This window comes from Halomonas sp. 11-S5 (assembly GCF_029889825.1).
Classification (GTDB): Bacteria; Pseudomonadota; Gammaproteobacteria; order Pseudomonadales; family Halomonadaceae; genus Halomonas.
Map to the genome: position 1 here is coordinate 1 of NZ_JARANW010000029.1, position 43425 is coordinate 43425.

40 protein-coding genes, 1 tRNA gene and 3 pseudogenes are annotated in these 43425 nt (G+C 64.5%); 30 read left to right on the plus strand and 14 right to left on the minus strand.

What is annotated here, in order from left to right:
• A pseudogene (locus OP497_RS15345) lies at positions 1 to 464 on the plus strand (hypothetical protein); the annotation flags it as partial.
• A 62-nt stretch (positions 465 to 526) separates the two neighbouring features.
• Positions 527 to 793: a hypothetical protein gene (locus OP497_RS15350; RefSeq protein ID WP_280549959.1), complete on the plus strand. Its 267-nt coding sequence runs from the start codon at positions 527 to 529 to the stop codon at positions 791 to 793.
• A gap of 164 nt (positions 794 to 957) precedes the next feature.
• Here the strand turns inward: OP497_RS15350 and OP497_RS15355 are convergent, their stop codons facing one another.
• Positions 958 to 1821 (minus strand): YicC/YloC family endoribonuclease, encoded by an 864-nt coding sequence (locus tag OP497_RS15355; protein ID WP_280549961.1) that lies wholly within the window; start codon positions 1819 to 1821, stop codon positions 958 to 960.
• A 147-nt stretch (positions 1822 to 1968) separates the two neighbouring features.
• On the opposite strand from OP497_RS15355, the gene rph reads away from it, so the two are divergent.
• Positions 1969 to 2706, plus strand: a complete 738-nt coding sequence (gene rph, locus OP497_RS15360) for a ribonuclease PH (RefSeq protein ID WP_280549963.1) — start codon at positions 1969 to 1971, stop codon at positions 2704 to 2706.
• A 90-nt stretch (positions 2707 to 2796) separates the two neighbouring features.
• Here rph and OP497_RS15365 read toward each other — a convergent pair whose 3' ends face one another.
• The gene (locus OP497_RS15365; protein ID WP_280549965.1) at positions 2797 to 3564 is read right to left on the minus strand and encodes an exodeoxyribonuclease III; all 768 of its coding nucleotides are present in this window, start codon (positions 3562 to 3564) and stop codon (positions 2797 to 2799) included.
• 160 nt (positions 3565 to 3724) lie between these two features.
• On the opposite strand from OP497_RS15365, the gene pyrE reads away from it, so the two are divergent.
• The 3 genes from pyrE to rep all read left to right on the plus strand — a co-directional run bounded on the left by pyrE (position 3725) and on the right by rep (position 7076).
• On the plus strand, positions 3725 to 4387 hold the full coding sequence (gene pyrE, locus OP497_RS15370) for an orotate phosphoribosyltransferase (RefSeq protein ID WP_280550051.1): 663 nt from the start codon (positions 3725 to 3727) through the stop codon (positions 4385 to 4387).
• A 92-nt stretch (positions 4388 to 4479) separates the two neighbouring features.
• Positions 4480 to 5028 carry a tRNA (uridine(34)/cytosine(34)/5-carboxymethylaminomethyluridine(34)-2'-O)-methyltransferase TrmL gene (trmL, locus tag OP497_RS15375; protein WP_280549967.1) on the plus strand — a complete coding sequence of 183 codons (549 nt, stop codon included), beginning with the start codon at positions 4480 to 4482 and terminating at the stop codon, positions 5026 to 5028.
• The gene (gene rep, locus OP497_RS15380; RefSeq protein WP_280549969.1) at positions 5028 to 7076 is read left to right on the plus strand and encodes a DNA helicase Rep; all 2049 of its coding nucleotides are present in this window, start codon (positions 5028 to 5030) and stop codon (positions 7074 to 7076) included. The genes trmL and rep overlap by 1 nt, the downstream gene beginning before the upstream one ends.
• Positions 7077 to 7219: 143 nt before the next feature.
• Here the strand turns inward: rep and OP497_RS15385 are convergent, their stop codons facing one another.
• The gene (locus OP497_RS15385; RefSeq protein WP_280549971.1) at positions 7220 to 8095 is read right to left on the minus strand and encodes a c-type cytochrome; all 876 of its coding nucleotides are present in this window, start codon (positions 8093 to 8095) and stop codon (positions 7220 to 7222) included.
• A gap of 285 nt (positions 8096 to 8380) precedes the next feature.
• Between OP497_RS15385 and OP497_RS15390 the strand changes: the two genes are divergently transcribed.
• Positions 8381 to 8457, plus strand: a tRNA-Arg gene (locus OP497_RS15390).
• A gap of 291 nt (positions 8458 to 8748) precedes the next feature.
• Here OP497_RS15390 and OP497_RS15395 read toward each other — a convergent pair.
• The 3 genes from OP497_RS15395 to OP497_RS15405 are packed head-to-tail and all read right to left on the minus strand — an operon-like array spanning position 8749 to position 11466.
• A complete protein-coding gene (locus tag OP497_RS15395) occupies positions 8749 to 9474 on the minus strand; it encodes an anaerobic ribonucleoside-triphosphate reductase activating protein (RefSeq protein WP_280549973.1) in 726 nt (241 codons plus the stop codon).
• Between the two features lie 57 nt (positions 9475 to 9531).
• Positions 9532 to 9693: an anaerobic ribonucleoside-triphosphate reductase gene (gene nrdD / locus OP497_RS15400; RefSeq protein WP_280549975.1), complete on the minus strand. Its 162-nt coding sequence runs from the start codon at positions 9691 to 9693 to the stop codon at positions 9532 to 9534.
• Positions 9694 to 9741: 48 nt separating this feature from the next.
• Positions 9742 to 11466: a ribonucleoside triphosphate reductase gene (locus OP497_RS15405; protein WP_280549977.1), complete on the minus strand. Its 1725-nt coding sequence runs from the start codon at positions 11464 to 11466 to the stop codon at positions 9742 to 9744.
• 705 nt (positions 11467 to 12171) lie between these two features.
• Between OP497_RS15405 and OP497_RS15410 the strand changes: the two genes are divergently transcribed.
• The 4 genes from OP497_RS15410 to OP497_RS15425 all read left to right on the plus strand — a co-directional run bounded on the left by OP497_RS15410 (position 12172) and on the right by OP497_RS15425 (position 19434).
• Complete coding sequence (locus OP497_RS15410) at positions 12172 to 15498, plus strand: site-specific DNA-methyltransferase (RefSeq protein WP_280549979.1); 3327 nt, start codon at positions 12172 to 12174, stop codon at positions 15496 to 15498.
• A 3-nt stretch (positions 15499 to 15501) separates the two neighbouring features.
• Positions 15502 to 16299, plus strand: a complete 798-nt coding sequence (locus OP497_RS15415; RefSeq protein ID WP_280549981.1) for an ATP-binding protein — start codon at positions 15502 to 15504, stop codon at positions 16297 to 16299.
• On the plus strand, positions 16296 to 19115 hold the full coding sequence (locus OP497_RS15420; protein WP_280549984.1) for a DEAD/DEAH box helicase family protein: 2820 nt from the start codon (positions 16296 to 16298) through the stop codon (positions 19113 to 19115). The genes OP497_RS15415 and OP497_RS15420 overlap by 4 nt, the downstream gene beginning before the upstream one ends.
• A gap of 109 nt (positions 19116 to 19224) precedes the next feature.
• Positions 19225 to 19434 carry a hypothetical protein gene (locus tag OP497_RS15425; protein ID WP_280549988.1) on the plus strand — a complete coding sequence of 70 codons (210 nt, stop codon included), beginning with the start codon at positions 19225 to 19227 and terminating at the stop codon, positions 19432 to 19434.
• A 62-nt stretch (positions 19435 to 19496) separates the two neighbouring features.
• Here the strand turns inward: OP497_RS15425 and OP497_RS15430 are convergent, their stop codons facing one another.
• From OP497_RS15430 to putA, 3 genes are all read right to left on the minus strand, one after another.
• Positions 19497 to 20330, minus strand: coding sequence for an AraC family transcriptional regulator (locus OP497_RS15430; protein WP_280549990.1), 834 nt, complete (start codon positions 20328 to 20330; stop codon positions 19497 to 19499).
• Positions 20331 to 20445: 115 nt separating this feature from the next.
• Positions 20446 to 21642, minus strand: coding sequence for a Gfo/Idh/MocA family oxidoreductase (locus OP497_RS15435; RefSeq protein ID WP_348533129.1), 1197 nt, complete (start codon positions 21640 to 21642; stop codon positions 20446 to 20448).
• Positions 21643 to 22045: 403 nt separating this feature from the next.
• Positions 22046 to 25708 (minus strand): bifunctional proline dehydrogenase/L-glutamate gamma-semialdehyde dehydrogenase PutA, encoded by a 3663-nt coding sequence (gene putA, locus OP497_RS15440; protein ID WP_280549992.1) that lies wholly within the window; start codon positions 25706 to 25708, stop codon positions 22046 to 22048.
• 357 nt (positions 25709 to 26065) lie between these two features.
• Between putA and OP497_RS15445 the strand changes: the two genes are divergently transcribed.
• Positions 26066 to 27283: an amino acid deaminase gene (locus tag OP497_RS15445; protein ID WP_280549994.1), complete on the plus strand. Its 1218-nt coding sequence runs from the start codon at positions 26066 to 26068 to the stop codon at positions 27281 to 27283.
• 49 nt (positions 27284 to 27332) lie between these two features.
• Here the strand turns inward: OP497_RS15445 and OP497_RS15450 are convergent.
• Positions 27333 to 27473, minus strand: a pseudogene (locus tag OP497_RS15450) (GlxA family transcriptional regulator); the annotation flags it as partial.
• A gap of 367 nt (positions 27474 to 27840) precedes the next feature.
• On the opposite strand from OP497_RS15450, the gene phnC reads away from it, so the two are divergent.
• The 16 genes from phnC (at position 27841) to OP497_RS15530 (ending at position 39470) form a co-directional block, all read left to right on the plus strand.
• Positions 27841 to 28668 carry a phosphonate ABC transporter ATP-binding protein gene (phnC, locus tag OP497_RS15455; RefSeq protein ID WP_280549995.1) on the plus strand — a complete coding sequence of 276 codons (828 nt, stop codon included), beginning with the start codon at positions 27841 to 27843 and terminating at the stop codon, positions 28666 to 28668.
• Positions 28669 to 28707: 39 nt separating this feature from the next.
• Positions 28708 to 29742: a phosphonate ABC transporter substrate-binding protein gene (phnD, locus tag OP497_RS15460; protein WP_280549997.1), complete on the plus strand. Its 1035-nt coding sequence runs from the start codon at positions 28708 to 28710 to the stop codon at positions 29740 to 29742.
• A 54-nt stretch (positions 29743 to 29796) separates the two neighbouring features.
• Positions 29797 to 30588: a phosphonate ABC transporter, permease protein PhnE gene (phnE, locus tag OP497_RS15465; protein WP_280549999.1), complete on the plus strand. Its 792-nt coding sequence runs from the start codon at positions 29797 to 29799 to the stop codon at positions 30586 to 30588.
• 23 nt (positions 30589 to 30611) lie between these two features.
• Positions 30612 to 31355 (plus strand): phosphonate metabolism transcriptional regulator PhnF, encoded by a 744-nt coding sequence (phnF, locus tag OP497_RS15470; protein ID WP_280550001.1) that lies wholly within the window; start codon positions 30612 to 30614, stop codon positions 31353 to 31355.
• Positions 31352 to 31798, plus strand: coding sequence for a phosphonate C-P lyase system protein PhnG (gene phnG, locus OP497_RS15475; protein ID WP_280550003.1), 447 nt, complete (start codon positions 31352 to 31354; stop codon positions 31796 to 31798). The genes phnF and phnG overlap by 4 nt, the downstream gene beginning before the upstream one ends.
• On the plus strand, positions 31795 to 32421 hold the full coding sequence (gene phnH, locus OP497_RS15480; RefSeq protein WP_280550005.1) for a phosphonate C-P lyase system protein PhnH: 627 nt from the start codon (positions 31795 to 31797) through the stop codon (positions 32419 to 32421). Before phnG ends, phnH begins: the two co-directional genes overlap by 4 nt.
• On the plus strand, positions 32406 to 33521 hold the full coding sequence (locus OP497_RS15485) for a carbon-phosphorus lyase complex subunit PhnI (RefSeq protein WP_280550007.1): 1116 nt from the start codon (positions 32406 to 32408) through the stop codon (positions 33519 to 33521). The genes phnH and OP497_RS15485 overlap by 16 nt, the downstream gene beginning before the upstream one ends.
• Positions 33518 to 34372, plus strand: coding sequence for an alpha-D-ribose 1-methylphosphonate 5-phosphate C-P-lyase PhnJ (locus OP497_RS15490; RefSeq protein WP_280550009.1), 855 nt, complete (start codon positions 33518 to 33520; stop codon positions 34370 to 34372). The genes OP497_RS15485 and OP497_RS15490 overlap by 4 nt, the downstream gene beginning before the upstream one ends.
• Positions 34369 to 35187, plus strand: coding sequence for a phosphonate C-P lyase system protein PhnK (gene phnK / locus OP497_RS15495; protein WP_280550012.1), 819 nt, complete (start codon positions 34369 to 34371; stop codon positions 35185 to 35187). The genes OP497_RS15490 and phnK overlap by 4 nt, the downstream gene beginning before the upstream one ends.
• Before the next feature lie 13 nt (positions 35188 to 35200).
• A complete protein-coding gene (phnL, locus tag OP497_RS15500) occupies positions 35201 to 35962 on the plus strand; it encodes a phosphonate C-P lyase system protein PhnL (protein WP_280550014.1) in 762 nt (253 codons plus the stop codon).
• Positions 35962 to 37110 (plus strand): alpha-D-ribose 1-methylphosphonate 5-triphosphate diphosphatase, encoded by a 1149-nt coding sequence (locus tag OP497_RS15505; RefSeq protein WP_280550017.1) that lies wholly within the window; start codon positions 35962 to 35964, stop codon positions 37108 to 37110. Before phnL ends, OP497_RS15505 begins: the two co-directional genes overlap by 1 nt.
• Positions 37110 to 37652: a ribose 1,5-bisphosphokinase gene (gene phnN / locus OP497_RS15510; RefSeq protein WP_280550019.1), complete on the plus strand. Its 543-nt coding sequence runs from the start codon at positions 37110 to 37112 to the stop codon at positions 37650 to 37652. The genes OP497_RS15505 and phnN overlap by 1 nt, the downstream gene beginning before the upstream one ends.
• Complete coding sequence (phnP, locus tag OP497_RS15515; protein WP_280550021.1) at positions 37649 to 38455, plus strand: phosphonate metabolism protein PhnP; 807 nt, start codon at positions 37649 to 37651, stop codon at positions 38453 to 38455. Before phnN ends, phnP begins: the two co-directional genes overlap by 4 nt.
• A 59-nt stretch (positions 38456 to 38514) precedes the next feature.
• Complete coding sequence (locus OP497_RS15520; RefSeq protein ID WP_348533130.1) at positions 38515 to 38718, plus strand: hypothetical protein; 204 nt, start codon at positions 38515 to 38517, stop codon at positions 38716 to 38718.
• Between the two features lie 134 nt (positions 38719 to 38852).
• Complete coding sequence (locus tag OP497_RS15525; RefSeq protein ID WP_280550023.1) at positions 38853 to 39227, plus strand: histone-like nucleoid-structuring protein, MvaT/MvaU family; 375 nt, start codon at positions 38853 to 38855, stop codon at positions 39225 to 39227.
• A gap of 63 nt (positions 39228 to 39290) precedes the next feature.
• Positions 39291 to 39470, plus strand: coding sequence for a type II toxin-antitoxin system YoeB family toxin (locus OP497_RS15530; protein ID WP_280550054.1), 180 nt, complete (start codon positions 39291 to 39293; stop codon positions 39468 to 39470).
• A 92-nt stretch (positions 39471 to 39562) separates the two neighbouring features.
• On the opposite strand, the gene OP497_RS15535 is transcribed toward OP497_RS15530, so the two are convergent.
• Positions 39563 to 39823 (minus strand): alpha/beta-hydrolase N-terminal domain-containing protein, encoded by a 261-nt coding sequence (locus OP497_RS15535; RefSeq protein ID WP_280550025.1) that lies wholly within the window; start codon positions 39821 to 39823, stop codon positions 39563 to 39565.
• 168 nt (positions 39824 to 39991) lie between these two features.
• Between OP497_RS15535 and phaC the strand changes: the two genes are divergently transcribed.
• Positions 39992 to 41836: a class I poly(R)-hydroxyalkanoic acid synthase gene (gene phaC, locus OP497_RS15540; protein ID WP_280550027.1), complete on the plus strand. Its 1845-nt coding sequence runs from the start codon at positions 39992 to 39994 to the stop codon at positions 41834 to 41836.
• 140 nt (positions 41837 to 41976) lie between these two features.
• Here phaC and OP497_RS15545 read toward each other — a convergent pair whose 3' ends face one another.
• From OP497_RS15545 to OP497_RS15555, 3 genes are read right to left on the minus strand one after another with little or no spacing between them, the layout of a single operon-like run.
• Positions 41977 to 42264, minus strand: coding sequence for a helix-turn-helix domain-containing protein (locus OP497_RS15545; RefSeq protein WP_099620053.1), 288 nt, complete (start codon positions 42262 to 42264; stop codon positions 41977 to 41979).
• Positions 42257 to 42568: a type II toxin-antitoxin system RelE/ParE family toxin gene (locus tag OP497_RS15550; protein ID WP_012137896.1), complete on the minus strand. Its 312-nt coding sequence runs from the start codon at positions 42566 to 42568 to the stop codon at positions 42257 to 42259. Before OP497_RS15550 ends, OP497_RS15545 begins: the two co-directional genes overlap by 8 nt.
• Before the next feature lie 31 nt (positions 42569 to 42599).
• Positions 42600 to 42908 carry a tyrosine-type recombinase/integrase gene (locus OP497_RS15555; protein ID WP_280550048.1) on the minus strand — a complete coding sequence of 103 codons (309 nt, stop codon included), beginning with the start codon at positions 42906 to 42908 and terminating at the stop codon, positions 42600 to 42602.
• Between the two features lie 75 nt (positions 42909 to 42983).
• Between OP497_RS15555 and OP497_RS15560 the strand changes: the two are divergent.
• Positions 42984 to 43425: pseudogene (locus OP497_RS15560) on the plus strand (IS21 family transposase); the annotation flags it as partial.

Sequence of the window (43425 nt, forward strand, 5' to 3'; positions counted from 1 at the left end):
CCTGCATGGGTCTCCTTAGGCATATTGTTTGTTTCGCAATTAACAACATGCCGACCCATGCAGGTCTTTTCAATCATATCATCCTGATTTTCTTATCTATTTCGTGGGGATACCTCAGGAATCACTCCCGGTCCGGCTCGAGATCGATGCCGAGGGCGGCATCCACTACTTCCATGGTGATGGCACCTCCATGGACGACGATGAGGCCCGCGTACTGCGACGACATGCCCGAGAGTCGCTTTGCGAGCAGTTGGCACAACACTGTGAACGTCTCAACGCCGACCTCGATCGCCTCGGAAAGCTACACGAGGACACTCCTCACCCGCACTCAGTGGGGAAAGATCCATTTCGACAACCTGGATCAGGTCGATCCCGTGGCGGCCATGGAAGCCTTCACCCTGCGCCGTGACATGACCAAGACCGGCATCTTCTTCCGCGACATCACGCCGTTCAAGCTGGCCTGAAGGCTTGTACGACAGAGGGGCAAAGGAGTGAGCCCTGCGATAAGGAGCGCGTCGAGAACCGCATGGTGATCACCGATCTTGGCCTGAACGAGTTCCGCAAAGGCCTGTTGGGCTACATGCAGGAGAACGGCGACCTGAGCCGACTCCCCAACGGCCTGCATACCGTGGTGCCAGCCCGCCCCGATAAGGGTCTGTATCTCGGGGTCATCTTCACCCTGCGCAACCTCAATCTGACAAGAACGTTGCCTGATGGTCATATACCAGATTTGACAATAACTCATGCCCTCGGCGATCTACCTGAACCGGATTTCGCCCACAGATTTTGCTGACGAGCCTGAAAAGGAGTCTTGTCCACGACCGTACGCAGCAAACCATTCACGCTGAGCCTGAGCGCGCAGTGCCCACCCACACCCGCACCGACGTTCGCATCCGCGATCACCTCCTGATCTGCGATGAGCCGGTCGCGCGTGAAACTGACGCTGAGGAGAAGACATCACTCGATATTCTGGATCTGCTCGCGCATCTGCTCGATCAGCACCTTGAGCTCCACGGCGCAGCGGGTGGTGGCGGCCACCACTGACTTGGACGACAGGGTGTTCGCCTCGCGGTTGAGCTCCTGCATCAGGAAGTCCAGGCGACGCCCCACCGGGCCCGGCTGGCCGAGCTGGCGCTCCACCTCGGCGACATGGGTGGCCAGGCGGTCGAGCTCCTCGTCGACGTCGGCCTTCTGAGCCAGCAGCACCAGCTCGGCTTCCAGTCGCTGAGGGTCCAGTTCGGCACGCATCGTTTCCAGGCGCTCCAGCAGCTGGGCCCGCTGGCGCTCGAGGATCAGGGGCATCAGTTGTCGCACCTCGGCTACCTGGGCGTTCACCGCTGTGATCCGCTCGCGGATCAGCGCGGCGAGCTTCTCACCCTCCCGGGCGCGGCCGGCGACCAGGTCGTCCAGGGCGGCCTGGAACAGCGCCAGCGCCTCCTGCTTGACGGCCGCCATGTCGGGACCGCGACTGTCCAGCACGCCGGGGTGGCCGAGCAGGCTCAGGGCATCGGGCATGGCCGTTCCGGGGACGCTTTCGCGGACCTCCTCCAGGGCCGTGGCCAGCGCCGCCAGGCGCTGGCGGTCGACGGTCGGGGCGGCCTCGTCGCCGGCGGGCTCGAAGCGCAGGGTGCATTCGACCTTGCCCCGGGTCAGGCGCGCGCGCAGCGCCTCGCGGAACATCGGCTCCAGGTCGCGCAGCGTTTCCGGTAGGCGGAAGTGGGGCTCCAGGTGGCGCTGGTTCACCGAGCGCAGCTCGAGCTGCAGGGTGCCGGCCGCGGTGTCGCGATCCTGGCGTGAAAAGGCGGTCATGCTGTGGGCCATGGAGCCTCCCGATGACGCGTAGTGTGCAGGGGCCCGCAGTGTAACCGATTCCCCGGCCAGACCGTGTAGACCAGAGCGTGTAGAATGGCCGCCATCCTTCAGCGTGACGTCCCGTCACCCTTTCATTTCCGGTTCAAGAGAGGTGCCATGTCTTCACAGATCCGGCGTCCCAGCGGACGCGCCCCCGACCAGTCCCGCGAGATCCGTCTCACCCGCGACTATACCCGCCATGCCGAGGGCTCGGTGCTGGTGGAGTTCGGCGACACCAAGGTGCTGTGCAACGCCAGCGTCGAGGTCGGCGTGCCGCGCTGGCTGCGTGGCAAGAAGCAGGGCTGGGTGACCGCCGAGTACGGCATGCTGCCCCGGGCCACCCACACCCGCGGCAGCCGCGAGGCGACCCGCGGCAAGCAGGGCGGCCGTACCCTGGAGATCCAGCGGCTGATCGGTCGCTCGCTGCGGGCGGCGGTGAACCTCAAGAAGCTCGGCGAGTTCACCATCACCGTGGACTGCGACGTCATCCAGGCCGATGGCGGCACCCGCACCGCCGCCATCACCGGTGGTTGCGTGGCGCTGATCGATGCCATCCGCCACCTGCAGCGCGAGAAGCTGATCAAGGGCGATCCCTTCCACCAGCTGGTGAGCTCGGTCTCGGTGGGGCTGTTCAAGGGGCTGCCGGTGGTCGACCTGGACTACCCCGAGGACTCCAGCGCCGACACCGACATGAACGTGGTGATGGCCGAGGCGGGCGGACTGATCGAGGTGCAGGGCACCGCCGAGGCCGGCACCTTCAGCCGCGCCCAGCTCGACGCCATGCTCGACCTGGCCGAGAAGGCCGGCAATGAGCTGTTCGAGCACCAGCGCGAGGCGTTGGGCATACCTCGCTGATTCTATCCATTCCCCTTAACTCACAGTGCCGGCCCATGTGGCCGGCACGGTGCGTTCCGGCGGGCCGGAACGGCGACAAAGGGAGCGGGCTCAGAGCGTCAGGTCATACTCGACGATCAGCGGGGCGAACTCGGAGAAAGTGGCATCGTAGTCGATCCAGGCGTCCACCACGTGGCGACGGAACTCGGGGCCCACCACCTGATAGTCGATGCGCCAGCCCTCCTGGCGGGAGCGCGGCACCTCCTGGTCGAGCTTGGGCCACCAGGTGTACTCGCCGGCGTCACGGTTGATCTCGCGGAAGGTGTCGATGAAGCCGGTGGGGCCAAACATCTGGTCCATCCAAGCGCGCTCCTCGGGCTTGAAGCCAGGCGTGGTCTGGTTGTCGGCCCAGTTTTCCAGGTCGAGGGTCTTGTGAGCGATGTGCCAGGTGCCGCAGATGATGTACTCGCGCCGCTTGCGGGCCATCTTCGACAGGTACTCCTGGTACTGGGCCATGAAGGCCTGCTTGGCGGCAACGTCGCTGCCGTCGGGCATCAGGAAGCTGGCGATGCTGAAGCGGTCGTAGTCGGCCTGCAGGAAGCGCGCCTCATGGTCGCACTGGGGAAAGCCCAGCCCGTACATGATCGCCTTGGGGATCTTGCGGCAATAGAGGCCGACCCCCGAGAAGCCGTCCTGCTCGGCATCGAGGAAGTAGCCCTCGTAGCCTTCCGGGTAGAGGATGCTGTCGTCCAGCTCGAAGCTCTTGGCCTTGAGATTCTGCACGCAGACGACGTCGGCGTCCTGGCCGGCCAGCCAGTCGAGGAAGCCTCGACCGACGGCCTCGCGGATGCCGTTGACATTGATGGTGGCGATTTTCATACATGGTCCCTTTTGCGTCGCGCGTGTATGATACCCGACGTTTCGACGTTTGGGTAAATGGCCCCGGTCGATAGATGTGATATAGGCCCTAGATCGTGAAATAGTAGGCCCTTGACCGTGAAGAGGAGGCCCTGTGGCGGACCAGCCCGACGCGCAGCGCATGCACGACTACCAGCGGGAGTTCATCGAATTCGCCATCGAGCAAGGCGTGTTGAGCTTCGGCGAGTTCACCCTGAAGTCCGGCCGGGTCAGTCCCTATTTCTTCAACGCCGGCCTGTTCCGTACCGGTGGCGCCCTAGCGCGATTGGGGCGCTTCTATGCCCGGGCCATCCAGGCCAGCGGCCTCGAGGTCGATGTGCTGTTCGGTCCGGCCTACAAGGGCATCCCGCTGGCGGCCACCACCGCCGTGGCGCTCGCCGACCACCATGACCGTGACCTGCCCTATGCGTTCAATCGCAAGGAAGCCAAGGATCACGGCGAGGGAGGCAACATCGTCGGGGCCGCGCTCGAGGGACGGGTGCTGATCATCGACGATGTCATCACTGCCGGCACCGCCATCCGCGAGGTGATGGGCCTGATCGAGGGGGCGGGCGCCCGGGCGGCCGGCGTGCTGATCGCCCTGGATCGCCAGGAGCGCGGCCGCGACGAGCACGAGCCGCGCAGCGCCATCCAGGAGGTCGAGGCCGCCTACGACATGCCGGTGGTCAGCATCGTCACCCTGGACCTGGTGCTCGAGTACCTCGAAGAACACGCCGGCGAGGCGATGCAGCCCCATGCCGAGGCGATCCGCGCCTACCGCGACCGCTACGGCGTGGACGGCTGAGCGCCCGGCGTATCGTCGGCGGCTGTTGATCGCCCCTCGGGCCCCGCACGGGGCCCGAGTGCGTTGCGCGCCCTTCATATCAGGAGTCGTTGATGCTCGATGTGGTGCTCTACCAGCCCGAGATTCCCCCCAACACCGGCAACCTGATCCGCCTCTGCGCGAACACCGGGTTCCGCCTGCACCTGATCGAGCCGCTGGGCTTCGTGCTGGACGACAAGCGCCTGCGGCGCGCCGGGCTCGACTACCACGAGTGGGCGCGAGTCAGGGTCCATGCCGACTGGGCGGCCTTCCTGGCGGCCGTGCTTCCTGCGCGGGTCTTCGCCGTCTCGACCCGCGGGCGCACCGGCTACCATGAGCCCGCCTATCGCGAGGGGGATGCCCTGGTGTTCGGCCCCGAGACCCGTGGCCTGCCCCAGGCGCTGCTCGATGCCCTGCCCGAACCCCGGCGGCTGCGCATTCCCATGCTGGCGGAGAGCCGCAGCCTGAACCTCTCCAACGCCTGTGCGGTGGTGGTCTTTGAAGCCTGGCGCCAGCTGGGCTTCGTGGGGTCCGGCCTCCCGGGAGCCGGCCTTCCGGGGTCCGGCCTCCCGGGGTCCGGCTTGCCGGAACGCGACGACCCCGAGCCTGCGAGGAGCCGCTGATGTCACCGACCATCGCCAGCCGGCTCGCCGGCCTCAATCCCCGCCAGCAACAGGCCGTGCGCTACATCGACGGCCCCTGCCTGGTGCTGGCCGGGGCGGGCTCCGGCAAGACCAGCGTGATCACCACCAAGATCGCCTATCTGGTGCAGGAGTGCGGCATGAGCGCCCGGCGCATCGCCGCGGTGACCTTCACCAACAAGGCCGCCCGGGAGATGAAGGAGCGCGTGGGCAGCATGCTCAAGGGCAAGGAGGGGCACGGGCTGACCGTCTCCACCTTCCATACCCTGGGGCTCAACATCATCCGCAGTGAGCTCAAGGCGCTGGGCTACCGGCCGGGCTTCTCGCTGTTCGACCCGGAGGATGCCAAGGCGCTGCTGCGCGACCTGATGAACAAGGACGCCCAGGTCGATGCCGATCAGATCAACGCCGTGCAGCACCAGATCTCCCAGTGGAAGAATGACCTGATCCTGCCCGGCCAGGCCCTCTCCCATGCCGCGGACGACGACGAGCAGTATGCCGCCCGGGTCTTCGAGGCCTACGTGCGCCACCTCAAGGCCTACAACGCCGTGGACTTCGACGACCTGATCCTGCTGCCGGTGGTGCTGTTGCGCGACGATCCCGAGGCGCTGGCCCGCTGGCGCCGCAAGATCCACTACATGCTGGTGGACGAATACCAGGACACCAACATCAGCCAGTACCTGCTGGTCCGGCTGCTGATGGGCGAGCGTTCGACCTTCACCGTGGTGGGCGACGACGACCAGTCGATCTACGCCTGGCGCGGGGCGCGTCCCGAGAACCTGGTCACCCTGGGCGAGGACTTCCCGCGCCTCAAGGTGATCAAGCTGGAGCAGAACTACCGCTCCACCGGCACCATCCTGCGCGCCGCCAACACGCTGATCGCCAATAACCCTCACGTCTACGACAAGACCCTGTGGTCGCAGATGGGCGAAGGAGCGGCGATCCGCGCGGTGGTCAACCGCCACGAGGAGGCCGAGGCCGAGCGCGTGGCCAGCGAGATCCTCACCCGGCGCATCAAGGAATCCGCCGAGTGGCGCGACTTCGCGGTGCTCTACCGCGGCAACTTCCAGGCCCGGCTGCTGGAACTCAAGCTGCAGCACTACCAGATCCCCTACAAGCTCTCCGGCGGCACCTCCTTCTTCTCGCGCAACGAGATCAAGGACGCCATGGCCTACCTGCGGTTGCTGATCAACCCGGCCGACGACAACGCCTTCCTGCGCATCGTCAATGTGCCGCGCCGCGAGATCGGTCCCGGTACCCTGGAGAAGCTCGCCAACTACGCAAGCGACAGGAGCATCTCGTTGTTCGCCGCCTGCCACGAGCTGGGCCTGGAGCAGCAACTGCCGGTGCGCGCCGTGGAGCGGCTAGGCAGGTTTACCCACTTCATCGACGGGGTGCGGCGGCGCATGGACCAGGGCGACGCCATCGATGCCATCCGCGGCATGCTGCACGAGATGGACTACGAGGCCTGGCTCTATCAGAACGCCAGCGCCCCGACCATCGCCGAGCGGCGCATGGCCAACGTCTGGGTGCTGGTCGACCAGCTCGAGAAGTCCATGAATCGTGACCCCGAGGACACGGCGAGCACGGAGACCGAGACCGACGACGTCGAGGCGGCCATCTCGCGGCTGGTGCTGCGCGACATCCTCGAGCAGCAGGCCGAGGAGGACGACTCCGACCGGGTCCAGCTGCTGACCATGCACGCCTCCAAGGGCCTGGAGTTCCCCCATGTCTACCTGATGGGCCTGGAGGAGGCGCTGCTGCCCCACCGCAACGCCATCGAGGCGGGCACCGTGGAGGAGGAGCGTCGCCTGGCCTACGTGGGCATCACCCGGGCGCGCCGCACCCTGACCCTGACGCTGGCCCGTCAGCGCAAGACCTATGGCGAGCTGATGGACTGCACGCCCAGCCGCTTCCTCGACGAGCTGGGCGAGCTCGAGTGGGAGGGCCGCGCCGACCGCGAGGACCCGGAGAAAAAGCAGGCACGCGGCCAGGACGCCATCGCCGGGCTGCGCTCCTTGCTGGGATGATCCCGCTGCGGGCTGCGGCGAGGACTTGTGGGAGCGCAGCTTGCTGCGCGATAGGGTCGCTATCTCCGGCTTGAAAGTAGTCGCCATACACAAAGCGGGGCGCCTGAAGGCGCCCCGCTTGTCATGGAAACCGACAGCCGTTGCTACTTGACGGGGGCAATCAGGTGATCGACCGCCGCCTTCACCTCGTCATCGGAGAGGCTCGGGTTACCGCCCTTGGCGGGCATGGCGTTGAAGCCATTGATGGCATGGCTGTAGAGCGTGTCGGTTCCCTGCTCCAGGCGAGCGCTCCACTGCTCGGCATTGCCGCGCACCGGGGCACCGGCAGCGCCGGTCTCGTGGCAGGCCATGCAGATCTGGTTGTAGATCGCCGCGCCGTCGATGCCGGCGGTGGCGGCCTCGTCGCTGGCACTCTCGCCACCGGCACTTTCGCCACCGGCACTTTCGCTACTACCACCACCGGCACCTTCGCTACTGCCGCCACTAGTACTTTCGCTACTGCCACCACCGGCATTCTCGCCATTGGCGGCCATGTCGCCGGTGTCACTGCCACCAGTCTTCTGGGTGGGCACATCCATCACCGGCTTGACCACATAGGCCACCGCGGCACGCATCTCCTCGTCGGAAAGGTTGGGGTTGCCGCCCTTGGCCGGCATGGCGTTGAAGCCGTTGATGGCATGGCTCAGCAGGGTCTCGAAGCCCTTGCCGGTGCGCTCGCTCCAGGCGGCCTCGTCGCCGCGCACCGGGGCGCCGGCGGCGCCAGTCTCGTGGCAGGCCATGCAGACATTGTTGTAGATGCCCTCGCCATCCACGCTGCTGCCTCCACTCGAGGTGTCACCGCCACCGCTGCTGGCTGCCATGGCGGTGCCACAGTCCTCGCCCTGCACGCAGAGCTCCCCGACGGGTGCCAGGCGCTCTGCGATGGCCGCGCGCTCCGCGTCGTCCTGTGCCACGGCGATACCTGCAGTCATCAGGCCCAGGGTGGCCAGACACCCCATGATCAGCTTGCTGGATTTCACTCTCACCACCTCTCGACGGTCCTGTCATCGGAAACACGCTCGGCATCACGTCAGTCGGTGGACGCCATGGCGCATAAGTGCTTGCCAGTATACCGGCATCGCCAACGCCTGGAAAATGTCCCGGTTCATACCATGGCCGGGGGCGAGCGGGATGGCCGCCAGGAGCCTGTCGGGTTTGACCGACCGGTTCTCGCAGTAGATCAGCGTTAAGTCCGACAGTCTCCTAGACAGCGGATGGGCTGGCGGTTACGATGTCGACCGCCTGGCACCCACCGCCAGGCACGTGCGCCCGTAGCTCAGCTGGATAGAGTATCGGCCTCCGAAGCCGAGGGTCGCAGGTTCGAATCCTGCCGGGCGCACCACGAATTTAAGGGCTTACAGCGGTGCTGTAGGCCCTTTTTGCTGTCTGTGACCAAATCGTGCCCACACTGGACCATGCTGCGTGCCATGTCGGCATAACCATTGTCATCTTCGGTACGGTGGCTACTGAAGATCACGGCGTAATAGGGCGGTTCGGGCGTATTGGCGATCTCCGACATGGCGGCCTCGAGGGGGAGTGGCAACACGCTGAGCTTAGGCGGCGGATGGCGCGGTCGTACAGCGGTGAAGGCGCTCCCGGTGTCGGGTGGGGCCTGGCAACCGGGGTACGTCACTCATTCACGAAGCTCCAGGCGTCGGAAGGCAGGCTTAAGGCGATACACGAGTTTGTGAAGCTCGGCGGTCGAGGGGGCCGACGTCATCGGGCGGGCATAGGCCTCTTTCAGGCACTGGCCCTTGCGCGCCAGCTGGATGGCATAGCGCTCGACGCCTTGTGAGGCGAGGTCCAGCGCCAGGCAGTGCAGGTCCTCCAGCTCGAGATCGCGCCAGTGAACCGTGGTGCGACATTCGAATGCCACATCACTGGCCAACAGCTGGGCCAGGCTCTCCCGATGGGCGGCGCCCACGCCGGGCCGGCCGACGATGGCGTCGAAGTGCGCGTCTGGCCCCTTCACGTCGAGCCCCACCCAGTCGAGATAGGGCAGCATCGCCGCCAGGCGCCGGGGATAGACGCCGGCGGTGTGCAGCCCGACCTTGAAGCCCAGGGCGCGAACCCGTGAGGCGGCCAGCGGCAGGTCGGCGTGCAATGTGGGCTCGCCACCGCTGAACACCACGCCTTCCAGCAGGCCCCGGCGCGTGTCGAGGAAGGCCTCGACCTCCGCCCACTCATCGGGCTTGGCCCTTCTCGGTTCGAGCATCTGTGGGTTGTGGCAGTAGCCACAGCGCAAGGGACAGCCCTGCAGGAAGATCACGGCGGCCAGGTGGTCGGGATAGTCCAGGGTGGTCATGCGGGTCAGGCCGGCCACGGGGAGACGCGGCAAGCGGGGTTCGGAATCTGACATGGGCGCTTTCCAGGCAGGCGCCCCGGCGTCGACGGGGCGCCAGGGGTGGTGATGGCGTTATGCGTGGGCGGTCGATTCGCTGAAGTGCCTACGCTCGCGGTGCTCGGCCTGCTTGCCGTGGTTGAACTGGCTGACCGGGCGGTGATAGCCCATCACCCGGGTCCAGACCTCGCAGCGCTGGCGCTGTTCGGTGGGCAGGGTCTCGGTGGAGTGGCGCATGTGATGCTCCTTTTTCACGGTTGTCGGGTGTGACGAGGGAGAAACGCCTCAGGCCGTGGCATCGGCCGATGAGGCGTGCTGTGCCAGAAGCGCCTCGTCGCACTTCGGGCAGAACTCGTGTTCGCCGGCCAGGTAGCCGTGCACCGGGCAGATCGAGAAGGTCGGCGTCACGGTGAGGTAGGGCAGGCGGAAGCGGGATAGCGCGGTGCGCACCAGGGTCTTGCAGGCCTCGACCGAAGAGAGCCGTTCGCGCATGTAGAGGTGCAGCACGGTGCCGCCGGTATAGCGCGTCTGTAGCGGGTCCTGGTGCAGCAGGGCCTCGAAGGGGTCGTCGGTGTGGCCCACCGGCAGCTGGCTGGAGTTGGTGTAGTAGGGCGCCTCCGGCGTGCCGGCCTGCAGGATGCCGGGGAAGCGCTTGAGGTCCTCCTTGGCGAAACGGTAGGTGGTGCCCTCGGCCGGGGTCGCCTCCAGGTTGTAGAGGTGGCCGGTACTCTCCTGGAACTCCCGCATCCGCTCGCGCACATGCTCCAGCACCTCGATCGCCAGCTGCTGGCCCTCCGGGTCGGCGATGTCGAAGCGGTCGTCGCTGAGATTGCGCACCATCTCGTTGAGGCCGTTCACCCCCAGGGTCGAGAAGTGATTGCGCAGCGTACCCAGGTAACGCTGGCTATAGGGGTAGAGGCCGTCGTCCATCCATTGCTGGATGCAGTCGCGCTTGATCTCCAGGCTGTCGCGACCCAGTTCGAGCAGCCGGTCCAGCTCGGCGTAAAGCCCCGCCCGGTCGCCGGCGAAACGATGCCCCAGGCGCGCGCAGTTGATCGTCACCACGCCCAGCGAGCCGGTCTGCTCGGCGCTGCCGAATAGGCCATTGCCGCGCTTGAGCAGCTCGCTGAGGTCGAGCTGCAGCCGGCAGCACATGGAGCGCACCATGTGAGGCTCCAGGTCCGAGTTGAGGAAGTTCTGGAAGTACGGCAGCCCGTAGCGGGCGGTCAGCGCGAAGAGCCGTTCGGCGTTGTCGCTCTCCCAGTCGAAGTCATGGGTGATGTTGTAGGTGGGGATCGGGAAGGTGAACACCCGGCCGCGGCAGTCACCCGCCTCCATCACCTCGAGGTAGGCACGGTTGAGCAGGTCCATCTCGGCCTGCAGCTCGCCGTAAGTGAAGGGCTGCTCCGCCCCGCCGATGACCGGCACCTGGTCGCGCAGGTCCGCCGGGCAGGTCCAGTCGAAGGTCAGGTTGGTGAACGGCGTCTGGCTGCCCCAGCGCGACGGCACGTTGAGGTTGTAGATGAACTCCTGCACCGCCTGCTTGACCGCCGGGTAGTCGAGCCGGTCGAGACGCACGAAGGGCGCCAGGTAGGTATCGAAGGAGCTGAACGCCTGGGCGCCGGCCCACTCGTTCTGCAGGGTGCCGAGGAAGTTGACCATCTGCCCCAGCGCGCTGGAGAGGTGGCGGGGCGGCGCGCTCTCCGCTCGGCCAGGCACCCCGTTGAAGCCCTCGATCAGCAGGGTGCGCAGCGACCAGCCGGCGCAGTAGCCGCTGAGCATGTCCAGGTCGTGGATATGCAGGTCGCCCACGCGATGGGCGTCGCTTACCTCAGTGGGGTAGACCTCGTTGAGCCAGTAGTTGGCGATCAGCTTGCCGGAGGCGTTGAGGATCAGCCCGCCCAGGGAGTAGCCCTGGTTGGCGTTGGCATTGACGCGCCAGTCGGCACGCTGCAGGTATTCGTTGACCGTCGACGCCACCCTGACGGTGCCGGGCTGCAGGCTTCCCATGGAGTGCTCCTTCACTGGCTGGATAACTACATATGGTGTTTTTAACTATAAACGACACCACATATTGTGCATGAGAAGGATAGGCACCCTGCCGCGGCAGCGACATGATCCAGGTCAGGAAAAAGGAGAGTGGCTAGCATGCGGCCGCTACTTGCTGCCATGACACACCGGCATGGCTGGGTGCATGGCTGGGTGCATGGCTCGGCTGAGGTAGTCATTGCTTGGCTATGCGCATTGCCTCGCCGAAATGGTTACCCACAAGAGGGTGTTGCCTCACATACTGAGTTACCAAGGGCAGTATCTGAGGTGGTGGTAATGGCGAAGAAAATGACGACTCCCGGTAGGCAAGAGCTGATAGGTGTTCTGAGGGAGCGCTATGCACAGGGCTCTCGCGCAGAGAAAGGCCGGATCCTCGATGAGTTTACTCTGATCAGTGGGTGCCATCGGAAATCCGCACCTGACTGTCTATGTGAGTGTTCATACACTCGAAATCAGGTGGCCAGATTCACTATGCCACTACAAAGCGATGCGCCGGTGACCTGGAAGCCATGTTTCATGCCGGGGCGTCACAAGCGAGTTTCTCCCCCTGCCTCGATAACCGTCCTTGACCTCGCGCCTTGCGGCCACCCTGCCGATTCACCATGATGGCCTGTATCATCAGCAGGCTAAGCGCATTCATCGCCGCCAGAACGACAGGGACGCCCCATGAGCCAGACCGACGCCCAGCTACGTGAGCTGATCCTCACCCTCGTGCCCGATGACGGCAGCACCATCGGCAACGCCAGGCTGCTCAAGCGGCTCGGCGAAGAGGCAGGCGAGGTCGACAAGCTCGACTACGAGCAAGTCCGCGACGGCTTGATCGAGGAGGGCGTGCTGGGCAAGGGGCGCGGTCGGGGCGGCTCCGTGTACCGTCTCGCTGCTTCGGCCCCGCAAGAAGCGTCGGCCCCTGACACCACGGCCCCCGACCTCACCCTGCAGATGCAGGAGGTCCCCGCCGAGCTGCCGCTGAACCAGCAGCAGGCCAAACCGAAGCGGGCCACCAGGCCGCGCCAGAAGAAGCCTGACCAGGCCGAGGTACTCTCCTACCGCTTTGAGGAGAAGCGCAAGAACAACCCCCACGTGGGCATGGTGGATACCGCCAGCGACGGTGTTGAGGAAACCACCGCCTGGGCCTACGACCCGCACCTCGACCCGGAGCTGCAGTTCGATTCCTCTGCCAACCGTGCCCAGGTCGAGGCGCTGATCGACGATGCCCTGGCCTCCGGTGACCAGGCGCAGATGAAGGCCGCGCTCGAGGAGCTCAAGCGGCTGCAGTCGCCCTACCTGCAGTGGACCGGCAAGGCCGAGCGCACCAGCTTCGAAGTGGATACCGTCTCGCTGCATGTTCACGAGCGTATCGACCCCGCCACCATCCTCGGCGAGGTGCAGAAGCGCATGAAGGCCGGCAAGCAAGGGGGCAAAGGCAGTGGCAGCGCCTTCCAGCCCGACCTCTTCCACGCGCCCTTCGAGAACCTGCCGCTGCGCGAGGCCATCGACTTCTACAAGCACGAGCGCGACTGGGCCAACCGCCTGATCGCCGGCGACTCCCTGCTGGTGATGAACTCCATGCTGCAGAAGGAGGGCATGGCCGGGCAGGTGCAGATGATCTATATCGACCCGCCCTACGGCATCAAGTACGGCTCAAACTTCCAGCCGTTCACGAACAAGCGGGACGTTAAGGATCGTAAAGACGAGGACCTGACCCAGGAACCGGAGATGATCAAGGCCTTCCGGGATACCTGGGAGCTGGGCATCCACTCCTACCTCACCTATCTGCGCGATCGACTGCTGCTGGCGAGGGAGCTGCTCAGTGAGAGCGGGTCCGTGTTTGTGCAGATCTCCGATGAGAACCTGCATCATGTAAGAGAAATCTGTGACGAAATTTTTGGGAGTGATAATTTTTGCTCAGTCATTAATTTCAAAAAGACGTCTGCTGTTAGCAGTCCAAATGCGAAGGTTAATATCCTTGGCACCGTCACTGATTATTTGGTTTGGTATGCGAAAGATATTGGCAGCGTAAAATACAACCAGCTTTATTTTGAGAAAAACCAAAGTAGTGACACGTCGGGTGTCTATCAGTGGGGCGAAGATGGTTTTGGCGTGAGGAGACGTTTATCACCGGAAGAAAGGAGTGGTGATAACCACAAGGTTTTCAGGGTTGACAACATCACCTCTTCAGGATGGAGTGATAACTTATCAAAGCCAATTGCTTTCAAGGGGGCAATGCTTGTCACTGCTGAAAATAGGCACTGGGCCACTCACCCTGAAGGAATGCGAAAGCTCGGCTTGGCTAACAGATTGTCTATTGCAGGGCGGAGCCTTGGTTATATAAGGTACATGCTTGATTTTCCTGTTTATCCAATTGTGAATGCTTGGTCAGACACGGGGACAGGGAGCTTTACTGATGACAAAACATATGTAGTCCAGACAGGTGTAAAAACACTTGAACGCTGCCTTCTAATGACCACCGATCCAGGCGATCTGGTGCTGGACCCCACCTGCGGCTCCGGCACCACCGCCTATGTGGCCGAGAAGTGGGGCCGGCGCTGGGTCACCTGCGATACCTCCCGGGTGGCGGTCACCCTGGCCAAGCAACGGCTGATGACCGCCAGCTACGACTACTACGAGCTGAAGTACCCTCAGGAAGGCCTGAGCGGGGGCTTCATCTACAAGACGGTGCCGCATATCACCCTGAAGTCGATCGCCAACAACCCGGAGATCGATGAGCTCTACGAGAAGTACCATCCGGCCATCGAGCAGGCGCTGGCCGAGCTGAACGACTCTCTCCAAGGTCATTCGATCAAGGACGAGCCGCTCACCTTTACTGTGACCGAGGGCGGCCGCAAGGGCGACAAGGTCGACTTCGTAGCCCCCGACAGCAAGACGTTCACGCTCCCCTCGGAGGAGACCGCCAAGGTCAATGAACTGCTCGAGTGGGAGGTCCCCTTCGACTTCCCCGGCGAGTGGCCGCAGGCCGCCAAGCCGCTCTTCGAGGCCTTCCACAGCGCCCGTCAGGCCATGCAGCGCCGCATGGACGAGAGCATCGCCAACCATGCCGGCCAGGAGGTGCTCTACGACCAGCCCGAGGTGAGCCGCGACAAGCTGCGCATCACCGGCCCCTTCACCGTCGAGGCGGTGCCCTTCGCCACCGTGCTGGGCCTGGACGAGGCGGAGCAGCCCAAGGAGGCCGACGTCGCCGTGGCTCGCTCAGGGGCCACCTCCCGCCATGCCCAGTGGCGGGATGAGTTACTGAAAGCTGGCATCCGCGGCAAGGGCGGCCAGCACCTCAAGCTGATGGACCTGGAGACCCTGCCCGGCGCCAAGTACCTGCATGCCGTGGGTACGGTCTCGGAGACCGGGGAGCGGGTCGCCGTCAGTTTCGGCCCCGAGTACGCCGCCCTGGAACAGCGCCAGGTGGAGATCGCCAAGAACGAGGCCGGTGACCTTTTCCCGTCGCCGAAGCTGCTGGTGTTCTGCGCCTTCACCTTCGACCCGGAGGCCGCCAAGGATATCGACAGCATCAAGGGCATCCAGGCCCTCAAGGTGCAGATGAACACCGATCTGCTCACCGAGGACCTCAAGAAGAACGCGCGCAGCAACGAATCCTTCTGGCTGATGGGCCAGCCGGACGTCGAGGTGCATACCCTCAAGGACGGCAAGCTGCAGGTCGAGGTGCATGGTTTCGACTACTTCGATACCCAGAGCGGCGAGCTCAAGTCCGGCGGCAAGCGCGACATCGCCGTGTGGGAGCTGGATACCGACTACGACGACCGCTCTCTCTTCCCCCGCCAGGTGTTCTTCCCCATGGCCGGCAAGCAGGATGGCTGGTACAAGCTCAAGAAGGATATCCGCGCCGAGCTCAACGAGGAGCTGCTGGGCAAGTACCACGGCACCAAATCGCTCCCCTTCGAGCCCGGCGACAACCGCTGCATCGCGGTGAAGATCGTCGATAACCGCGGCATCGAATCGCTGAAAGTCGTTCGGCTGGATTGACCCATGACACAGCAAACCAGCCTCTTCGAGGTGCTGGCCCGCCATGAGGGGGTCGATACCGAATACAAGGCGGCCCGGGGCGGGCTGCCCAAGAGCCTGTGGGAGACCTACAGCGCCTTCGCCAACACCGCGGGGGGAACCCTCTACCTGGGGGTGAAGGAGGGCGATGATAGCCCATCCACCGCCGGTCTCACTGAGGCGGATGTGGATAAGCTGCGCGGTGAGTTCTGGGCCACGCTCAACAACCCCCAGAAGGTCAGCGCCAATATTCTCCAGGAGCACCATGTCAGCGTCGAGACCTACCAGGGCGACGCCATCCTGGTGATCGAGGTACCCCGCGCCACGCGCAGCGAGCGGTCCTCCGACACTAGCTCCCCACACTCCGACACTAGCTCCCTACACTCCGACACTAGCTCCCCACACTCCGACACTATGTTCCCTCATAGTGAGCCGAGCTCCCCCCACAAGGGCACTACCTTCCCGCATAGTGAAGGGAGCTCCCCCCACAGCGGTGCCGATGAGCACGCCCCAGCGTGGGAAGCACTGCAGCGCATCGCAGCCCCGGTCGCTGCCGCCAAGCGCACTCAGCCCGAAGCGATGCAGACGACGCTGCTCAAGCTCTGCCGCGGCCGCTATCTCACCCTGCGTCAGCTATCCGAGCTGCTCCAGCGTTCGCCCAAGAACATCGGTGAGCGGCATGTGGCCCCGCTGGTGAAGGCAGGCAAGCTCGAGCTGCGCTACCCCAATGTCCCGAACCACCGGCAGCAGGGCTATCGCACGGTAGAAGGAACCACCGCATGACGGCCAACTCCCTGATCATCAATTCGCCCTACGATGCCCCCTCGGCCTACTGGGAGCGCGACGGTAAGCAGATGACCCTCCAGCAGGGCCGTCGCCCCGCGGCCTACGAGATCTTCGACACCCGCAACAACACCCAGCGCACCGAGCCGCTGGAGCAGGTCAACAAGATTCGCCAGCGCGTGGACGAGTGGCGGGCGGATGGCTACCCCGGCATCACCAGCGTCACCCGTCAGCTACTCGAGCACTGGCACGCCCGGGGCGACTGGGACCCGGAGGCTTGCCGCTGGGAGGGCGGGCCGCGCCAGTACCCGTTCTACTTCTGCCAGCTCGAGGCCATCGAGACGCTGATCTGGTGGCTGGAAGCGCAGCAATCCTACCGCCAGGGCATCTTCCTCAGCGGGGATGGCGGCCCCTGGGAGCGCATCTGCAACAAGATGGCCACCGGCTCCGGCAAGACCTCGGTGATGTCGCTGATCATCACCTGGCAGACCCTCAACGCCATCCACTACCCCAAGGACCGCCGCTTCTCCAAAGCGGTGCTGATCATCACCCCGGGTCTCACGGTGAAGAGCCGCCTGCAGGTCTTGAAGCCAGGCCACCCCCAGAACGTCTTTGATGAGTTCAACCTCTGCCCCAACGAAGCCATGCGGCAGCAGCTCAATCGTGTCGAGCTGGTCATCGAGAACTGGCACACCCTGATGCCGCTGAAGGAGCAGGCCCGCTCCGTGGTCAAGAAGGGCAAGGAGAGCGACGAGGCCTTCACCCGCCGGGTGCTTGGGTCGCTGGCCAACGAGCGCGACCTGATCGTGATCAACGACGAGGCCCACCACGCCTACCGCCAGCAGGCCGAATCCAAGGTCAGCAAGAAGCAGGCCGAGGAACTGGGCATCGACCTGGAGGAGGCCACCCGCTGGATCGAGGGCCTGGACCGTATCCACAAGACCCGTCGTATCCGGCGCTGCTTCGATCTCTCCGCCACGCCCTTCGCCCCCACCGGCAAGAGCAACACCGAGTCCGGCCTGTTCGAGTGGATCGTCTCCGATTTCGGCCTCAACGATGCCATCGAGGCGGGGCTGGTCAAGACGCCTCGGGTGGTGGTGCGCGACGACGCCCTGGCCAACGCCAGGACCTACGCCAGCAAGCTCTATCACCTTTACCGCGAGGACGAGGTGAAGGAAGACCTCAATCGCAGGGCCGAGCCCACCGCACCTCTGCCGGACCTGGTGCAGAAGGCCTACGCCCTGCTGGCCTACGACTGGAAGGAAACCCGCCAGCAATGGCAGGAGGCCGGCCACAGCATTCCTCCGGTGATGCTTACCGTCTGCAACCGCACCGAGACCGCGGCGCGCATCGAGCACTTCTTCAACGGCGGGGACTGCCTGATCCAGGAGACCCAGACACCCGACGCCACCCTGCGGGTCGATTCCAAGGTGCTGGAGAAGGCCGAGCAGGGCGAAACCACCAGCAGCAAGGACAAGCAGTATGCCGCTCGGCTGGAGGCCCTCATCAAGGCGGCCCGGCTCCCTGCCGACAAGGAGGCCGACCTGCTGGCCATGAAGCAGGAGGAGCAGCTGCGTGCCCTGGTCGATACCGTCGGCAAGCGTGGTCAGCCGGGGCAATACCTGCAGAACGTCATCTCGGTGGCCATGCTCTCCGAGGGTTGGGACGCCGCCAACGTCACCCACATCATGGGGCTGCGCGCCTTCACCAGTCAGCTGCTCTGCGAGCAGGTGATCGGGCGCGGCCTGCGTCGCGTCTCCCACGACATGGACGCCGACCGCAAGTTTCTTCCCGAGTACGTCAACGTCTTCGGCGTGCCGCTCTCGATCTTCCAGGACGCCAGCGAAGGCGGCGAGGCCCCCCCACCGCCGAAGCCAAGCGTACGCATCGAGGTCGAGCCCGGCCGCAACCACCTGGAAATCCGCTGGCCCAACGTCGATCGCATCGACAACGTGCTCAAGCCGGCGCTGGTGATCGACTGGCAGAGCGTGCCCACGCTGCCCCTCGACCCGGCCCAGACCCCGCTCAACGCCGACATCGCCCCCTCGCTGACCGGCTCCCCCAACCTGGCCATGGTCACCGAGATCGACCTGGAGCGGGCGGTGGAGGAGTTCCGGCTGCAGAACCTCATCTTCCGCGCGGCCCGCAAGCTCTACCTGCAGAACCAGGCCACCTTCGGGGGCGACAAGCAGTACCTCGCGGTGCAACTCATCCGGCTGGTCGAACAGTTCCTGGAAAGCCGAAAGCTGGATATCCCCAGCCTCTGGCACCAGGACCCGGTGCGTCGCCGGCTGCTCTTCGCCCTCAACATGGATACCGTGGTGGCGCACGTCAGTCGCCACGTCACCGAGCAGAACGTGGAGCGTCAGGAACTGATCTTCGAGGAGCACCAGCCCATCGGGGCCACGGCCTACATGCGGCCCTGGCTCACCACCAAGCCATGCGCCCCGACCGAGCGCTCTCAGATCAGCCACGTCGTCTACGACAGCGCCTGGGAGAAGATGGTCGCCGACGTCTGCGAGGACCACCCCGGCATCGCTGCCTGGGCCAAGAACGACCACCTCGACTTCAAGGTGCGCTACCTGTGGCGTGGCTCCTCGCGCAACTTCGTGCCCGACTACCTGATCCGGCTCACCAACGGCAGGACCCTGGTGCTCGAGGTGAAGGGCCAGGACAGCCAGCAGAACGCCGAGAAGCGCACCGCCATGGAGACCTGGGTGAAGGCCGTCAACGAGCAGGGCGGCTTCGGCCAGTGGGCATTCGATAGCGTGTTCGAGCCGGCGCAGACCCGCGACGTCATCGAAAGGCATCTATGATGAGGAGCCGTACGGGCTGGCCGAAACCAGCTTGAACGGCTCGATATGGTGATGACATGCTTGTCAACGTCACCAAATCCGGCCCGCGTTGCTATGGGAAGATGTGCTGGTGCCTGACGTCGACACCGCCTCCATCAGTCATCAGCATCTGTGGTGCACCATGGACAGCCTGTCGGACTGCAGCGAAGCTCTCAACGAGGTGCTGGCACAGCAGCTCAAACCGCTGATCGATCAAGAGCTGTCGATCGTCTTTGACGACCTCACCACGATCCGAGCAGAGGGGAGCACTTCACTCGAAGGCGTTTCATCTCCAGGCTAATCAGTGGTTTACACTTCTATCTGTCGAGCTCGGGGACCCGGCACATACCCGTCATCAGCACTTCAGCCAGTAAGGTACCGTCTCCTGTAGACCCCGGGTGTCACGCCGACGACTCTCTTGAAGGCAGTATTGAAGTAGCTGGGATGGCGATAGCCGACCCGCTCGGCAACATCGGCGACGCTGAGGTCGGTGTTGATCAGCAGGGACTGGGCTTCACCGACCCGGCGTCGAATCAAGTAGTGGATAGGCGAGCAGCCGACCGTGGCCTTGAAGCGGTGCGCGAGATGGAAGTGGCTGACCTTGAAGCGTTGGGCGATGGCTTGCAGATCGAGTTCCTCGGCATAGCGCTCGTCGATGTAGCGCCGAACCTCCTCGCCGAGGTCGTAACCGGGCATATCGAGGCGTGGCTCCGGCCGCTCGAGCAGCCGCCCCACCATCTGTACCAATGCCTGCAGTAGGTGGTGGCAGGTCTCGGCGGCACCGACCTGCCCTACCTGATCGTAGAGTAACTGCATCAGGCCCTCGAAGGCGGCTTGCTGCTCGCCACTGGCCAGCACCGGGCACCCCTGCTCGGACACCAGATAGTTGGCCGGCAACCCCCTTAGCTTGAGCCCACGGAAGCCGCAACAGTAGGCGGTGATGCCAACCTCGGGCCGGGCGGATTCATCATGCAGGATACCGCTGTTGTAGATCAGTACGTCGCCCTTGTGGGTCTGGTACTCGTGTCCGCCGATGATATGCGTGCCCTGGCCTTCGCGGATGAAGACGATCTCGGTACGGCCGTCATGGCGGTGCATGGCGCGGGGCATCGCGCTCTGGCTGCCCTCGGCCTTGCACATGTAGAGCAGTTCGGCCGGGTGCTCCACCAACAGCGATCGACTGGTGCCAGGATTCATGAAACGCTGAATCACCGCGGTCCCTCCGCAATGGCGATGTTTACCTGTCATCTTCGCGCACCCTCGGCGTCACCTGCCAGCCCGTCGGAGCTTTCCGGCGGGCCGGCGTGAGTCGTTAGACATAGTCGACCCAGACTGCCCCGGCATCGGCGGATCGCACGCAGTTCTCCACCCAGCGCACGCCCTCCACCCCGGCATCGATATCGGGAATTCCCAGCGCCTCGACGGCCTCGGTATCGCCGCGATCCTGTGCTTCCATGGCCAACGCGAAGCGGTAGTAGAGGTTGGACCAGGCCTCGAACAACCCCTCGGGATGGCCTGCGCCGATGCGGTCGTCCTGTCGCGCCTGGGGATAGAGGTAGTCCATGCCGCGCTCCAGAATCCGCACCGGCTCGCCCTGGACCTCGTAGCGCAGCTGGTTGGGGTGCTCGTCCCACCACTCGACGCTGGCCCGGGAGCCGATGACCCGCACCTTCTGGCCGTGCATGGAGCCGGCATTGACCGCCGAGGTCCAGAGGTGGCCCATCACGCCGCCCTCGTACTCCATCAGCACGTAGGCGTTGTCCTCCAGCGGGGCGCGGCTGGCCACGAAGCTCTGGCGTGAGCAGAGCAACCGCTTGATGCGCAGCGCCGGCAGCATCATCTCGGCGATGTAATAGGGGTGGGTCGCCAGGTCGCCGAGCACGTAGCTGGGCCCGGCATGGCGGGGATCGACACGCCAGCGGGCGCCGGGGTCGGTCTGCTCGACGGCCTCGCTGTGGAAGCCATGGGCAAACTGCATGTGGACCATGCGGATCTCGCCGAGATCGCCGTTGGCGATCATCTCCCGCGCCTGTCGGATCAGCTGATGCCCGGCATAGCCATAGGTCACCCCGACGATGCGCCCCCGCTCATCGGCGAGGGCACGGAGTTCCTCGGCCTGCGCCACGCTGAAGCACAGCGGTTTCTCGCAGATCACATGCAGCCCGGCCTCCAGTGCCGCCTTGCAGATGGCGAAATGGGTGCTGTTGGGTGTGGCGATGGAGACCGCCTGAATCCCGTCCTCGCGCTTGGCTTCCTCGGCGAACAGTGTCGGGTAGTCCGCGTAGCAGCGCTCGGGCGCCACCCGTAGCGATTCGCCGAACTCGCGGCCCCGAGCCGGGTCGATGTCGAAGGCACCGGCCACCAGCTGGAAACTGTTGTCGCGCAGCGCCGCACAGCGGTGGCTGTAGCCGATCTGGCTGCCGCGGCCGCCGCCCACCATCGCCCAGCGAATCGGGGCGGCAACTTTCAGGTCACCCTGGATCATGGTCATGTCTCCTCGCATACTCATCTTGGTGACTCCGCTGGCTGTTGTCATTGGTAGCGGGCTTTCGCGATCGCCTCCATTACAGCAGCCGTCAGGACACCATGATTTCACTTTCTTGCTATTTCTAGTGTGCTTTTGCCTGGCCGATGGTAAACAAGGCATCGTTATGGTCAGGGCTTGCAGGGACGTTGGTCCCCGCTGAATAAATCTGATTGCATTTTCTTGTGCTAAGCGGCATCAGGATATAATGGACCCCGACAGATCGGGTACAGGGTGGCCGTCACCAGGATGCCTGGGAGTGCGGTGGTCGAGGCCGGGCACGCAGACGGGCACACAAGGATAGCGTTTGCCAGCGAGCAGGTGGTGATGCCGGAAGCCAGCCGCGCCGGCTTCGGCCTCGGCGATGCCGCTGGCAGACGCGTCGAGCCTATTCCGCCGTCGCCAGCAGGCTGGCGTTGCCGCCCGCGGCGGTGGTGTCGATGCACAGGTGGCGCTCCACCACGTAGCGCTCCGGCGAGATGGTCTGGGTCTCGAGCGGCACGATGGCCCCCTCGCGCCCGGCCAGCGCAATGCGCAGCTCGCGGGTCCAGTCGCTGTCACCCGCGGCGGCCACGGCCGCTACCTCCTTGACCGTGGTCAGCGTCTCGGCCGCGACGCTGCCGTCGAGCGCGGCGACGGGGGCCCCGGCACTCTTCAATTGCTGCACGGCCTGTGCCGCCCCGGGTGCGACGAGCACCGCCGCACAGCCGGCGCCGAGCGCCTGCACCGCCTGGGCGATGGCGATGTCCAGGGTCGGCCCGAGGCAGAGCACCGGGCCCTTCGGATACATCGCCAGCCGGTTGCTCTCTCCCGTCGGCCCCGGCAGCGTCTGCGGGGTCATGTCCAGGGCCGCGGTCTCGGCCAGTGCCTTGCGGATCACGCCGCCCTTGCCGCTCATTGCCTTGCGCAGCACCTCGACCCGGTCGGGGCGCGCCGCCCAGTTGCGCGGGTCCAGTCCGTCGATGGCCGACTGCAGGTCCTCGAGGGGCACGGATTTTCCCTGGGGAGCGTCGTGACGCTCGACGGCGGCGGTGCGCCGGAAGCGGGTGACATAGAGGGGCCCGCCGGCCTTGGGGCCGGTGCCCGAGAGCCCCTCGCCACCGAAGGGCTGGGAGCCGACGATGGCGCCGATCTGGTTACGGTTGACGTAGACGTTGCCGACATGGACGCGCTCGACGATCTGCTGCACGCGGTCGTCGATGCGGGTATGCAGGCCGAAGGTCAGCCCGTACCCCTGGTCGTTGATCGCGTCGACCACCTTGTCGATGTCGCGCGCCTTGAAGGTGGCCACGTGCAGGATCGGGCCGAAGATCTCGCGCTCGAGATCCTCGATGCCCCCCACCTCGACCACGGCCGGAGTGACGAAGGTGCCGGTGTCCGGCGCGGGCAGCGTCTTCAGCACCTTGCCGGCTTTTTTCTTCGCCGCCACATAGGCGCTGATGTCGGCCTGGGCCTCGGCGTCGATCACCGGCGAGACGTCGGTGTCGGTGTTCCAGGGGTCGCCGATGGTGAGGGCGTCCATGGCGCCGTCGAGCATGTTGAGCAGCCGCTCGCGTGCCTCTTCCTGGACGTAGAGCATCCTCAGCGCCGAGCAGCGCTGGCCGGCCGACTGGAAGGAGGAGATCAGGATGTCGCGCACCGCCTGCTCGGTGAGTGCCGTGGAGTCCACGATCATCGCATTCAGCCCGCCGGTCTCGGCGATCAACACCGCATCCGGTCCCGCATTCTGGGCCAGGGCCTTGTGGATGATCTGCGCCACCGGGGTCGAGCCGGTGAAGCAGACGCCCGCGATCCGCGTATCGCTGGTCAGCGGCCCGCCCACCGTCGGCCCGTCGCCGGGCAGCAGCTGCAGCGTCGCCTCCGGCAGGCCGGCCTCGCGCATCAGCTCGATGGCACGCGCGGCGATCAGCGGCGTCTGCTCGGCGGGCTTGGCGAGTACGGCATTGCCGGCCGCCAGCGCCGCGGCAATCTGGCCGGTGAAGATGGCCAGCGGGAAGTTCCACGGGCTGATGCAGACGAAGATGCCGCGGGCGCTGCCGGGCTCCTCCGCCTCCAGCCGTTCGCCCTCGTTGGCGTAGTAGCGCAGGAAATCCACCGCCTCACGCACCTCGGCGATGCCATCGAACATCATCTTGCCGGCCTCGCGCGTCGCGATCACGGTCAGCTCGGCGATATGCTCCTCGTAGAGGTCGGCGATGCGGCGCAGCACCTTGGCTCGCTCGGCCGCCGGCCGCGCTGACCAGTCACGGAACCCCTCCTCGGCGGCGTCGAGGGCGGCCGCCACCTCGGCCGGGGTCGCCTCGTGGACCTTGCCGACGACACGAGAGCCGTCGGCGGGCGACACGGCATCGCGGGCCAGCCCCTGCGGTGCCGGGCTTCCGGCCAGCATGGGGCCAGCGGTCCAGGTGGTGTCGGCAAACGCTTCACGCGCCTTGAGCAGCGGGAGGATCGAGGCGGGTTCGTTGATCCGGTAGCCGCGGGAGTTCTTGCGATCGGGCGCAAACAGCTCGCCGGGCTGGCGGATCAACGGGCTGGCGAAGGCGTCACCGAGTTTTTCCATCCCCTCCACCGGGTCCTTCGAGACCTCACTCGGGGGAATCGACTCGTCCACCACCTGGTTCACGAACGAGGAGTTCGCGCCATTCTCCAGCAGGCGCCGCACCAGGTAGGCCAGCAGGTCACGGTGCGCGCCGACCGGGGCGTAGAGTCGGCAGTGCGTGCCCTCCGACTGCTTGACGATCTGATGCAGCGATTCGCCCATGCCATGCAGGCGCTGGAACTCGTAGCTGTCCTTGTCGTCTCCCGCCATGGCCACCACGGCGGCACAGGTATGGGCATTGTGGGTCGCGAACTGCGGATAGATGCGGTCGCGCCGGTCGAGCAGCAGCTGGGCGCAGGCCATGTAGCTGACATCGGTGTTGACCTTGCGAGTGAAGACCGGGAAGGTCTTGACCCCCATCTCCTGAGACAGCTTGATCTCGGTATCCCAGTAGGCGCCCTTGACCAGCCGCACCATGATCTTGCGGTCGAACCGCTCGGCGAGCTCGTAGAGCGTCTCGATCATCGGCGCGGCGCGGCGCCCGTAAGCCTGCACCACGACCCCGAAGCCATCCCAGCCATCGAGGCTGGGGTCTGACATCAGTGCCTCGATCACGTCGAGCGACAGATCCAGCCGGTCCTGCTCCTCGGCATCGATGTTGAAACCGATGTTGGCCTTGGCCGCCTGCTGCACCAACTCCTTGGCTCGCGGCACGAGTTCCGCCATCACCGTGTCGCGATGGGTGTATTCATAACGCGGGTGCAATGCCGAGAGTTTCACCGAGATGCCGGGGCTTCCGCGCACGTCGCCCTTGGCCTGCTTGGCGATCGCGGTGATCGCCTTGGCGTAGGCCTGGTGATAGCGAACGGCATCGTCGTCGGTGCGCGCGGCCTCGCCGAGCATGTCGTAGGAGTAGGTGTAGCCCTGCTTCTCGAGCTCGCGGGCATTCTTCATGCCCTCCTCGATGGTCTGGCCGAGCACGAACTGGCGCCCGAGGATCTTCATCGACTGGCCGACCGCGGTACGCACCACCGGCTCGCCCATCCGGCGCACCAGGCCGCGCAGCGCCCGCACCGGGCCCTTGGGATCGTCGTCCAGCACCTTGCCGGTCAGCATCAGCGCCCAGGTCGAGGCGTTGACCATCGACGACGACGACTTGCCCAGGTGCGCGCCCCAGTCGGACGGCTCGATCTTGTCGTGGATGAGGTCGTCGATGGTTTCCGCATCGGGCACGCGCAGCAGCGCTTCTGCCAGGCACATGAGCCCGACGCCCTCGGCGGTCGAGAGCCCGTACTCGGCCAGGAAGGCCTCCATCATCGAAGGTGACTTTTCCTTGCGCACACGCTCCACGTATGTGGCGCCGACGGCGGCCACCTTGCGGCGGTCGTCCTCGGACAGCTTGATACGCTCGACGAGCCCGCGCAGCACATCTGCCTCGTTGGCGTCGTAGTTGGCGCGGATGCGCCCCCGCAGCTCGTTCGCGCCATGCGGATGAAGGTTAGCTTCATTCATGTTCGATACCCTTTTGCTACTCGTAACGCATCGTCGATGCCTAGGCTCGGATGCCGTCATCATTGTGAAAGGCATTCACCTAGCGTAGGCGTCCTGGCCGGGCTTGCACCCACAGTCTGCGGTCACGCGATCAACGGACGACTCGCAGGGTATAGTGGACCCCATGGTCAAGACAGAAATCACCTGGATTTAAGCTATTACCTCAGTCATGGGTGTGAACGTCGATGAACCTCGGCGCCATCGACGATCCGGGCGCCGCGGCAACCATGCGCGGCAGCAGTGAATGTGAGTAGGCGCTGATCGCATAGCCTAGGGAATTGAAGTTCCTGGGCGAAGCCGCTAAGAGGAGTGCAAGCAATGCGCGAAGCGAGGATGTGCTGCGACAAGGGCACCGTCGAAGCCGGTCCCGAGCTGTTGACAGGGGTCAGCCTGCCGGCGGCAGTGATTCATGAGGCGCCGTTGGCTCAGAACTTGGAATGGATGCAGTGCTTCGTCGACGATCATGGCGCACGGCTGGCACCTCATGGCAAGACCACCATGGCACCGGCGCTGTTTCACCGTCAGCTCGAGGCTGGCGCTTGGGGCATCACCCTGGCTACAGCCCCCCAATGCCGGGCCGCCTTCGCCCACGGAGTCACGCGGTTACTGATGGCCAACCAGCTGGTGGGTGAGGTCAACATGGCCATGGTGGCGGCGCTGATCGAGGGTGGCGCCGATTATTACTGCGTGGTGGATGGTGTCGAAAATGTGAGCCAGCTGGGGCGTTTCTTTGCCGCCCGGGGGCTCAAGCTGCAGGTGTTGATCGAGCTTGGCTTGCCGGGCGGGCGCTGTGGCTGTCGCGATACCGAGCAAGTCGAGGCTCTGGTGGCGGCGATCGCGGAGCAGCCGGCCTTGGCACTGGTGGGTATTGAGGGTTACGAAGGCATGATCGCTGGCGGCGATGAAATCGCGGCAGTGCGCGCCTACGGGGAGAGACTGGTAGAAACCGTTAGGTCGCTTGTCGACAGTGGCTTGCTGGCGTGCGAGGCGCCGATCGTCACCGCTTCCGGTTCCAAGTGGTTCGATCTGATCGCCGAGGCGTTCGACAACGCGGCGTTGCGCGAGCGATACACGCCGGTGCTGCGACCGGGCTGTTACGTGGTGCACGATCACAAGCTTTATGCTGGCGCCATGGCCGAGGTGAAGGCGCGCCATCCGCACCTTCAGGGTGAGTTGCGGCCGGCGCTGGAGATCTTTGCCCATGTGCAGTCGTTGCCCGAGCCGGGGTTAGCCATCATCGCCCTGGGCAAGCGCGATATTGGCCACGAGCCGGACCTGCCACTGCCGCTGCGGCGCTATCCGGTGATCTCGCACCCGGCGGCAGCCACGACGCCAGTTGACGTAAGTGACTGTCACACGACGCATATCATGGATCAGCACCTTTTCCTGGCGATACCGCAGAATGCCGGGATCGCCGTCGGTGATGTGGTGGCTTTCGGCACCTCCCATCCCTGCCTGACCTTTGACAAATGGCGCCAGCTGTTGCTGGTGGACGAGGCGCTGAAGGTTAAGGAGAGCCTGGTAACCTGTTTCTAAGGGTTAACGCCGAAGCTTCTCGACAACGTTTTCCGCTCACATTCGTCCGCCACTCGAACAGTGTCTGGCCGCCGATGCGATTGGCGATGCGCAGCGGCTCGATGGCCGAGAAGAAGGCCACCATGGCGAAGCGCGGCAGCAGCAGAAAGCCGATGCGCTCGGGGGCGGTGTCGGGGGGCTGGAGTCTCATGGTCTAGGAGGAAGGATACACCAGGCGCCGCATCTAGGTGTCGGGTCCCGGGTGATCAATTCGTTTTTGTGCGACTGAAGCATTCGGCGGCCACTTGGCCTGATGTCATATCGATAGTGGGAACCGTCGGGGCTCTCAGCCTCAGCTGTGGTGCAAGGCATATCTCGTCAAATGACGAGTTGCGGTCATTTGCATGACGAATTGGTGACTGTGGTTTGTAACCAGTTGATATATAGAAAAGTTGATAACGTGTGACATGTATCGTGGCATGAGTTACCTCAACAGTGTCACGAGATTATCATTGTCTAGACAACTGACGTTAACCTGAGTCCGCGATACTGACACCATCCCAACGAGGAGAGGTGTCATGTCGATCCCCAGCATTCTGGTTGACCAGCTAAGCAAGAGCTTCGGTCAGCATCCCGTGCTTCGCGACGTCGGTTTCTCGGTGAAGCCCGGTGAAATGGTGGCGTTGATCGGGCCGTCGGGCTCCGGCAAGTCCACCCTGCTGCGTCACCTCGCTGGCCTCACCCGTTCCAATCGTGATGGAAAGAGCCGCGTTCAGGTGCTTGGTCGCAATATCCAGAGCGGTGGACGCCTGAGCCGCCGTTCCCGCGCCGATCGCTGCCGCACTGGCTACATCTTCCAGCAGTTCAACCTCGTCGGCCGACTGAGCGTGCTGACCAACGTGCTGATCGGTCAGCTGGGCAACATGCCCCGTGGACGCGCCCTTTTGGGTCGCTTCACCGAGGAAGAGAGGCAGTCCGCGCGCCACGCCTTGGCACGGGTGGGGATCGAGGCCCTGGCCGGCCAGCGTGCCAACACCCTGTCCGGCGGACAGATGCAGCGCGTGGCCATTGCCAGGGTGCTGATGCAGGACGCCGACATCATCCTGGCCGATGAACCTATCGCCTCGCTGGATCCGCGCAGTGTCCGCGAGGTCATGGAAATTCTGGCGCGCATCAATGCCGAAGATGGCCGCACCGTGCTGATCACCCTGCATCAGGTGGAGGTTGCACGGCGCTTCTGTCCGCGTGCCATCGCCCTCAAGGAGGGACGCCTGTATTTCGATGGCCCCGCCAGCGATCTCACCGATGCCCGCCTCGAGTCGCTGTACGAGAACGCTGGACTCGACGAGCTCCACTCCCGTTCCACCTCCGTTGACCTGGCCACCCCCGTGGCTGCGCTGGGCTGACCTCACTCGCTTGATCACCACCCCGAAGGAGTCCTTGCCATGTCCCGTTTTACCCTGCGTCGTATCGCCCTGCCGCTGGTGGCTGGTGCCACCCTGTTCGCCAGCCAGCTGACTCTTGCCGCCGATGCCGCCGACACCTTGAACTTCGGCATCATTTCCACCGAATCGAGCCAGAATCAGTCCACCCAATGGGAGCCCTTCCTGGCCGAGATGTCCGACACTCTGGGCATGGAAGTGAAGCCATTCTTTGCCACTGACTACGCCGCGGTCATTCAGGCCATGCGTTTCGACAAGGTCGACCTGGCCTGGTACGGCAACAAGTCGGCCATGGAGGCCGTCGACCGCGCCGGCGGCGAGGTCTTTGCCCAGACCGTGGCCGCCGATGGCTCGCCGGGCTATTGGGGCCTACTGATCACTCATCGCGACAGCAACCTCGAGAATGTGGAGGACGTGCTGAGCCGCGCTGATGAACTGATCTTTGGTAACGGTGACCCCAATTCCACCTCCGGTTTCCTGGTGCCCGGTTACTACATCTTTGCCAAGAACGGCGTGGATGCGGCATCGGCCTTCAAGCGGACGCTGAATTCCAATCATGAAACCAACGCGCTCTCCGTGGCCAACGGCCTGGTCGACGTGGCCACGTTCAATACCGAGAGCATGGAGCGTCTCGAAATCAATCATCCCGATAAGGCAGAACAGATCAAGGTGATCTGGAAATCGCCGCTGATTCCCTCCGACCCGCTGGTGTGGCGCAAGAACCTTCCCGAGGAGCTGAAGGCAGAGCTGCGTGAGTTCTTCTATTCCTACGGCGAGACCGAGGCCCAGCGCGAGATCCTCGAGCCGCTGCAGTGGGCACGCTTCGACGAATCCAATAACGATCAGCTGCTGCCCATTCGTCAACTGGAGCTATTCAAGGAGCGTGCTCAGGTCGCCCAGGACGAGAGCTTGTCCGAAGAAGAGCGCGACCGCCAGCTGGCCGAGTTCGATGCTCAGCTCGAAGAACTGAACCAGCGACTCGAGGCAGCCAAGGCTCAGGCCGATGAGGCGCCAGCGACCGCGATGGTTAGTCAGTAACGACATCCAGCGCTGAATGACGAGGGGCTTGCGGGCCCCTCAACGGGAGTTCCCATGAACGTGCATCACTCCACATTGGACGCCCGACCGGCACGGCGAGGCTGGGTCCCGCTGGCGGGATGGGCCCTGACCCTGGCGGTGCTCAGCTGGGCCTGGCAGGGCGCGGAAATGCAGCCCGGGCTGCTGATTGCCAATACTGACAACATGGCCGAACTGGCCGGGGATTTCTTCCCGCCGGCCCTGGGCAATCTGGAGCACTACATCGACCAGATGCTGATCACCATCCAGATCGCCATCTGGGGCACCTTGCTGGCGGTGCTATGCGCCATTCCCTGCAGCCTACTGTCCTCCGAGAACCTTGCTCCGTGGTGGGTATATCAGCCCATGCGCCGGCTGATGGATGCCTGTCGTGCGATCAACGAGCTGGTGTTCGCCATGATCTTTGTGGTGGCCGTGGGACTGGGACCCTTCGCCGGCACCCTGGCGCTGTTCGTCCACACCACCGGGGTGCTGGCCAAGCTGTTTTCCGAGGCCGTGGAAGCGAGCGATTCGGGCCCCATGGAAGGAGTGCACGTGACCGGTGCTGGCCGCATCGAAGAGATCATCTTCGGCCTGATTCCTCAGGTCCTGCCGCTGTGGATCTCGGTCAGCCTGTACCGTTTCGAGTCCAACATTCGCTCGGCCACGGTGCTGGGCATGGTGGGCGGCGGTGGTATCGGCGTGTCGCTGTGGGAGACCATGCGCGGCTTCCAGTACACCGAGACGGCCACCATCATGCTGGTGATCATCGTGGCGGTGACGCTGCTCGACATGGCCTCCCAGCAGGTTCGCAAACGCTTCATCTGAAGCGCTTTTTTTCAGGAGGCGACATGTCTAGACAAGCCCTTCGCGAGCCCCGCTACCTCACTTTGGCTGGAGCACTGTCCGAAGAGGTACGGACCCACTTCTCCCCGGGACAGTGGTTGCCGAGCGAGTCCCAGCTGGCCCGGCGCTTCGGTGTCAACCGCCACACCGTGCGCCGAGCCCTCGATGAGCTGGTGTCGGACGGCATGGTGACTCGCCACCAGGGCCTGGGCACGCTGGTGGTCGATCGGCGGCTGGACTATGCGGTGAGCGCTGGCAGCAAGGTGACGCACAACCTCGCGGAGCTGGGCATCACCACCACGACCGAATGCCTCCAGCAGTCGCTGGTCGTGGCGCCGGAGGCAATTGCCGCGCGATTCTCTCAACCCGCCGGCATGACCCTGATGTGCGTCGATACCCTGCGCTGGGTGGACGAGGCGCCGCTACTGCGTCTGCGCCACTGGTTCGACCCAGCGCGGGTACCCGGCTGGCTGGAGCGATATCGGGGCGGCTCCACACGCGCACTGCTCAATCAGCACTATGGTCTACGGCTCACACGTCGCCGGGTCCGGATCGAGGCCGGGGTCGCCGACCGTGAGGACCAGCGCTTGCTGCAGTGCCCGCATCAGGCCCCACTGCTGCAGCTGGCCAGCGACAACGTCGATGCCGACGGCGCACTGGTCGAGGTCTCGATCAGTCGTGCACGGGCCGACCGTCTCTCCTACCACATCGACTTCAATGACCCACTGTCTGACGAGGTGTCTTCATGACGTCTGCACGACGCCAGCGCATTCTGGCGCTGACTCCCCGCGAGCGTCTGGCCGAGCACTGGGCTCGGTTGGGCATCGCTCCCGACTACCGCTGTGTCCGCGGCCCCGAGACCGGCATGGCTATGGTGCGCGGCCGCATGGGCGGCAGCGGCAAGGCTTTCAATCTCGGTGAGATGACCCTGACCCGGGCGAGCGTAGCCCTGGACGACGGCACGCCGGGCGGCGGTCCGCTAGGCCACGGCTGGGTCAAGGGCCGCGATGCGCATCACGCTGAGCTCATCGCCCTGGCTGATGCCTGCGCACAGCGTGACGACTGGGGACAGCGCATCGACGCTGAACTGCTGACGCCGCTGGAGGCCGCACTGCACGTCGAACAGGAGGCGCATGGGTGCCGTGCGGCGGCGACCCGTGTCGATTTCTTCACCATGGTCCGAGGGGAATGAGCATGCAGTGGTCCGCTTTTGACGATCCCGTCCACGACAGCCAGCGCGCCTATCGCCAACTACTGTCGACCATGGCGGAGCCCGGCACCGTTGAAGACATGCTGGAGTCCCCGCTCAGGCCTGAGGACGCCGCCATCGGCGCAGCCTGCTGGGCGACACTGCTTACGCTGTGCGATCTCGACACACGGGTGTGGCTGACCCCCGAATTGGCCGCAGGTGGCCTAGGCGAGGGATTGAGGTTCCATACCGGCAGCCGTCTGGTCGACACGCCCGCCGAGGCGGACTTCGCGCTCGTGACCCCGGCAACCCTGGCCGATCCCACTCGTGTATTCAACGAGGGCAGCGATATCTACCCCGATCGCAGCACCACGCTGCTGGTGGTGCTGGAGCGGTTGGATACCGAGGGTCCCTGGCGGCTTCAGGGACCGGGTATCCCCGGATTCCGGCGCCTCGGCATCGGGGAGGGCAATGCCCTCATGAACCGCCTGGCGGCCAATCAGTCCCGCTTCCCACGTGGGCTGGACGCCATCCTGACCTGCGGGGCCCGGCTGGCAGCAGTGCCGCGCAGCACCCGCATCACATCTTCCCGGGTAGAGGAGGCTGATCCATGTATGTCGCAGTGAAGGGCGGAGAGCAAGCCATTGCCAATGCGCACCGTTGGCTGGCCGATCGCCGGCGAGGCAGCCGCGAATCCGCCGAACTGGAGGTGGCTCAGGTGGAAGGGCAGCTGCGCCTGGCTGTGGCGCGGGTGATGGCCGAAGCCTCGTTGTATGACCCGGAGCTCGCTGCCCTGGCCATCAAGCAGGCTAGCGGCGACATGGTCGAGGCGGTATTCCTGCTGCGCGCCTATCGCACCACACTGCCGCGGCTGGCTGAAACGGTGCCTCTGGATACCGCGGCGATGCATATCGAGCGACGCGTCAGCGCCACCTACAAGGACATCCCTGGCGGCCAGGTGCTGGGGCCGACCTACGACTACACCCACCGCCTGCTGGACTTCCTGCAGCTGGCCAAGGGGGAAACGCCTACACCCGTCGAGGCCCAGGAGACACTGACGGCCTGCCCGCAGATCCTGGAACTGCTCGACGACGAAGGGTTGCTCGAGCGCGAGGCAGACGACGGCAGCGAGCCCTATGACATCACCCGTGACCCCCCTGACTTCCCGGTAGATCGGGCCACCAGGCTGCAGATGCTGGCTCGCGGCGATGAGGGCTACTTGCTGGCCCTTGGCTACTCCACCCAGCGCGGCTATGGGCGCAACCACCCCTTCGCCGGGGAGATTCGCCTGGGTCGTGTGGCGGTCGAGATCGAGGTGGAGGAGTGCGAGGTGCCCGTGTGCATTGGCGAGATCGAGATCAGCGAGTGCCAGATGATCAACCAGTTCGGCGGCTCGCGTGAAGTGGCACCGCAGTTTACCCGCGGCTACGGGCTGGCCTTTGGCCACAACGAGCGCAAGACCATGGCCATGGCGCTGGTCGACCGCGCCCTTCGCGCCGAGGAACTGGGCGAGACCCCAACGGGCCCTGCCCAGCAGGCGGAATTCGTGCTGGCCCACGCCGATAGTGTCGAATCGGCAGGCTTCGTTTCACACCTCAAGCTGCCGCACTACGTGGACTTCCAGTCGGAGCTGGAGTTGCTGCGGCGCCTGCGCCGCGAGCATGCCGCCCGCCGGCTACAGCCTGACGAGCAACCTACTACCGCGCCGGAGGAGCAGCAGGCATGAACGACTATTCTGATGCCACGACCGGTTACAACTTCGCCTACCTCGACGAACAGACCAAGCGCATGATCCGCCGCGGCTTGCTCAAGGCCGTGGCGATTCCCGGCTATCAGGTGCCCTTCGGCGGGCGCGAGATGCCGATGCCCTACGGCTGGGGTACCGGTGGCATGCAGCTGACGGCCAGCGTGCTGGGTCAGGACGATGTGCTCAAGGTGATCGACCAGGGCGCCGACGATACCACCAATGCGGTGAGCATCCGCGCCTTCTTCGAGCGGGTGGCCGGTGTCACCACCACCTCGGCGACGGCCGAGGCCGATGTGATCCAGACGCGTCACCGTATCCCCGAGCAGCCCCTGCGCCAGGGCCAGATCCTTGTCTTCCAGGTGCCGATACCCGAACCGCTGCGCTTCATCGAACCCAGCGAGGAGGAAACCCGGCTGATGCACGCCCTGGAGGAGTATGGGGTCATGCACGTCAAGCTCTACGAGGACATCGCGCGTCACGGGCATATCGCCACGACCTATGCCTATCCCGTGAAGGTGGACGGGCGCTATGTCACCGACCCCTCGCCGATCCCCAAGTTTGATAACCCCAAGCTGCACATGGCCGAGGCGCTGATGCTGTTCGGTGCTGGACGCGAGAAGCGGCTCTACGCCATTCCGCCCTATACGCGGGTGGAGAGCCTGGACTTCGAGGACCATCCGTTCGAAGTGCAGCAGTGGGAGGAACCCTGCGCCATCTGCGGGGCTCGCGACACCTTCCTCGACGAGGTGATTACCGACGACCGGGGCGGGCGGATGTTCGTCTGCTCGGATACCGACTACTGCCAGTCACGTCGTGAGGAGGTGGCATGAAGTGTCCCGAACTGCAACGGCCCGCGCTGCTGGAAGCGCGCGGTGTCTCGCGCCTGTACGGCCCCGGCAAGGGCTGCGAGGCGATCGATTTCACCCTGCATCGCGGCGAGGTGCTGGGTATCGTCGGTGAGTCCGGCTCCGGCAAGTCGACCCTGCTGCGCGTGCTCTCAGGGCTGGAGCGCCCGGATACCGGGCAGGTGGCCTATCGCTCGACCGTCGCCCAGGGCCGCGACGGAGCGGGCCATGAGGGGGAACTCGATCTGTATGCTCTTGGCGAAGCGCGTCGACGGGCACTGCTGCGCATGGAGTGGGGGTTGGTGCACCAGAATCCGCGTGATGGGCTGCGCCTTGGGGTTTCGGCCGGTGCCAATATTGGTGAGCGCCTGATGGCCCTGGGCGAGCGTCATTATGGCCAGCTGCGGGCGGCCGGCCAGGACTGGATGGGTCGAGTGGAGCTCGACCCGAAGCGCATCGATGACGCGCCCAAGACCTTCTCGGGCGGCATGCAGCAGCGCCTGCAGATCGCTCGCACCCTGGTGACCCGGCCGAATCTGGTGTTCATGGACGAGCCGACCGGAGGCCTGGACGTCTCGGTGCAGGCCCGGTTGCTCGACATGCTGCGCACCCTGGTTCGCGAGTTGGGCCTCTCGGTCATTCTAGTGACCCATGACTTGGCGGTTGCCCGACTGCTGGCCCACCGCTTGATGGTGATGCGCCGCGGCCAGGTGGTCGAGAGCGGCCTGACCGATCAGATTCTGGACGATCCGCAGCATGCCTATACGCAGCTGTTGGTGTCGTCGGTACTCACGCCTTGAGGAGCTGTCACCCATGACATCCCTGACGCAACCCTTCCTGACCGTAGACGCCCTGCACAAGTCGTTCGTGCTGCACGGCCAGGGCGGCATGACTCTCGAGGTAATGCGTGGCCTTTCGTTCTCCCTGTTACCGGGCGAATGCCTGGTGCTGGCCGGACCCAGTGGTATCGGCAAGAGCTCGCTGCTCAAGATGCTCCACGGCAGCTATCGCGTCACCGGTGGGCGCCTGCGCCTGCACTTTGATGGTGACGGGGAGGAGGACGGCGAGCTCGAGCTTGCCGATCTGCCGGCCCACGCCTGGCACTCTCTGCGCCGCGACGTGATCGGCTACGTCAGTCAGTTCCTGCGGGTGGTACCTCGCGTGCCAGCGGTAGAAGTGGTGATGGAGCCGCTGCTGGCGTGTGGTGTCGAGCCTGACGAGGCCCGTGAGCGTGCCGAGACAATGCTGGCTCGGCTCAATCTGCCACCGCGGCTGTGGTCACTGCCGCCGGGCACCTTCTCCGGTGGTGAGCAGCAGCGCGTGAACATCGCCCGGGGCTTCATCGCCGAGCACCCTCTGCTGCTGCTCGACGAGCCGACCGCCTCGCTGGATGCCGCTAACCGCGAGGTCGTGGTGGGTTTGATCGAGGAGGCCAAGGCGCGCGGTGCGGCATTGCTGGGCATCTTCCATGATGAGGATGTGCGAGAGCGAGTAGCGGATCGCCTGTTGCCGCTGGAGGCCCACATGGGAGCCGTGCTGGAAGCGGCCGAGTCCCCGTCCGAGGAGATCCGCTGATGAATGCCGCCGAACAGATTCTCACCAATGCGCGTCTGATTCTGGACGATGAGGTGTGCCTGGGCTCGCTGAAGATTCGCGACGGCCGTATCGCGGGCATCGACGATACACCGAGCCGGCACCCGGGTGCCCTGGATTGCCAGGGCGACTACCTGATGCCGGGCATGGTCGAGCTGCACACCGACAACATGGAGAAGTATTTCCAGCCGCGCCCCAAGGTGGCTTGGCCGGGACGCCCCGCGGCGCTGGCGCATGATGCCCAGATGGCCGCCAGCGGCATCACCACGGTGTTCGATGCGCTCTCGATCGGCGATGTCGACGAACAGAGCATGCGCCACGGCGCGCTGCTCGACATGGTCGACTCGCTACAGGCGATCATGACCGACGACATGGCGCGCATCGATCACCGCCTGCACCTGCGCTGTGAGGTGTGCCACCCCGAGACGCTCTCTCGCTTCGAGGCACTGGCCGGCTCGCCGCTGCTGGGCCTGGTGTCGTTGATGGACCATGCGCCGGGCCAGCGTCAATTCGCCAGCCTGGAGGCCTACCGCACCTACTACCAGGGTAAGTACCGATTCAGCGACGAGGCACTAGAGGCGTTCATCGAGAAGCAGCTGGCCAACAGCGTTCTCTACAGCAGTGCCCATCGACGCGCCATCGCCGAGGCGTGTCAGGCGCGGGGTCTGGCCCTGGCCAGCCACGATGACGCCACCATCGAGCATGTGGCCGAGAGCGTCGAGTATGGCACCCGGGTGGCAGAATTCCCCACGACCCGCGAGGCGGCCGAGGCCTCTCACCGCCACGGCCTGGCGGTGATGATGGGCGCGCCCAACGTCGTGCGTGGCGGCTCGCACTCCGGCAATATCGCGGCGGAGGAGCTGGTGCGGCTGGGTGTGCTCGATGTGCTCTCTTCGGACTACTATCCTGCTGCACTGCTGGATGCGGTGTTCCGCATTGCCGGCATGGCGGAGGGGTACCCCCTGCCTCAGGCGGTGGCCACGGCCACACGAACACCGGCCGAGGCAGTGGGGCTCACTGATCGCGGTCGGCTCGCCCCGGGGCTGCGCGCCGATCTGCTGCGGGTGCGTGTGGTCGACGACCATCCGCTGGTGCAGCGGGTATGGTGCGCTGGCCGGCAGGTGCACTGATGGGCCGCCTGGTGTATCTGGTGGGTGCCAGTGGGGTGGGCAAGGACACCCTGCTGGAGGCGGTCCGCCAGCGCCATCCCGAGTGGATGGTCGCACATCGCTATGTGACCCGTCACAGCGGACCCACCGAGAACAGCGTTGCACTGACCGGCGAGGAGTTTGCCGCCCGCGAGTGCTCGGGTCTGTTTGCCCTCTCCTGGCAGGCACATGGGTTTCAGTACGGTTTGGGCATCGAGGTGGAGGCCTGGCTGGCTTGCGACAAGGTGGTGCTGGTCAATGGCAGCCGACGGGTGCTTGGCCAGGCCCAGGCGCGCTTCGGTGAAGCGCTCCTCCCCGTGGTGATCACGGCAGCGGAAGAGGTGCTGCGCGGTCGGTTACGACGGCGTGGGCGAGAGAGCGAGACGGAGATCGAGGCCCGTCTTCAGCGTCATCGGGAACTGCGCGAGGCCTTGCCGGACGTGGTGCACATCGATAACGGCGGGCCTCTGGATGCCAGCCTGGCGGCGATGGACCGGCTGCTCGAGACGGAGGTCCCAGCGTGAAGTTTCGCTTCGTGGGGACCGGCGACAGTGCCCAGGTGCCCTGTTTTGGCTGCGACTGCGACGCCTGTGCTCGTGCGCGGGTGCTGTCCAGTCATCGCCGGGGGCCGTGCAGCGCCGAGGTGCGTGTCGATGGCCACCGCTATCTGATCGATGCGGGACGCATGGATCTGGCGGAGAGCTGTGAGCGAGAGCGGCCGTCGGCGATCCTGCTCACCCACTATCACGCCGATCATGTGCAGGGCCTCCTGCATCTGCGTTGGGGCAGGGGGGAGCCGCTGCCGGTCTATGGCCCCAAGGACCCCCAAGGTTTTGCCGACCTCTTCCGCCACCCCGGGGTGCTGGACTTCAAGGCGGGCCTCAAGCCGTTTCGGCCGCTGCTGCTACCGTCGCTGACGGTGACTCCCGTACCACTCCATCACAGCAAGCCGACCCTGGGTTATTGCCTCGATGACGGAGGCGGGCGATTGGCCTACCTGACCGACACCTGCGGCTTGCCGGGGGCGACAGAGCGCTTTCTGCGCGAGTGGCAGCCGGATGTGGTGGTGCTCGACACCGGCCACCCCAGCAGCGTCGTCAACCCGACCAATCATAATTCCCTGCCGATGGCGCTGCAGATCATCGAGCGGTTCGAGGTGCCTGCAGTTTATCTGACCCATATCGGACACGATCTGGATCGGGAGCTTGTCGAGTCGCCGATCTCTCTGCCCGCCAATGTGCGGGTACCGAAGGATGGTAAAGAGGTCTGCGTTGGTCCAGTGACACCACCCACCATGGCCCACGACAAGATGGGAAACGTAGGATGAGTCCGCCGAGGATGACGAGGTGTTTGCGTGGCGTCAGGCCGCGCGTGTGGTAGTGGGCCATGACGTATGGTTCGGTCATGGCGTCGCCGGGCGTGTGTATCGGCAACGACGCGATCATCTCGGCTGGAAGCCTTCCTCTGGCCGCTGCCTGGCACGCCGCCGTGGTGGTCATCGTCTTCCAGTCGCTGGTCGAGCTGTTCGGCATGGTCACTGACTTGAGCTGGGTGCCCAACAAATTGATCCCCGAGCCTTCTTCCACATAGCCTACGGCTCCGTAGATGTTTTTTCTCGCGGCGCCTGGGGATCTACACTATCGCACCGCACCGGGCGTTTTCTGTTGAAGCGGTGTTCAATGATGATCATACTTCCCCGGCATATATCCAAAGACGGAGACAAGATGTCGATCCTCAGTTCCTATCTGCAGAAAGAACAGCAATTGAAACAGCTTCAGGACGAGCTGAAGGCCCTTGAAAACGACGAGGGTCTGAAGAACGAGCTCGAGTTCAAGGAAAAATTAGAAGCGCTGATGCGCGAGTTTGGAAAGTCCGCTGCTGACGTGATCGCCCTGTTGAATCCGAAGCCCACGGCGGCCCAAAGCACTGCCAGCAGCCCGAGTACTGGACGCGCCAAGCGCAAGCTGAAGATTTTCAAGAATCCCAATACGGGTGAGGTGGTCGAGACCCGCGGCGGAAATCAGAAGACGCTGAAGGCCTGGAAGGCAGAGCACGGCGCCGAGGTGGTCGAGTCCTGGCTGGTGCGCACCGAAGACTGATGTGGCCGACCTGCTGCCTGCTGGGTAAACAGCAGGCAGTAACCTCGCTTTCGCCGCGAATGGATCCGCTCTGACGACCCATCAACTGGCATCGGCAAACCTGAGCCACTCAAGCACAACGTGTCAGGCCTGTGGTCAAGACGCCTCTCACCGAGGGACAGGCTCATTTGTCGGTTCGACGACAAGTCCCTTTATATTTTCGTCATTGGCGGACACTTCGGCGGACACTACGATCAGCATTAACGCCCATAAAGGTTGTTTGCACCTCCTTGTCGGACTTATAACGCTGGCGTCGACTCTTGGGGCAAGCGGCGCCGCGCCGACTACCTGCTGAGCTACCAGAAGCACCAGCCCATTGCGGTGATCGAGGCCAAGGACAACAAGCACGGCCCGGGCTCCGGCAGGTGCCGATAGGCCCACAGCCAGTGGCCGGCCACCCCGAGGACATAGCCGGCGGAGAAGGAGAGCCCGGAGACGATCCCCTGAGCAGCTGCATCTGGTCTGTCGCCTCCCTTTCCACTGGTAGAAGCCTGAGGCCGATGAGCCTTCAGGGAGCGTCCAAGCGCTGGCAGGGCAACGGAAGGTTCTGCGGGCACACGACGGCTATATCCGCCCCCTCGGTGAGGTTGCGTCTCACTCAGCCCCTACGATACTGAAGGGAGTGGTTGCGGCAGTTGGAGAGCAGCATATCGACTCTGACGCGTCGACCCGCCTCCGGGTCGGACGAGGCCGCTATCGCGGAGCACTCACCAGGGGGCAAGGCCATGAATGACCAGAAACCGTCTTCAGCGAAGCCAGACGATCAGGCGACGCCACCCGATGAGCTGGCACAGCGCTATGCCGAGGTTCTCGAGCGACTATCGACCGGGTCGTCCCGGGCGTGGAAGGGCTGGCTCGAGCGCCAGACACGCGGGGACTTCTTCACCATGCCCGACCCGGCAGTCGCGGCCAAGTCGCTTGCCAGTCTGGGCCAGCAGTTCCTGCTCCATCCGCAACGCGCCATGGAATTCCAGCAACAGCTAATGGAGGGCTATACGACCCTCTGGCAGAACGCCGTGCAGCGCCTGTCCGGCGAGGCGCCCTCATCGGGCCTCGATCCAGCCCCGCGCGACCGGCGATTCAAGGGCAAGAGCTGGGAAGAGAACCTCTTCTTCGACACGCTCCGCCAGGCCTACCAGTTGACGGCCGAGCAGTGGTTGAAGGGGGTGCATGAGGTCACCGAGGATCTGGACGACGACGAGCGGGCCAGGGTCGAGTTCTATGCCCGTCAGCTGATCGACGCCCTCGCCCCCAGCAACTTCGTCACCACCAACCCGGAGGTGATCGAGGCCACGGTGCGCACCGGCGGCGCCAACCTGCTGCAGGGGCTGGCCAACCTGATGGAGGACATGGCGCGGGGCGAGGGGTTGCTGCGCATCAAGCAGAGTGATTCGGCCGGGCTGGAGCTGGGCAAGGACATCGCAGCGACCCCGGGCAAGGTCGTCTACCAGAATGAGCTGATGCAGCTCATCCAGTACGCCCCCGCCACCGAGGCGGTCGACCGCCGGCCGCTGCTGATCGTCCCGCCATGGATCAACAAGTACTACATCCTGGACCTGACCCCGAAGCGCTCGTTCATCCGCTGGGCCGTCGACCAGGGAATAACCGTCTTCATCATCTCGTGGGTCAATCCCGACGAGCGCTATGCCGAGGTGGCCTTCGACGACTACCTCACCCGGGGCACCCTCAAGGCCATGGACGTGGTGGGAGAGATCACCGGCGAGGAGACGCTCAACACCATCGGCTACTGCATCGGCGGCACCCTGCTGGCCAGCACCCTGGCGCATCAGGCCGCCCGGGGCGACGAACGGGTGCACAGTGCCACCTTCTTCACCACCCTGCTCGACTTCAGCGAGGTGGGGCCGCTGAAGGTGTTCATCGACGAGGAGCAGATCCGCTACATGGAACATCACATGGCCCAGCGCGGTTACCTGGAGGGCACCCACCTGGCCAATGCCTTCAACCTGCTGCAGTCCGCCGACCTGATCTGGGGCTTCGTGATCAACAACTACCTGCTCGGCAAGGAGCCCCAGGCCTTCGACCTGCTCTACTGGAATTCCGACTCCACCCGCATGCCACGGCGCATGCAGAGCTTCTACCTGCGCAATATGTACCTGGAAAACCGCCTCGCCGAACCCGGGGGCATTACCCTGGCGGGGGAAGCCATCGATCTGAGCAAGGTGAAGACCCCGGCGTTCTTCGTGGCCACCGAGAAGGATCATATCGCCCCCTGGCAATCCAGCTATCGCGGCGCCCACCTGCTGGGTGGCCGGCCACGCTTCATCCTGGGGGGCTCCGGCCATATCGCGGGCGTGATCAACCCGGCCGACTCGACGAAGTACGGCTACTGGAGCTACGGCCACCTGCCCAACGACCCTGACCGCTGGCTGGAATCGGCCACCCACCACGAAGGCTCCTGGTGGCCGGAATGGCGCCAGTGGCTCAAGCGCCATGCCGGCAGCCAGGTGTCCGCCCGCGAACCCGGCAGCGAGGAATACCCGCCTATCGAGGAGGCACCCGGCTCCTATGTTCGGGTGCGCGTCGATGACCCGGGCACGAACGGCGAGTGAGGGATTCGGTGGAGCCGTTAATTGACCGCACCGCTGGCCCCCAGGTGGCCAACCATTACGTAAGAAGCGGATGATCGCGGGGTAGGGCCGAAGCGGAGGTTTTGGCATCCGGTGCATGGCCTGGTTACACCTCACTTTGGTCAGTGAAGCTGACTAAAAACTTCCGGGTGTTGCTCAGCTATGCGCAGAAGCGCAACCGCAGGCCCCTGCGGCTCGCGACGACCCTGTTCCCAATCCTGAAGGGTTCGCACACTCACACCCATAAGACCGGCAAATGCTGACTGCGACATGTGCAATTTCAGCCTGATCACTTTGGGCGGTGAAGGCTCTGAAAGCTCATGCGTTCGTAGAGCCAGTTTGCCTTTCTTGAACTGCTTGATTTCATTGATACCGTCAAGAATCTCTGCCCCAAGGTTCCTGTCACCCATTTTTGATTGCCTCCGCTATCTGCTTGAGCGTGTGGCCAGGAATGCTGGCGCGTTCTGATTTACTGTACAGCGTGAGCATCCATATCTCGTGGTCAGATTTCTTCCAGTAATAAATGGCTCTGATACCACCGCTCTTTCCCGAACCCGCTGGTGCCCATCGAACTTTACGAACACCACCCGAACCTTTAATCAGATCCCCGGCATCTGGCTTCTGCAGAAGGTAGGTTTGAAGCCCACGGTATTCCTCATCCGTGAGATAGTTCGGCAATAGCTTGGTGAACGTTGAGGTTTCGATGAAAAGCATTGCTAAAATATACGGCCTTGCCGTACAGTTGTCAAGGCCGGATCAGTGAGGTGTAACTGTTCAGCATTTCTTCGCCGTGCGGAGCATGGCGAAGAAATGCCTGTTGGACTAAGCCGCCCATCAGGCTGTCAGACAGCTTCAGCCGTTGAAGCTGATGGACGGGCATACCCTGTTCCAGTACATGCGTGGCGTAGGCATGGCGCAGGCTATGAATACCACCGATCCGCTCGACACCGGCCAGTCGCTTGGCCTGGGTAAAGGCTTTCTGCGGCGCGCTCGGGTGCAGTGTCAGTAACGATGCTAAAAGTCCCCTGAATACCGAAATAAGGTGTCCCCCCACTCAAGCGGGGTACCCTCTGATTGGGAAACAGAACGATCAGGAGGTACCCGATGCTCAAGCAGGAGGACTTTCCTCATGATACGCCAAAAGGTCAATCAGGGAGCCTATCTCAAGGACGTCGCCGCCGAGCTCGACGTGCATCGCCGGCCGGGTGCTCGGCGCAGCAAGCTGGATCCGTTCAAGCCGCAGGTCGATACGTTGCTCGCCCAGGGGGTCTGGAATGCTCAGGTGATCTTCACCGAGCTGCGCCACTGCGGCTATGCGGGGGGCTATTCGATCCTGTGTGATTACATCCGGCCCAAGCGCTCGCTGCAGCCGTCGAAGGCCACGGTGCGTTTCGAGACGCGCCCCGGCCACCAGCTGCAGCATGACTGGGGCGAGCTGACGGTCGAGGTCGATGGCCAGTCCACCCGGGTCAACATCGCCGTCAATGTGCTGGGCTACTCGCGGCAGATGCATGTCTACGCCGCACCGGTACAGGACGCCGAGCACACCTACGAGAGCCTGGTCAGGGCCT

Coding starts and splice junctions, on each gene's coding strand:
- phnF (WP_280550001.1), top strand. CDS start 30,612: ATGTCTAGACAAGCCCTTCGCGAGCCCCGCTACCTCACTTTGGCTGGA.
- OP497_RS15420 (WP_280549984.1), top strand. CDS start 16,296: ATGACGGCCAACTCCCTGATCATCAATTCGCCCTACGATGCCCCCTCG.
- putA (WP_280549992.1), bottom strand. CDS start 25,708: ATGAATGAAGCTAACCTTCATCCGCATGGCGCGAACGAGCTGCGGGGG.
- OP497_RS15520 (WP_348533130.1), top strand. CDS start 38,515: ATGACGTATGGTTCGGTCATGGCGTCGCCGGGCGTGTGTATCGGCAAC.
- trmL (WP_280549967.1), top strand. CDS start 4,480: ATGCTCGATGTGGTGCTCTACCAGCCCGAGATTCCCCCCAACACCGGC.
- rep (WP_280549969.1), top strand. CDS start 5,028: ATGTCACCGACCATCGCCAGCCGGCTCGCCGGCCTCAATCCCCGCCAG.
- OP497_RS15435 (WP_348533129.1), bottom strand. CDS start 21,642: ATGAGTATGCGAGGAGACATGACCATGATCCAGGGTGACCTGAAAGTT.
- OP497_RS15485 (WP_280550007.1), top strand. CDS start 32,406: ATGTATGTCGCAGTGAAGGGCGGAGAGCAAGCCATTGCCAATGCGCAC.
- phnH (WP_280550005.1), top strand. CDS start 31,795: ATGAGCATGCAGTGGTCCGCTTTTGACGATCCCGTCCACGACAGCCAG.
- OP497_RS15430 (WP_280549990.1), bottom strand. CDS start 20,330: ATGAATCCTGGCACCAGTCGATCGCTGTTGGTGGAGCACCCGGCCGAA.
- pyrE (WP_280550051.1), top strand. CDS start 3,725: ATGCACGACTACCAGCGGGAGTTCATCGAATTCGCCATCGAGCAAGGC.
- OP497_RS15525 (WP_280550023.1), top strand. CDS start 38,853: ATGTCGATCCTCAGTTCCTATCTGCAGAAAGAACAGCAATTGAAACAG.
- OP497_RS15550 (WP_012137896.1), bottom strand. CDS start 42,568: ATGCTTTTCATCGAAACCTCAACGTTCACCAAGCTATTGCCGAACTAT.
- OP497_RS15355 (WP_280549961.1), bottom strand. CDS start 1,821: ATGGCCCACAGCATGACCGCCTTTTCACGCCAGGATCGCGACACCGCG.
- rph (WP_280549963.1), top strand. CDS start 1,969: ATGTCTTCACAGATCCGGCGTCCCAGCGGACGCGCCCCCGACCAGTCC.
- phnD (WP_280549997.1), top strand. CDS start 28,708: ATGTCCCGTTTTACCCTGCGTCGTATCGCCCTGCCGCTGGTGGCTGGT.
- OP497_RS15415 (WP_280549981.1), top strand. CDS start 15,502: ATGACACAGCAAACCAGCCTCTTCGAGGTGCTGGCCCGCCATGAGGGG.
- OP497_RS15395 (WP_280549973.1), bottom strand. CDS start 9,474: ATGTCAGATTCCGAACCCCGCTTGCCGCGTCTCCCCGTGGCCGGCCTG.
- OP497_RS15365 (WP_280549965.1), bottom strand. CDS start 3,564: ATGAAAATCGCCACCATCAATGTCAACGGCATCCGCGAGGCCGTCGGT.
- phnG (WP_280550003.1), top strand. CDS start 31,352: ATGACGTCTGCACGACGCCAGCGCATTCTGGCGCTGACTCCCCGCGAG.
- OP497_RS15445 (WP_280549994.1), top strand. CDS start 26,066: ATGCGCGAAGCGAGGATGTGCTGCGACAAGGGCACCGTCGAAGCCGGT.
- OP497_RS15410 (WP_280549979.1), top strand. CDS start 12,172: ATGAGCCAGACCGACGCCCAGCTACGTGAGCTGATCCTCACCCTCGTG.
- OP497_RS15350 (WP_280549959.1), top strand. CDS start 527: ATGGTGATCACCGATCTTGGCCTGAACGAGTTCCGCAAAGGCCTGTTG.
- OP497_RS15505 (WP_280550017.1), top strand. CDS start 35,962: ATGAATGCCGCCGAACAGATTCTCACCAATGCGCGTCTGATTCTGGAC.
- phnN (WP_280550019.1), top strand. CDS start 37,110: ATGGGCCGCCTGGTGTATCTGGTGGGTGCCAGTGGGGTGGGCAAGGAC.
- phnK (WP_280550012.1), top strand. CDS start 34,369: ATGAAGTGTCCCGAACTGCAACGGCCCGCGCTGCTGGAAGCGCGCGGT.
- nrdD (WP_280549975.1), bottom strand. CDS start 9,693: ATGCGCCACTCCACCGAGACCCTGCCCACCGAACAGCGCCAGCGCTGC.
- phnL (WP_280550014.1), top strand. CDS start 35,201: ATGACATCCCTGACGCAACCCTTCCTGACCGTAGACGCCCTGCACAAG.
- OP497_RS15405 (WP_280549977.1), bottom strand. CDS start 11,466: ATGGGAAGCCTGCAGCCCGGCACCGTCAGGGTGGCGTCGACGGTCAAC.
- phnE (WP_280549999.1), top strand. CDS start 29,797: ATGAACGTGCATCACTCCACATTGGACGCCCGACCGGCACGGCGAGGC.
- phnC (WP_280549995.1), top strand. CDS start 27,841: ATGTCGATCCCCAGCATTCTGGTTGACCAGCTAAGCAAGAGCTTCGGT.
- OP497_RS15545 (WP_099620053.1), bottom strand. CDS start 42,264: ATGGGTGACAGGAACCTTGGGGCAGAGATTCTTGACGGTATCAATGAA.
- phaC (WP_280550027.1), top strand. CDS start 39,992: ATGAATGACCAGAAACCGTCTTCAGCGAAGCCAGACGATCAGGCGACG.
- OP497_RS15490 (WP_280550009.1), top strand. CDS start 33,518: ATGAACGACTATTCTGATGCCACGACCGGTTACAACTTCGCCTACCTC.